The sequence below is a fragment of the Vogesella oryzae genome (genome assembly GCF_902829295.1).
Lineage (GTDB): Bacteria > Pseudomonadota > Gammaproteobacteria > Burkholderiales > Chromobacteriaceae > Vogesella > Vogesella oryzae.
In genome coordinates, this window is sequence record NZ_CADEPL010000021.1 from 1 (window position 1) to 55,797 (window position 55,797).

The following is a 55,797-nucleotide window of genomic DNA, read 5'->3' on the forward strand; positions in this document are numbered from 1 at the left end:
CCTGGTGGACGATGCCATCGTGGTGGTGGAAAACATCCACCGCCACCGCCAGCTGCATCCGCAAGCCAGCCTCTCCGAGCTGATTCCGCGTGCGGTAGACGAAGTGGGCGGCCCCACCATCCTCGCCACGCTGACGGTGATTGCCGCGCTGCTGCCGATGGCCTTCGTCTCCGGCCTGATGGGCCCGTACATGAGCCCGATCCCGATCAATGCCTCGATGGGCATGCTGATCTCGCTGGCGATCGCCTTCATCCTCACGCCGTGGTTGTCGCGGCTGTGGCTGGCCAAGACCCACCAGCATCACGACGGGTTGGCCGCCAAGTTGCAGCCACTGGCCGGCAAGGTGTTCGCGCCGTTCCTGCACCCGCAGACTGGCGGCCGTGCCCGCTCGCTGCTGTGGCTTGGCGTCGCCGGCATGGTGGCGCTGTCGCTGGCACTGCCGGTGGCCAAGCTGGTGGTGCTGAAGATGCTGCCGTTCGACAACAAGTCCGAGCTGCAACTGGTGGTGGACATGCCGGCCGGCAGCCCGCTGGAAGACACCGCCGCGCTGATGAAAGAAATGGGTAGCTGGCTGGGCAAGCAGCCGGAGGTGGTCAACTACCAGGCCTATGCCGGCACCGCCGCGCCGATCAACTTCAATGGTCTGGTGCGCCAGTACTACCTGCGCAGCGGCTATGAAAGCGGCGACATGCTGATCAACCTGCTGGATAAGCACCAGCGCAGCGAATCCAGCCACCGTATCGCCCTGCGCTACCGCCCGGCACTCACCCAAATTGCCCAACGCTACGGCGCGCGCATCAAGCTGGTGGAAGTACCGCCGGGTCCGCCGGTGATGGCGCCGATCGTGGCCGAGGTCTACGGCCCGTCCGCCGCCGGCCGCGCCAGCGTGACGCAGCAACTGGAGGCGCTGTTCAAGCGCAGCAGCCATATCGTGGACGTGGATAGCAGCGTGCAGCCGCAAGGCCCGAAAACCGTGCTGCTGATCGACCGCGAGAAAGCCATGCAGCGCGGCGTGCCGCAGGCCGCCATTGTCGCCACGTTGGCCGCAGGCCTGGGCGGCGACAACGCCACCTGGCTGCACGACAACAGCAAGTACGCGGTGCCGGTGCAGCTGCGCCTGCCGCTGGCGGCGCAGGCCAATACCGATGCGCTGCTGGCACTGCCGGTACGCGCCGGTGACGGCAGCGTGCTGCCGCTGTCCGGGCTGGTCAAAGCGGTGCCGGCGCAGGTGGAACGCCCGCGCATGCGCAAGGACGGCGTAGCGGTGGACTATGTGGTCGGCGACATGGCAGGCGGCGAGGACAGCCCGCTGTACGGCATGTTCGAGATGCGCAGCCAGTTGGCCACTATCCAGACCGCCAACCTGCAGCCGCTGGGCGAGTACTTCATCCACCAGCCGCAGGACACCCAGCGCCAGTACGCCATCAAGTGGGATGGCGAATGGCAGATCACCTATGAAACCTTCCGCGACATGGGTGCCGCCTACGCGGTGGGCCTGGTGCTGATCTACCTGCTGGTGGTGGCGCACTTCGGCTCCTACCTGATGCCGCTGATCATCATGGCGCCGATTCCGCTGACGCTGGTGGGGGTGATGCCCGGCCATGCACTGCTGGGCGCGCCGTTCACCGCCACCAGCATGATCGGCATGATCGCGCTGGCCGGCATCATCGTGCGCAACTCCATCCTGCTGGTGGACTTCATCCGCCTGGAGGTGGCCGGCGGCATGGACTTCGCCACCGCTGTGGTGCGCTCCGCCGCCACCCGCGCACAGCCGATCGCCCTGACCGGCCTGGCGGCGATGATCGGCGCGCTGTTCATCCTCGACGACCCGATCTTCAACGGTCTGGCCATCTCGCTGATCTTCGGCATTTTCGTCTCCACCCTGCTGACGCTGGTGGTGATCCCCTTGCTCTACTACATCGCCTTCCGTGGCCAGGCCGCGGCAGCGACCACTGAAAGGTAACTATCATGACTATCGAACGCGCCATCCGCTTTTTTGCCGGCTTCATGATCCTGCTGTCACTGGCACTGGGCGCCGAAGCCAGCCCGCTGTTCGTCAGCAAATACTGGCTGTGGCTGACCGCCTTCGTCGGCGCCAACCTGTTCCAGTTCTCGCTCACCAACTTCTGCCCGCTGGCCCTGCTGCTGAAAAAGCTGGGCGTACCGGAGCAGGCCAGCTGCGGAGCCCGCAAATGACACGCCTGTTGTTGCCGGCCCTGATCGCGCTGGCACTGATGCCTGCCGCGCAGGCCCTGGATCTGCAGCAAGCCTGGCAGGCCGCACGCGGACACGATCCGCAACTGGCCGCCAGCGAGGCTAACGGCCGCGCCGATGCCACCCTGCCCGCCCAGGGCCGCGCCATGCTGCGGCCCAAGCTCGGGCTGGTGGCCGGCGGAGGCTGGGGCAGCATGGACCAGCTCACCCGCGGCGCCCGCTTCGTCACCCCCGGCATGAGTTCGGATCAGGTGGAATTCGAAAGCAAGGTCAGCGGCGGTACGCGGCAGTGGTGGGGGCTGGAAGCACGCCAGATGCTGTATGACGCCAGCGCCAGTGCCACGGCCGGACAGTTGGCCGCACAGGGTCAGGCCGGTGCGGCCAACCTTGTCGCCGCTCGGCAGCAGGCGATGTTGCAGCTGGCCGCCCGCTATTTCGACGTACTGGCAGCCGATGCCCAGCTGGCCGCACTGGCGCAGCAGCAACGCGCCACCCGCGAGGCACTGGATGCCACCCAGGCACGCTACCAGGCTGGCGATGCACCGATTACCGATCTGGAAGAAGCCCGCGCACGGCTGGCACTGCTGGATGCCGATACCCTGGCATTGCAACAGCAACACCAGCTGGCGGTACAACGCCTGAGCGACCTCACCGGCCTGCCGCCAGCCACCCTGCAAGACCTGCCCGCCGGCGGCACCCTGCCGCTACCGGCACTGGCACCGCTGACCGACTGGCAACAGCAGGCTCGGCAGCGCAACCCGCAGTTACAGGCCAGCCAGGCTGGCCGCGATGCCGCGCGACTGGAGGCCGGCAAGCACAGCGCCGGCGGCAGCCCGAAACTGGAGCTGGTCGCCCGTGCCGGTGACGAGCGCTGGCGCGATAGCGATGCCAGCCAGCGGAGCCGGCAGCAGTTCGTCGGCGTCGAGCTGACCATCCCGCTGTATACCGGCGGCTATCGCGATGCCAAGTACAGCGAGGCGCTGGCGCGGCAAGATGCCGCCGAAGCCGGTGTCAATGCCGCGGCACTGGCGGTAAACGATGCGGTGCATAACGCCTGGCTGGGCGTAAGCCAGGGCCAGAGCAGGTTGGCCGCATTGCAATTGGCCGAACAGGCGGCCCGCCGCCAGCTTGATGCCACCCGGATGGGGCGCGAGGAAGGGGCGCGCACCACGCTGGACCTGCTCAATGCCGAACAGGGTGTCGCCGAGGTAGTGAAGCAGCGTGCGCTGCTGCGCTACCAGACCCTGTACCAGTGGCTGGCGCTGCACGCCGCCGCAGGCACGCTGGACGACAGTGTGATCGCCAACCTCAAACCGCTATTTGCCACCTCCGGAAAGCAACCATGATTGCCTGGCTGAAAAAACTGTTTTCTCCCGCGCCTGCGCCGGCACTGCCGGCCGGCACCCTGCTGATCGACGTACGCGAGCCGCAGGAGTACGCCTCCGGCCATGCCCCCGGTGCCATCAACATCCCGCTGGCGCAGCTGGGCAGCCACATTCAGCGGCTGCAGGCCGGCAAGCCGCCGGCCCTGGTGCTGTACTGCACCAGCGGCATGCGCAGCGCCGCCGCCTGCCGCCAGTTGCAACAGGCTGGTTTCCACCAGGTACACAACGCCCGCACCCGCCAGCAGGCGGCCGTCTGGCTGCAACAGCGCTAGCCACCATTCCCTGCGGTTACCGGCAACCGTTGACCGCAGGCATGAAAAAAGGCACCGTCAGAAGACGGTGCCTTTTTGCAGCATAACGCGTTGGCTTACAGGCCGAACGGGTGACGCAGCACGATGGTTTCTTCGCGGTCCGGACCGGTGGACACGATGTCTACCGGCGCGCCGCACACTTCCTCGATACGCTTCAGGTAGGCCTGGGCGTTGGCCGGCAGGTCTTCCCAGCGCTTGACGCCCACGCTGGACTCGGTCCAGCCCGGCAGGGTTTCGTATACCGGTTCGCACTTGGTCACGGCATCGGAACCGAACGGCAGGATGTCCACCAGCTTGCCATCCAGCATGTAGCCGGTGCACAGCTTGATCTCTTCCAGACCATCCATCACGTCCAGCTTCATCACGCACAGGCCGGAAACGCCGTTGATCTGGATAGAGCGCTTCAGCGCGGCAGCATCAAACCAGCCACAGCGACGCGGACGACCGGTCACGGAACCGAACTCGTTGCCTTTCTTGGCCAGGAAGGCGCCGACTTCGTTGTCCTGCTCGGACGGGAACGGACCGGAACCGACGCGGGTGCAGTAACCCTTCACGATACCCAGCACGTAGTTGAGCATCTGCGGCGGCACACCGGCGCCCGGTGCGGCGGCACCAGCAACACAGTTGGACGAGGTCACGAACGGATAGGTACCGTGGTCGATGTCCAGCAGGGTGCCCTGGGCGCCTTCGAACAGGATCGGAATGCCAGCCTTGTCCATGTCGTACAGGGTGCGGGAAACGTCGGCCACCATCGGCTTGATGCGCTCAGCCAGCTTCATGGTGTCGGCCAGGATGGTGTCGTAGCTTACCGGTTCGGCCTTCAGCAGATTGGTCAGCAGGAAGTTGTAGTAGTCTACGTTTTCCTTCAGTTTGCTGGCGAAGCGTTCCGGGTTGAACAGATCGATCACCTTCAGGGCGCGACGGGCAACCTTGTCTTCGTAGCACGGGCCGATACCGCGGCCGGTGGTACCGATCTTGGCAGCGCCCAGCGCAGCTTCACGCGCCTGGTCCAGCGCCACATGGTACGGCAGGATCAGCGGGCAGCCTTCGGCGATCTTCAGGCGTGCCGAGGCGTTAACGCCGGCAGCTTCCAGCTCGTCCAGTTCTTTCAGCAGCGCTTCCGGCGACAGCACCACGCCGTTACCGATGAAGCAATCCACACCTTCGCGCAGGATGCCGGACGGCACCAGGCGCAGAACGGTTTTCTTGCCGTTGACCCACAGGGTGTGACCAGCATTGTGGCCGCCCTGGAAGCGCACGACGGCGCGCGCGTGGTCGGTAAGCCAGTCAACAATCTTGCCCTTGCCCTCGTCACCCCACTGGGTACCGATCACCACGACATTCTTGGACATTGGAAAAAACCTCTTCTGTTTCAAGTTCAAATTATTTGAAAGGGACCAGCTGCCACTCACCGGCGGCGAACTGCAGTTCGCGGTCACAGTTGAGTGCATCAGCTGATTCGCCCAGGTAATCGATGATCACGCGTTCGCCGGCGGCACGCAGTTCGGCCACCTTGGCCGCTGCTTGCGGCAGCAGGCGCGCGGCCAGCTTGATGCCTTGCGCGCTATCGCGCTGCGGCAGGATGCGCACCAGATCGCGCAGATCCAGACTGAAGCCGGTCGCCGGACGCGCGCGGCCGAAACGGCGGCCAACGTTGTCGTAGCGTCCGCCTCGCGCCAGCGCCTCGGACCAGCCCGGCGCATAAGCGGCAAACATCAGGCCGGTGTGGTAGGCATCACCGCGCAACTCGGCCAGATCGAAACTCACCTGCACGCGCTCGCCTACGGCGGCGGCAATGGCAGACAACTGCATCAGCGCCAGTTCGATTTCCGGCAGCGACGGCAAACGGTTACGCGCCTTTTCCAGCACGCTGGCCGGGCCATACAGCTCCGGCAGCGCCAGGAAGGCGCTGCGATACGGTTCGGCAACGCCAGCCACCAGTTCGGCGGCGGTAGCAATGTCCTTGGCCTGCAGGGCGGCAAACAGCTCCTGCCGCACGTCGGCAGCCAGACCGGCAGCCGCTGCCAGACCGCGGAAGATGCCGATGTGGCCAACGTCGAGTCGTACCTGCTGCACACCGACCTGGGCCAGCGCATCCAGCATCAGGCCGATGATTTCCACGTCGGCCTCGATGCCGGCGTAGCCGTACAACTCGGCGCCTACCTGCAGCGGCTCGCGTGAGCTCATCAGCCCGGACGGACGGGCATGTACCACGCTGCCGGCGTAACACAGGCGGGTAACGCCGGTACGCGAAGACAGCAGGTGGGCATCGATACGTGCGACCTGGGGGGTAATGTCGGCTCTCAGGCCAAGCTGGCGACCGGAGAGATGGTCATCCAGCTTGTAGGTTTTCAGATCCAGCGTGGCATCGTCGTCGGACACCAGCGCGTCAGCAAATTCCACCAGCGGCGGCAGCACGAGTTCGTAGCCGGAAACGCGGAACAGCTCCAGCATCGCTGCCTTGGCAGTTTCCACCTGACGTGCGGTTGCCGGCAGAATGTCGGCGATATGTTCGGGTAACAGCCAGTTGCGCATTTTGCCTTACACACAAGAAAAGGCGGGATTCACAATCCCGCCTTGTTATTCAGCAGCGCGGCCTGCGGCCAACGTGCCTAAATGTCAGCCCAAATTGTATCAGCGTGAACCCGGTTGCGCACGCTTGAAATACTTGAAGAAATCCGAACTGGGGTCGAGCACCATTACATCGCTCTTGTTGTGGAAGGTCTGCTTGTAGGCTTCCATGCTACGCCAGAAAGCATAGAACTCCGGGTTCTTGCCGTAGGCCTGGGCATAAATTGCCGCTGCCTTGGCATCGCCCTCGCCTTTCAGCTGCTGGGCCTGGCGGTAGGCATCGGCCAGAATCACCTCGCGCTGACGGTCGGCATCGGCACGGATACGCTCGGCCTCGGCAGAGCCTTCGCTGCGCAGCTGGTTTGCCACGGTACGGCGCTCGGAATTCATGCGCTCGAATACCGAATCGCTGATTTTCTCCGGAAAGTCCACCCGCTTCAGCCGCACATCCAGAATAGCCACGCCGATCTTCTGCGCCTCGCTATCGGCACGCTTGCGCACGATCTCCATCACCTCATCACGCTTGCCGGAGATGACATCGGCGACGGTTTTCTGGCCGAACTCGGCACGCAGACCGTCGTTGATGGTCTGACGCAGGCGCTGCACCGCCACAGTTTCGTTACCGCCCACGCTCTTGTAGAAGCGCTCGACATCGGTCACGCGCCATTTGACGAAGCTGTCGACCAGCACGTTCTTCTTTTCTCGGGTGTTGAATAGTTCGGGCGCCTCCGGATCGATGGTCTGGATACGACGGTCGAAATAGCGCACGTTCTGCATCAGCGGGATCTTGAAGTGGATACCCGGCGCCTTGATGACATCCACCACCTCGCCAAACTGGAACACCATGGCGAACTGACGCTGGTCAACGGTAAACAGCGAACCGGCAGCAAGCAACAGGCTGGCCGCAATAGCGATTATGACGGGAAACATTCGTTCCATCTGTGTGTCCTCTTAGCGGCCGCGAATGACTTCGCGTTCGGTGTGCGCTCGTGGCGCCAGGGCGGGTTGGCTGTCAGTCTGCGGAATCGCAGGAGCCTTAGGCTCGGCGGCACGCTCCGCGGCAGACTGCTGCATCAGTTTGTCCAGCGGCAGATACAACAGATTGTTGCCGGACTTCTGATCCACATACACCTTGCTGCTGTTGGACAGCACCTGCTGCATCATGTCGAGGTACAGACGGTCGCGCATGACTTTGGGCGCCTTGGTGTATTCGGCCAACACGCTCTGGAAGCGTGCAGCATCACCTTCGGCAGTAGAAACGACTTTCTGTTTGTAACCTTGCGCCTCTTCCAGTAACCGCGATGCCAGACCCTGCGCCTTGGGCACCACGTCATTGGCGTAGGCCTGGCCTTCATTGCGCAGCTTTTCCTTGTCCTGACCGGCTTTCACGGCATCGTCAAAGGCAGCAATCACCTCTTCCGGCGGCTGCACATCGTTGATGTTGACCTTGGCCACGCGTACCCCGAGACGGTAGCGATCGAGGATGCCCTGCATGATGCTCTGCGTTTCCGCCGCTACCTGGCCGCGCCCCTCGTTGAGCACGAAGTCCACCTTGCTGCGGCCAACCACTTCACGAATCGCGGTTTCCGCCGCCTGCTTCACTACGTCCTGCGCATCGTCTTCCAGCGCCAGGTTATTGAACAGGAAGTCGCGTGCATCTTTCACGTCGTACTGTACCGATAGCTGAACATCGATGATGTTCTGGTCCTCGGTCAGCATCAACGACTCTTCCTTCACCCGGTTCTTGGCATTGCTGCGATAGCCGATTTCCACGCTGCGCAGCTGGGTAAGGTTGACGATTTCGACCTGCTCGAACGGATATGGCGCATGCCACTGCAAGCCGGATTCGCTGCTGCGGTTATAACTCCCCAGCCGCAGTACAACCCCCTCTTCACGGGCGTCCACTACATAAAAACCGCTGGCAAGCCATAAGCCGCCCAGCACCAGCAGCAAACCGGCGGCACCGAAACGCATGCCACCGCTCATGCGCGGGCCGCCATTGCCAGTATTAGGGGCTTGTGGCTGGCGAGGCTTGCCCCCCAGCAGACGGGACAGCTTTTCATTCAGCTGGCGGAATACTTCATCCAGATCCGGCGGCCCGTCATCGGGGCCACGATTGTTACCATTCTGTGCCATAGGAGTCTTCTTGTTGAGTATGCGTTGCTGTCGTTCCAGACACGCGTTCGGCAATCGCCTCCCGCAGGAGTTCCAAGCCGGCACCGGTCAGCGCCGACACCCGCACGCCGACGACAATACCGTGCTCATCACGAATGATTTCCGGCGGCAGCTCGCGCAAATCGGTCTTGTTCCATACCAGCAGCTGCGGCACCTCGGCGGCATCGATCTCCTGCAGCACCTTGTTGACCTCTTCTACCTGACGGTCACGCATATCGCTGGCCGAATCGACAACATGCAACAGCAAGTCGGCGGAGATGGTTTCTTCCAGCGTGGCGCGAAAGGCCGCCACCAGCGAGTGCGGCAGATCGCGGATAAAGCCGACGGTATCCGACAGCACAATCGACACATCCTGATTGATATACAAGCGGCGGCTGGTGGTATCCAGCGTGGCGAACAGCTGGTTGGCCGCATAAATATTGGCCTTGGTCAGCGCATTGAACAGCGTGGATTTGCCGGCGTTGGTATAGCCAACGATGGACACCGAGGCAACGCCGGAGCGTGCCCGTCCCCGCCGCTGGGTTTTGCGCTGCTTCTGCACGGTAGCCAGGCGCTCTTTCAACGCCTTGACGCGAATACCCAGCAAGCGACGGTCGGTTTCCAGCTGCGTCTCGCCCGGACCGCGCAAGCCGATACCGCCCTTTTGCCGCTCCAGGTGGGTCCAGCCGCGTACCAGACGGGTAGCCATGTGTGACAACTGCGCCAGTTCCACCTGCAGCTTGCCTTCATGACTACGCGCGCGCTGGGCAAAAATATCCAGAATCAGGCTGACACGATCCACCACGCGGCATTGCATCTCGCGCTCCAGGTTGCGCTCCTGGATCGGCTTGAGGTCATGGTTGAAAATCACCACATTGGCACCGGTAGCCCGCACCATGGCCGCGATTTCCTCGACCTTGCCCTTGCCGGCAAACAGTGCCGCATCCGGCCGTTGCCGCTTGCCGCGCACAATACCGCAGACGCCAACACCGGCGCCCTTTACCAGCTCAACACATTCGGAGACGCCTTCTTCGTAGTCGGCCTCACCAAAATCCAGACATACCAGAACTGCCTGGTCACCCAGGTCGGGACGGTCAAACACTAGGGGAAACTTTCAAGAAATGGGGGCTGGCCGATCGTTTGATCGGCCAGCCCCCGAGATGAAGCAAAAGTTAGGCGTCCTGTGCTTCCGGCTTGGCAGCGTGGTGCTCGTGCGGGATGCTTACCGGACGGGCCGGTACCACAGTGGAGATGGCATGCTTGTATACCATCTGGGTCACGGTGTTTTTCAGCAGAACGACATACTGGTCAAAGGACTCGATCTGACCCTGCAGCTTGATACCGTTTACCAGGTAGATGGATACCGGTACGTGTTCCTTGCGCAGAATGTTCAGAAACGGGTCTTGTAACATTTGCCCTTTGGCGCTCATTTTTTGTTCTCCAATTTCAAAGAGTTTCTGTAATTCGGTTCAAGCGGGCTGGTGCTAGCAGTCTTTGTAGCATAAAAAATTCCAGCCGACTATTTGAGGCCCTTATGGCGCATCAAACCTGGTTTGCCGCCTGTGGCTTCGACCTCAAACGGGTTGTCACTTGATTTGTACTGTACCCGCAGCGGCGTGCCTTGCAAATGAAAAGCCTTGCGGAACATACCTTCCAGATAACGGGTGTAGCTTTCCGGAACCCGATCCAGCGCGTTACCGTGAATCACGATAATCGGCGGGTTCATGCCGCCCTGGTGCGCATAGCGCAACTTCGGACGCACGGTACCGGCACGCGGCGGCTGCTGGCGCTCGGTGGCTACCTGCAGGATACGGGTCAGTTTCGGCGTCGGCAGCTTGCTCATCGCCGCCTTGTAGGCATCGTCGATGGACTTGAACAGATCGCCTACCCCGCGGCCTTCCAGCGCCGAGATGTAATGGAACTTGGCAAAATCCAGAAAGCCCAGCTTGCGCAGGATATCCCGCTTGATGGTGTCTTTCTGCTGAAGTTCCAGGTCTTCCCATTTATTTACCGCTACCACCAGCGCGCGACCGGCTTCCAGCGCGAAGCCGGCGATGGTGGCATCCTGCTCGGAAATATCCAGCTGCGCATCCAGCACCAGCACCGCCACGTTGGCATCCTCGATCGCCTTCATGGTCTTGATCACCGAGAATTTCTCGATGGCTTCGTTGACCTTGCCGCGGCGACGGACGCCAGCGGTATCGATAATGGTGTATTTGCGGCTTTCGCGCTCGAAATCAATATAGATACTGTCGCGCGTGGTCCCTGCCTGGTCGAAAGCAATGACGCGCTCCTCGCCCAGAATGGCATTCACCAGCGTCGATTTGCCTACGTTGGGGCGCCCGATGATGGCAAATTTGGGGTGATGGGTCTTGTCCTCTTCCTCGGCATCCGGGAAGTGCTCCAGCACCATTTCCACCAGTTCACGTACGCCATCGCCGTGCGAAGCCGAGATGGTATACGGGTCGCCCAGTGCCAGCTCGTGGAACTCGGCGGCCGCCATCGCGTGATTGACGCCTTCGGCTTTGTTCACGGCCAGAAACACCGGCTGCTTGGACTGGCGCAAACGGTTGGCAATGATCTTGTCCTGCGGCGTCAGACCGGTGCGGCCATCCACCAGAAACACGATGGCATCGGCCTCGTCCACGGCTTGCAGCGTCTGCCGCGCCATTTCGAACAGAATACCTTCGTCCACCACCGGCTCGAAACCGCCGGTATCGACCACCAGGTACGGTTTGCTACCGACACGGCCATGGCCATAGTGACGGTCGCGGGTAAGACCCGGCTGATCCGCAACCAGCGCATCGCGCGAGCGGGTCAGCCGGTTAAACAGCGTTGATTTGCCCACATTGGGGCGGCCCACCAGGGCAATAGTTGGTTTCATCTTTTACAGCTTAGAGGGTCAGAGCAGCCAGCGTACCGTTTTTGCCGTACACATAGGCGGAGTCGCCCAGTACCAGCGGGCGGCTCATAGTGCCGCGAACGTCGAGCCTGCTGCGGCCAACCGTGTGTCCATCAAGAGGCGAAAGCAGGTGTGCATAGCCTTCGCCATCGAGCACCAGCAACTGGTTACCCAGCTTTACCGGTGCGGTGACATTGCGATAGCGGAAACTATCCTGTTTCCACAAATTGCGACCGGACTCAATGTCGAATGCCCAGATCGCGCCATCTTCTGCCGTCACATAGACGGCACTGGTATCCAGCGACAGGCCACGGCTGCTACCGACATCCCGCGCCCAAGACAGCTGGCCGCCGCGCGCCTCGAAGCAGGCGGTGCGTCCCTGAAACGCTACCGCGCATACCCGGCTGCCATCAAATACCGGCTGGCTGACCACATCGGTCACGCGTTCCAGCTCGCTGGCGCCACGTGGCGAAGCCACCGTGGCTTGCCACAGCTGACGCCCCTGCTCTACCGCGTACACCGCGATCTTGCCGCCGGTCTCGCCAGTCAGCAGCACATCATCGCCTTCGGTCTTGATCTGCGGTGTAGTCGCCCGCACCGTCAAGGCCGGCAACGGTTGCCATTGCGTCCACAGCTGCCGGCCGCTGGCGCGGTCGAATGCTGTAATACGGCCATCGCCGGTACGTACAACCAGCAACTTGCTGGCCAACTGTGGCGGCTCGGCCAGTACGCTGGTCAGCGTCTGGCGCCAGATAACCTTGCCACTCTTGCTTTCTACTGCCAGCAGTTCGCCAGCATTGGTTCCGGCAAACACCATGCCGTCAGCGGCCGCCACACCTGCACTCAACTCCTGCTTGAGATCCAGGGTTTGCATGGTGCGCCCGCTCAGCGCTTCCAGTGCCTTGACCTGTCCATCCTCACCAGCCACCCAGAGTGTGCCGGCATCGTAAAACGGCGGGAACAGGCCATTCTTGGCCTCCGGTACCGATACCTCCCACTTCACATGCAGGGTTTGTTCCGGCTTGAAGTCGGCCAGCGGGGTTGGCTGATAGGCGTCATCACCGACAAACCAGGAGGCGCAACCCGAAAGCAGTGGCAGGGCAATGGCAGTAGCAAGCAAGTAACGTTTCATGTCAGTTCCCTACGGAGTCCAGCTTGGTCTGGATAAAGTCGCGTGCCGGCGCATCCGGAGCCGCCTTGGCCAATGCCGCCTTGTAGCTTTCGCGCGCACCACTGATATCACCACGTGCCACCAGTACGTCGCCCTTCAGGTCAAGAAACGGGCTGTCAAACGTAGCCGGGTGGGGCTGGGACAGTTCGCTCAATGCGGCATCGTACTGTTTTTCATCCAGCAGTACGGTGGCAAGGCGCAGGTGCGCTACTGCCGTTACCACTTCGTCCCCCTGCTGGGCAATCACCCACTTCAGCTGCGCACGGGCAAAGCCCAGATCATTGCGATCGAAAGCCAGTTTGGCGGCCAGCAAAGCCGCATTGGATGACAATGCTGACGAAGGATAGTCACGCTGCAGCAGAGCAACCGCTGACTTTACTTGCTCCAGCTTGCCAGTCTGCAGCTGGGTTTCCAGCTGGCTATAGATCACGGCAGCCGCTTCGGCCTGGGTGCGCTGGTAATACTGCCAGCCCTTGAAGCCGAGAAAGCCCACCGAAACCGCCAGCACCGCACCGCCGATCAGTTTTCCCCACTGCGACCAGAACGCCTTCAGCGTGTCGATCTGTTCCTGTTCCTGCAAGTCGTAGGCCATGGCCTCCCCTTTATTCAGCCTTGAAGCGGCTAACCGTGGCTACCACGTTGGCCGCAGCAACGGTTTCCTGTGCCTGCTCGGCACGTAGCGGCTTCACCACTACCTGTCCGGCGGACACTTCGTTTTCACCGATGATCAGCGCCACTGCGGCACCGCTACCATCGGCCTTCTTCATTTGCGATTTGAAGCTGGCATCACCCATGTGCTGCACCACGCTCATACCGGCCTGGCGCAGCTGTTGTGCCAGCTGCATGGCGTAGGCAGCCGCGCCTTCACCCTGGTTGACGATGAAGGCATCCACGGTACGACGCTGCGGCAGCAGGCCCTTCTCGGCCAGCAGCAACAGAACCCGCTCCATGCCCATACCGAAACCGATACCCGGTGCCGGCTTGCCACCCAGCTGCTCGATCAGACCGTCATAACGGCCGCCGGCACAAACAGTCCCTTGCGACCCCAGCTCGGTGGTGACCCACTCGAATACCGACTGGTTGTAGTAGTCGAGGCCGCGCACCAGACGCGGATTTTCCACGTACTCGATACCCAGAGCTGCAATCAGCGACTTCCAGCCCTCGTAGTGGCGACGCGACTCTTCACCCAGATAGTCGATAAGACGCGGCGCGCCATTGGCCATTTCCTGCAGCGCCGGATTCTTGGTATCCAGCACGCGCAGCGGATTGCTGTACAGGCGGCGTTTGCCGTCTTCATCCAGGATGTCGAGATGACCTTCCAGGTACTTGATCAGCGCCTCGCGGTGGGCGGCACGCTCATCCTTGTTACCCAGGGTATTGATTTCCAGACGCACGCTGCCGGCCAGCCCCAGACGGCGCCACAACTCGGCGGTCATGGCGACGATTTCAGCATCGATATCCGGACCATTCATGCCCAAAGCTTCCACCCCGATCTGGTGGAACTGGCGGTAACGGCCTTTCTGCGGCCGCTCGTGACGGAACATCGGGCCCATGTACCACAGCTTCTGCGTGGTGTTGTACAGCAGGTTGTGCTCCACCACCGCGCGCAGGGTACCGGCGGTCCCTTCCGGGCGCAGCGTCAGCGGTTCGTTATTGAGGCCATCGGTAAAGGAATACATTTCCTTTTCCACAATATCGGTCACCTCGCCGATCGAGCGCACGAACAGCGGCGTACTTTCCACGATGGGGGTGCGAATGTTCTGGTAGCCATAATCGTGCAGCCAGCCGCGCAGCACGGTTTCAAAATATTCCCACTGGTGCGACTCGGCGGGCAGCACATCATTCATGCCGCGAATCGCTTGTATTTTTTGTGCCATTACTCGTTCCGGAAACAGTCAGATTCTTTACAGGTTGGCCGCATCACAGCGACTTGATCGGGATGGTGCGGCTCACTGGCTCGCGGCGCTTGGCACCGCCCTCGCCGTAGCGGGTCAACACGTAGTTGTCGACGATGGCCTTGAACTCGGCCGCAATATTGTCACCCTTGAGCGTGACATCCTTGTGCCCATCCACGTATACCGGCGCCACCGGCACTTCCCCGGTCCCCGGCAGGCTGATGCCGATATCGGCCAGCTTTGACTCGCCCGGGCCGTTGACCACACAGCCCATTACCGCCACCTTCATATCCTCCACCCCCGGATACTGCAGGCGCCACACCGGCATCTGCTCGCGCAGATAGGTCTGGATACTGTCTGCCAGCTCCTGGAAGAAGGTGCTGGTAGTACGGCCGCAGCCCGGACAGGCGGTGACCAGCGGCGTAAAGGAGCGCAGGCCCATGGTCTGCAGCAGCTCCTGTGCCACCACCACTTCCTTGGTGCGCGCCTCGCCCGGTTGCGGTGTCAGCGAGATGCGAATGGTGTCGCCAATGCCTTCTTGCAGCAAGACCGCCAAAGCAGCGCTGGAAGCCACAATGCCCTTGCTGCCCATGCCGGCTTCGGTCAGGCCCAGATGCAACGGGAACTGGCAACGGCTACCCAGATCGCGATACACGGTGATCAGGTCCTGCACATTGCTGACCTTGCACGACAGCAGGATATGATCGGCAGGCAAGCCCAGTTCCATCGCCTTGTCGGCAGACTCCAGCGCCGACACGATCAGCGCCTCGCGCATCACCACTTCCAGCGGTTTGGGGTTGGCCGCATGACTGTTGGCGTCCAGCATGCGCGCCAGCAATGCCTGATCCAGGCTGCCCCAGTTAACCCCGATACGTACCGGTTTGTCGTATTCGATCGCGGCGCGGATCATGTAGGCGAATTTTTCGTCGCCCTTGGCGCCCTTGCCGACATTACCCGGATTGATACGGTACTTTCCCAGCGCACGGGCGCAGTCCGGAAACTCTTTCAGCAGCCGCTCGCCGTTAAAATGGAAGTCGCCCACCAATGGCACATCGCAGCCCATATCGTCGAGGCGCAGACGAATTTCCGCTACTTTTGCCGCCGCCTCCGGGCTATTGACAGTAATGCGCACCACTTCCGAACCAGCCTGCGCCAGTTCGTATACCTGCTGCGCGGTCGCACTGGCATCGGCAGTATCGGTATTGGTCATCGACTGCACCATCACCGGGTGCTGCGAGCCGACCATCACGTTGCCAATGGCAACCTGATGCGTCTGGCGGCGTTTGCTTGTCACGTCCATCACGATATTCAATTGAGTTCGAATTTGGCGGTAGTACCGCGAATTTTGCTCTTCAGGTCGACAGCAGCGCCGTCATAGGCGAGATCGACCTGGGCTGCATTGCCGATAGTGAGCTTGAATGGCGGTACACCCGTTGCCTGCTTGTCACTGCCGGCCGGCAGCAGTCCGAAAATGACTTTTTTCCCGTGCGCATCGCTGACTTCCACCCAGGACTCCTGGCGGGTAGTCAGACGTACGCTCTTTTCACCGGCAGCGGCAACCGGTGCCGAAGCGGTCGGGGCCGGGTTGGCCGCAACAACCGGCGCGGCAACGGCTGGCGCACTGGCGACAACCGGCGCTACCGCTTGCATCGCACTCGCCTCTGCCTTCTGCTCGGCCGCGGGCAGGCTCGACTCGACTACCGGCACACTCGCGCCTTGCACCTCCAGCTGCAACGCTTGCGGCTCGCTGCTGGAAGTCGTCTGTTTAGCGAACTGCAACCAGCCGATGACACCACCAGCGGCCAGCAACGGCAATAGCCAGAGCCAGTTCTTGCCACTGCGGGCCGGGCGTTGTTCTGCCACCGCGGCCACAACCGGCGCCGGCTCCACCTTCACTGGCGGGAACTGTGCATCCAGCAGCGCCATCAGGCCATCACTATCCAGTTCCAGAAAACGGGCGTAGTTACGCACAAAACCACGGACGAAAGTCACGCCGGGCAAGCGGTCGAACTGACCTGCTTCGATAGCTTCCAGCTGGCGCGGGGACAATTTGAGACGATCAACCACATCCAGAAGGCTAAGGCCTTGGGCTTCGCGTGCAGTACGCAGTTGCTGGCCGATCTGTTGGGCGGGGGACAAAGTCGAATCCTGAGGCTGCATGCTGAAATCAGTTTCCACTTAAGAGCTGTTGGGTTTCGGAACTATCCGGAAAACGTTTCTTGAGCTGCGCGGCAAAGCGCTCGCGCGCATCATCATCGTGCTTGAGCTTGGCCATGCGCACCCCCAGCCACAGTTCGGCTGAATTGGCGCGCTGCTCGTCGATACCCAGGCGCTGATAGTAAAAATCCGCCAGCTGGACGTTATTACCATCAATCGCCATCCGCGCCAGTTCACGCAAGGCCGCAGGGTCATTCGGCACCCGGCGCAGGGTCGCCAGCAGCAGCTGGTTGGCCTCGTCAGGGCGCTTCATGCGTTCAAGGCACAAGGCCTTGTTCACCATGGCGCTTTGCGGGGTGGCGAAGAAAGGGTCAGCCAACGCACGATCAAAACGCTGCAATGCTTCGTCAAAGCGGCCACGTCCACACAGGAAGTTGCCGTAGTTGTTATTGACTTCCGGGTTGCCCGCATCGATACGCAGTGCTTGCTGGAAAGCCGTTTCTGCCTCCTTGTCCACCCCTAGCCGCATCAGGATCAGCGCCTTGGCAAGGTAACCGGACTGAAAACCGGGGTCGGTGGAGATAGCCAACTCGGCGTTTTCCATGGCAACACGCATATTGCCGAACTTCATGTACTCGATGGCAAGCAAGGCACGCGTCTGTGCCAGTTCCCGCGTGGAGGAAGAGGCAGCAATGGCCGGCGTTGCGGCCAACAGGCCCGCCAGCAACAAAGCAGTGACGCGTGTATTGATCATCAGGATCTTTCCTCGCTGATGCGTATCCACTTCTCCTGGCGCTTGGTCTTGTCTTGCACCTGGCCGGCCAGTTGGCCGCAGGCAGCATCGATGTCGTCGCCGCGCGTCTTGCGCACCGTCACCACAAAGCCGGCCTCCTGCAGGATTTCACGGAAGGCACGAATGGCATTGTTGCTGGAACGCTCGTAACCGGAGTTAGGGAACGGGTTGAACGGAATCAGATTGAACTTGCACGGTACGTCACGTACCAGCGCAATAAGTTCACGCGCATGTTCCGGTCTGTCGTTGACCCCGTCAAGCATCACGTATTCAAAGGTAATGAAATCGCGCGGCGCTTTCACCAGATAGCGCTGGCAGGCCGCCATCAGCTCTTTCAGCGGGTATTTCTTGTTCAGCGGCACGATTTCATCACGGATGCGGTCATTGGACGCATGCAGGCTGACCGCCAGCGCCACCGGACAGGCTTCTTTCAGCCGATCCATCTGCGGCACCATGCCGGAGGTGGACACCGTCACGCGACGGCGACTCAGGCCGTAGCCGTGGTCATCCAGCATGATCTGCAGTGCCGACACCACGTTATCGAAGTTGGCCAGCGGCTCGCCCATACCCATCATCACCACGTTGGAGATGACGCGCTCGTTGCGCGGGGTAACGCCCATCGCCTTGTTGGCCCACCACAACTGGCCAATGATCTCGGCTGTAGTCAGGTTGCGGTTGAAGCCCTGACGGCCGGTGGAGCAGAAGGTGCACTCCAGCGCACAGCCGACTTGAGATGATATGCACAAGGTGCCGCGGTCATCCTCCGGGATGAACACGGTCTCGACACCGTTGCCGGTGCCGACGTCGAGCAGCCACTTGCGGGTACCATCTTCCGACTCCTGCGACACCATCAGCTCCGGCACACCGACAATGGCCGTCTCGTGCAGCTTGGCACGCAGCCCCTTGGCGATATCGGTCATGGCATCAAAATCGGCTTCGCCCATCTGGTGCATCCAGCGCATGATCTGCTTGGCACGGAACGCCTTTTCGCCCATGGCGGCAAAGTGTTCGGTGAGCTGGGGAAGGTTGAAGTCGAGCAGGTTGGTCTTCATGGCAATACTCTGAATAAAGGCGGCCGCCAATGGCGGCCGCCGGATACAACTTAGCGTGCAGCGATTTCGGTAGCAGCGAAGAAATAGGCTACTTCGATAGCAGCGTTTTCCAGGCTGTCGGAACCGTGTACGGCGTTGGCATCGATGGAATCGGCGAAATCGGCGCGAATGGTGCCGGCTTCTGCTTTCTTCGGATCGGTAGCGCCCATCAGTTCGCGGTTCTTCAGAACGGCGTTCTCACCTTCCAGCGCCTGGATCATTACCGGGCCGGAGATCATGAAGGACACCAGGTCATTGAAGAACGGACGTTCTTTGTGTACGGCGTAGAAGCCTTCGGCTTCGGCGCGGGACAGTTGCTTCAGTTTGGCAGCAACAATCTTCAGGCCGGCGGATTCAAAACGGTCGTAGATCTTGCCAATAACGTTCTTGGCGACTGCGTCCGGCTTGATGATGGAAAGAGTACGTTCGATTGCCATATAAATCTCCCTGTTTACAAGCGAAATGGTTACACTTGACAGGCTCACAAGCGAGCCTGCGGGTTACCCAATTTTGAGGAACCCGTTATTTTACCAGCGTTCACCAGCCTTTGCTGCACTGAATTCAAGACGCGATGAAGCCCACGCCCAACGACCCCCGGCAGCACTCTGACCTTCCTTCTACCGGCCTGACTCCGGAAATGCGCAAGCGCCTTGCGATCGCCGGTGGGCTGGTTGCCGTGGCATTGGCAGCCATTCCGGTACTGGAGTCTTTCAATAGTGGCGACAAGAAGCCCCCCGCCAGCAGCAGCACACCGGTAAGCTCCGGCCGTATCGTCAACAAGAACGACACATCGGCCCCGGCACTGGTCATCGCTCAGCTACCGGAAAGCAGCGCCCCGCAGGCCGCCAGCACGCCGGCCATCGCCGCGCCACAGGCCGCAGACAGCATCACGCCACCGGATGGCAACAGCCCGGCAGCCCCGCAACCGGGCAGCCCTCAGAGCGTCACCCCGGCACCCAAACACAGCACGCCGCTCGCTGCCGCCATCGCTCAGGCCAAGCCTGCGGCCATCCCGCAGACACCGCCGTACAAACCGCTACCGCAGCCGGCTGACACCGCCAGCAAAACTGCGGCGGTTGCCACCCAGTTGCCGACTACCGCGCCTCCCGCCAGATCGGAAAGCGTCGCAACCGTGCCAGGCAAGGCAGTACCGTTACCGCCCCCAGCCCGCTTGCCGGCCCTGACGCCCCATACCCAGACATCACTGGGGTACCAGCTGCAACTTGGCCTGTTTGCTAGCCCCAGCAACGCCGAAAAACTGGTATCCGACCTGAAAAAGCATGGGCTGACCGCACGCACCGAGACCCGCGTCCAGCTGGGCCCGTTCCGCACCCGCGCCGAAGCGGAGGAAGCCATGCAGCGCCTGCGCGAATTGGGCTACCAGCCGCTGCTGGTGCCGCTGGCCGCGCAATAAGCGCCACCCAACGACAAGGCCGCAGCACGCTGCGGCCTTGTCGTTGATTAAAACCGGCGCTCAGGTTTCGATCACGCCTTCGCCGATCTTGAAGTTATCCACCAGGTGCGGCAGTTGCAGATAGCTCTGCGACTGCATCTCGGTAAGACGGCTGGCAGTACGGAAGAACTCGCTAGCCTGCACGCCATCGGTATACACCTCTTCCGCCGGCACCGCGCTGGATGCCACCAGCTTGACGCGGTGGTCGTAGAACACATCCACCAGCCAGGTCAGCCGGCGCGCAATCGCCGAGTCCCGCGCCGCCAGCTTCGGAATATCCGATACAAACACGGTGTGGTATTCGCTGGCGATTTCCAGATAGTCGGTCTGCGAGCGCGGACCATCGCAGATGGCGCGAAAATCGAACCAGACCACGCCCGGCGCATGACGCTTGAGCGGAATCTCGCGCCCCAGCACTTCCAGCACATGCGGCAACTCCGGGGCGGCACCTGCCAGACGGTCGAACATCGCCTCCAGTCGCGCTGAGGCATCGTCGCCCGCCGGCACCAGGAACAGCGGCTCGCGGATCAGCTCGCGCAGGCGGTAATCGTTGCCACCATCGACATTGATCACATCCAGGTTGGCTTTTAGCAAGGCAATGGTCGGCAGGAAGTTGCTGCGCATCAGACCGTTCGGATACAAATCGTCCGGCGGATAGTTGGAAGTCATCACGCAGATGACGCCGTGCTCGAACAGCGCCGTAAACAGCCGCCCCAGCATCATCGCGTCGGCGATGTCACTGACGTGAAACTCGTCAAAACACAGCAGCCGCACATCGTGGGCGATGCGTTCGGCCACTTTTTGCAACGGATCCGCCTCGTTGGACAGCGTGCGTAGCTGTTTGTGGATTTCCGCCATGAAGTGGTGGAAATGCACCCGCCGCTTGCGGCGGTAACCGACACAGCTATAGAAGGCATCCATCAGGAAGCTCTTGCCGCGCCCTACCCCGCCCCAGAAATACAGGCCGCGCGGCACTGGCGGCTTGCGCAGGCTGCGCCCCAGGAAGCGGTTACGCTTGTCCTTGAACTCGTGCAGCGCCTGCCACAATTCGTCCAGCCGCTCGATGGCGGCGGCCTGCGCGGCATCGTGAATGAAGCCCGGCTGCTGGCTGGCAGCCTGGTACCAGGAACGCGGACTGAGCGAGCCGTCGGAGGGCGGCGAAAATACGTGTTGGGCCATGATATGAGCACATCAGGGTTGGCCGCAGCCTGCGGCCAACGTTGAATCAGGAAAACAGACCGGTAGACAGGTAACGGTCGCCGCGGTCGCAGACAATGGAAACGATCACCGCGTTCTGCAGCTGCTGGTTCAGGCGCAAGGCGACGGCCAGCGCACCGCCGGACGACGGCCCGGCGAGGATGCCTTCCTCGCGCGCCAGACGGCGGGCGGTTTCCTCGGCGGTATGCTGGTCTACCAGTTCCAGCTGATCGATGCGCGAGAAATCGCAAATTTTGGGCAGGTATTCGTCTTCCCACTTGCGGATCCCCGGAATCTGGCTGCCGGGCTGCGGCTGCACGCCGATGACCTGGATCGCCGGATTCTGCTGCTTGAGATAGGCGCTGGTACCCATGATGGTGCCGGTGGTACCCATGCTGGAGACAAAATGCGTCACCGTGCCGGCGGTATCGCGCCAGATTTCAGGGCCGGTGCCCTCGCTGTGCGCCAGCGGATTATCCGGATTGCCGAACTGGTCGAGGATGCGGCCAACCCCGGCCGCCTCCAGCCGCCGCGCCTCGTCGATGGCACCCGGCATGGACTGTTCTTTCGGCGTCAGGATCACCTCGGCGCCATAGGCACGCATGGTATCCACCCGCTCCTGGCTGGAGTTCTCCGGCATCACCAGGATCATCTTGTAACCCATCATGGTGGCCGCCATCGCCAGCGCGATGCCGGTATTGCCACTGGTCGGCTCGATCAGCGTGTCACCGGGCTTGATGCTGCCGCGCGCCTCGGCATGACGGATCATCGATAACGCCGGGCGGTCCTTCACCGAGCCGGCCGGGTTGTTGCCTTCCAGCTTTACCAGCACCACGTTGCTGCTGTTGCCGGGCAGGCGCTTCAAACGTACCAGCGGGGTATTGCCGACAAAATCTTCCAGATATTTGAATTCGGGCAGGGTCATCACGCTCTCCTTGATGCGGCGCATTATACCGGCTTGCGTCCGGCCGTTCCGCACTGCGGCCAACCCTTGCGGCAACAACAAATGCTTTTACAAACAAAATCAGTTACTTGCAGCAGAAAGTCGCTTTGGAATTTTGCAGCACTTGAATATAACCGGATGATCACACCAGGTTACAGCACCGGCCACGGCAGCGCTGCCGGCGGGTTGGCCGCCAGATAGTCGGCCAGCTGCGGTTGCGGCCAACCTTCGCCATGTTGGGGCGGGCTGCTGAACCCGAACGTCTCGCCATCCAGCGCAAAACTCAGCGCATAGGCATGCAGATAGGTGCGGTCGGCGGCACTGCCGCCATACAGTGCATCGCCAAGAATGGGGGCGCCCAGCGACTTCATCGCCACCCGCAGCTGGTGGGTTTTGCCCGTGCGCGGGCGCAGCACGAACAGCCGCCGGCCCGGCGCCAGCGAGTGACTGAAGAACTGCGTCACCGCCGGGTTCTGCTGCGTCTGGCACAGCTTCCACGCGCCGCCACGCCCCTTCTCCATATCGCCCTTGATCAGCCCCTGCTTGCGACTGGGTTTGGCATCGGACAGCGCCAGGTAATACTTCTGCACCTCGCGCCCGGCAAAGGCGGCCCCCAGCGCCGCCGCCACCGGCTGGCTGCGCGCCAGCACGATCAGGCCGGAGGTAACCTTGTCCAGCCGGTGCACCGGCCACAATGCCTCGTCCTGCAGGCCGGCGCGCACGATTTCCAGCAAGCCCGGCTCGTCGCCCTCGCGGTGGAAGCCGACACCCGGCGCCTTGGCAATCACGTAAAAACGCGGGTCGGTGGCAATCAGCTGGAACATGCTGCGGGTCCGTGGGCGGGAAAAGGCGGCATTGTCGCGGCAGGCAGCGGCGGCGGCAAGCCGGCCGCTGCCACGCACCACCTTAGCCGCCGGTGGACTCTTCCATCTTGCGGGCCGCTTCCAGCCGCATCTGCTTGCGGATTTCGGCCTCGCGGAAGCGCTTCTTGTGGGTATCGGTATCCAGGCTCAGCGGTGGCACCGGCATAGCCTGGCCGTTGTCGTAAGCCACCATGGTGAAGTAGCAGCTGTTGGTGTGGCGCACACTGCGCTGCTGGATGTTTTCCGCCACAACCTTAATGCCGACTTCCATCGAGGTGCGGCCAACGTGGTTGACGCTGGCGTAGAAGGTCACCATCTCGCCGACGTGGATCGGCTGCTTGAACAGCACCTGGTCCACCGACAGCGTGACCACGTAGCAGCCGGCATAGCGGCTGGCACAGGCGTAGGCCACCTGATCCAGCAACTTCAGCAGCACGCCGCCGTGTACGTTGCCGGAAAAGTTGGCCATGTCCGGCGTCATCAATACCGACATGCTCAACTCGCGCTGATTCATGCTCTGTTCACTCATGTTGCTTCCCTGCCTTTTCGTTGCTGGCGCCTGCCCGGCCGCGCTGGCGGCACAAGCGACAACCTTGTTGGTCTGACCCTGCTTTCGATGACGGTCGCGTACAATGGCGCATCCCCGCTACTATCCACCACGGCCATGAACTCTTCATTAACGCGACTGTTCCAGTACGCCCGCCACTACCGGCGGGATGCGTATCTTGCCAGCCTGTTCTCCGCCTGCAACAAGTTTTTCGACATCCTGCCGGAGGTGCTGATCGGTGTGGCGGTGGATGTGGTAGTCAGCAAGCAGGATTCATTCCTGGCCCGCCTCGGCATCACCGACACCTTCCACCAGCTGCTGTGGCTGGGGCTGCTCACCGTGCTGATCTGGGGCGGAGAGTCGCTGTTCGAATACCTGTACCAGCTGCGCTGGCGCAACCTGGCGCAGAACCTGCAGCACGATTTGCGGCTGGACGCCTACCGCCACGTGCAGAAGCTGCCGCTGGCCTATTTCGAGAACAAGAGCACCGGCAACCTGCTGTCCATCCTCAACGACGACATCAACCAGATGGAGCGCTTTCTCAACGGCGGCGCCAACAGCATCATCCAGGTGTTGTGCTCCAGCGTGCTGGTCAGCGCGGTGTTCTTCTACCTAGCGCCTACCCTCGCCGCCATCGCACTGTTTCCGGTGCCGCTGATCCTGTTCGGCACCTTCTGGTTCCAGCGCCGCATCGCGCCGCGCTATGCCGCGGTGCGCGAGGCCGCCGGGGTGGTCAACGGTCGGCTGAACAACAATCTGCTCGGCATCGCCACCATCAAGGCGTTTACCGCCGAGGAGTTCGAGGCAGGCCATATCCGCGAGGCCAGCGAGCGCTACCGTGCGGCCAACGCCAACGCCATCCGCCTGTCGTCCGCCATCATTCCGGTGATCCGCATGGCGATCCTGGGCGGCTTCGTGGTCACGCTGATCTACGGCGGCTACCTGGCGCTGTCCGGCGCCATCGGCGTCGGCAGCTACTCGGTACTGGTGTACCTGACGCAGCGCCTGCTGTGGCCGCTGACCGGCCTGGCCGACATTGCCGACCTGTACCAGCGCTCGATGACCGCCATCGACCGCGTACTGGGCGTGTTGGCCGCACCACTGATCATCGACTACCACGGCCAGCCGCTGCCGGCGACGCAAGTATCCGGCAGTCTGGCTTTCAATCGGCTGACATTCGGCTACGGCGCGCAGCCGGTGTTGCAGGATGTCACGCTGCAGGTGCCCGCCGGCCACACCGTGGCCTTTGTCGGCGCCACCGGCTCCGGCAAGAGCACGCTGATCAAGCTGCTGCTGCGGTTTTACGAGTCGCCGCACGGCAGCATCACCCTCGATGGCCACGACATCCGCCAGCTGGCCCTGGCCGACCTGCGCCGCGCCATCGGCTACGTCAGCCAGGATGTGTTCCTGACCGACGGCACGGTGGCGGCCAACATCGCCTACGGCATGCCACAGGCCAGCCGCGATGACATCATCGCCGCCGCGCGCGCCGCCGAGGCCGACGAGTTCATCGCCCGCCTGCCGCAAGGCTACGACACCCCGGTGGGCGAGCGCGGCCAGAAGCTGTCCGGCGGCCAGCGCCAGCGGCTGGCGCTGGCGCGCGCCATCCTGAAAGATCCGAAAATTCTGGTGCTGGACGAAGCCACCAGCGCGGTGGACAACGAGACCGAAGCCGCCATCCAGCGCTCGCTGGAGGTGGTGTCGCAGGGCCGCACTACGCTGGTGATCGCCCACCGCCTGTCCACCGTGCGCCATGCCGACTGCATCCACGTGCTGGAACAGGGACGTATCGTCGAGACCGGCACCCACGAGCAGCTGCTGGCACGCAACGGCAGCTACGCCGCGCTGTGGCGGCTACAGACCGGCGAGCGCAGCCACTAGCAACATGCGGCCAACGTTGGCCGCAACGACAAGGGCGTGCCTGCGGCACGCCCTTGCTTCTTGCCATACCGTCCGGCTATAACGGAATCAGCCCGCATAAGTGGCTGATTCAGCATGAATATTTCCGGCATCTCTTCCTATGGCATGTACAACACTGCTTTGCGCAGCAGTGACGGGGATTTGTCGACTATTGCGGACAGCTCGCCCGGCTATAGCAGCGGAGTCAGCCAGAACGGTCAGCTCAGCGACGCCGACAAGGCCCTGGTACGGCAACTGCAGCAGCGCGACCGCACCGTACGCACCCACGAACAGGCGCACCTGGCCGCCGCCAGCGGCATCAGCATCAGCGGCCCCAGCTACCACTACCAGACCGGCCCGGACGGCCAGCGCTATGCCATCGGCGGCAGTGTCGATATCGACGCATCACCGGGACGTACTCCACAGGAAACTGCCGACAAGGCCCGCATCATCCAGCGTGCCGCGCTGGCGCCGGCCCAGCCCTCCGGCCCCGACATGGCCATCGCCGCCCGCGCCCGCCAGATGGAGCTGCAGGCGCTGGCGGAACAGGCCCAGCAACAGCAGCAGCAAGGCAAGGTCGGCCAGGCCTACCAGCCCGCCTCCGCCAATCCGGCCCGCAATGCGCTGGGCAACGGCATCGACATTCACGCCTAAAGCCAGCGTCGCACCCGCTGGCAATAATCCCGGTATTCGTCACCGAAACGCGCGGCCAACGCCCGCTCTTCCGGCCGGATCTGGAAACGGCCGATCCACAGCACGAACAGCAGCGGGCCGGCCAGCGCCGCCAGCTGCCCCAGCCATAGCGCCCACGCCAGCAGCAGACACAGCATGCCTAGATACATCGGGTTGCGGCTGAGGCGATAGAAACCGCTCACCACCAGCGCGCTGCTGTTCTGTGGCCGCAGCGGGTTGATGGTGGTGCGCTGACGGAAAAACGCCAGCACCGCGCTGCCATCCAGCAGCAGGCCGCACACCGCCAGCGGCCAGCATAGCCAGCCCGCTACCGGCAACGTTGCCACGGGCAGTTGCTGCGCCAGCCAGTACATCAGGCCGGCACACAGCAGACCCAGCAGCGGCGGTGGCAGCTTGCACTCAAGTAGTTTCATGTCCGGTTTTCCGCTCTGCCCGCGCCAGGCGCAGGCCGTTGAAAATCACCAGCAGGCTGGCGCCGACATCGGCAAATACCGCCATCCACAGGCTGGCCATGCCGGCCAGCGCCAGTACGAAAAATACCAGCTTGATCGCAAGTGCCAGCACGATATTGGCATGCAGTACCGCCATGCTGCGCCGCGCATGGGCGAACAGTTGTGGCAGCTTGTCGAGTCTGTCTTCCATCAGCGCCACCTGTGCCGTTTCCAGTGCCACATCGCTGCCTGCGGCGCCCATGGCGATGCCCAGATCGGCCTGCGCCAGCGCCGGCGCATCGTTGACGCCATCGCCCACCATCGCTACCGCACCATATGCCGCCAGCTCGCGGATGCTGGCCAGCTTGTCCTCCGGCAGCAAGGCACCGGCAGCATCGGCAATACCGGCGGCAGCGGCGATGCGCGCCACTTCCGCAGCATGATCGCCGGACAGCACTCTCAGCCGCATGCCCTGGCGCTGCAGCGCCGCCACCGCCGACACCGCCTCCGGCCGCAGGCTGTCCGCCACCGTCAGCTGCGCCAGCAGCTGGCCGTCGCGGCACAGCAGCATGCCGCCGCGTCTGGCGTGCTGGCTGGCGGCAAACGATGCCTCCGTCACCCCCAGCCGTGCCGCCAGCCGGGCATTGCCGAGGCCGTAACGGACGCCGTCGATGCGCGCCAGCACGCCCTCGCCGGCCAATTCCTGCACCCCCGCCACCGCCAGCAGCACCAGACCCTGCTGCTGCGCCGCCTGCAGCACGGCGTGTGCCAGCGGGTGGGTGGAGTGCGCCTCCAGGCTGGCCGCCAGCTGCAGCGCATCGCGCTGATCGAGGCCAGCGAGCAAGGGCTGTACGCTATCGAGTTGCGGTTGGCCGCGGGTCAGCGTGCCGGTCTTGTCCAGCGCCACCACCCGCACGCGGGCCGCGGTTTCCAGCGCCGCGCCGCCCTTGATCAGCATGCCCTGCCGCGCGGCTGCGGACAGCGCCGACACCAGCGTCACCGGAGTGGCGATTACCAGCGCGCACGGGCAGGCAATCACCAGCAGCACCAGCGCCTGATACAGTGCCTGCTGCCACGGCAGCCAGCCGGCCAGTGGCGTGACGATGACAAACAGCAGCGCCAGACCGACCACCGCCGGAGTGTAAACCGCGGCAAAGCGATCGATGAAACGCTGGGTGGCCGCCTTGCCGGCCTGCGCGTCGCGCACCCGCGCGATGATGCGTGCCAGCAGGCTGCCGTCGGCTGCGGCCGTTACCTGCAGCGTGATGAGACCGGCGCCGTTGATGGTGCCGGCAAACACCTGCTCGCCCGGCCCCTTGGCCAGCGGCAGGCTCTCGCCATTGATGGCCGCCTCGTCGAAATCGCTGTGACCGCTGACGATGCGGCCATCCAGCGGCACGCGCTCGCCCGGCCGTACCCGCACCATGCGGCCAACCGCAACGTTGGCCGCAGGCTGCTGCTGCCATTCGGCACCGTGCTGCACCCAGGCCAGCTCCGGCTTCAGCGCCATCAGCGCGCGCACCGCCGCACCGGCACGCGCCAGCGACATCGCCTCCAGCCGCTCCGACAGCGCAAACAGGAACAGCACCATCGCCGCTTCCGGCCACTGCCCCAGCAGCATGGCGCCGGCCACCGCCAGGCTCATCAGGAAGTAGATATTCAGGCTGCGGCTCTTCAGTGCATACCACCCCTTGCGGGCGGTCGTGCCGCCGCCCAGCAGCATCGATGCCGCCGCCGTCGCCACCACCGGCCAGCCGGTTTCGGCCTGACCGGCAAACGCCAGCGCCTCGGCCGCAATCGCCAGCCCGCCGGACGCCAGCAACGGCCAGCGCGCCGGCTGTGGTGGTGCGGCGAGGTTGGCCGCATCCTGCTGCAGCTCGGCCTGCAGGCCGGTAGCGGCGATCGCCTGCTGCAGCGCCGGCAGGCTGGCGCCCTGCTGATGCACGATTAGCGTGCGCTCGATGTAGTTGAAGTCCAGCCGCAACACGCCGGCCATGCCGGCCAGCGCCTTCTCCACCATGCGTCCCTCGGTGGGACAATCCATCGCCGCGATCGACAGCCGCCACGCCTGGCTGCCCGGCGGCGGCAAGTCGGCGGCCAACTGCGCGCTAATGGCGCAGGCTGCACCGGCGCAAGCCGAGCCTGCGTCGTGGTCGTGGTCGTGGTCGTGGTCGTGGTCGTGGTCGTGGCGGGCAGTGTGCGCCGCCTCCGGCATCCGGCAAGACCCGTCGTCTGGCTGGCAGCAATGGCTCATCTTGGTCTCCGCTTGAAGTTTGTGTCATTGCAAACCCTGTAGTTACTATAGGGTCAAGACTTATCTCGGGAGCAACTGCATGCAGATCGGAGAACTGGCTAGGCGCGGCGGCTGCGATGCCGAAACCATCCGCTACTACGAACGCGAGGGCCTGTTGCCGGCACCGGCCCGTACCGCCAGCGGTTATCGCCGCTACGAACAGCCACACCTGGAGCAGCTGGCCTTTATCCGCCATTGCCGCTCGCTGGACATGTCGCTGGCCGACATCCGCCGGCTGGTGGACTATCACCAGCATCCGTCAGCGGCGCCGTGCGATGACATCAATGCGCTGCTGGATGCGCAGATCAGCCGCATCCACCAGCAGATCGCCAGCCTGCAACGGCTGGAGCAGCAGCTGCAAACCCTGCGCGCCCGCTGCGATGCACCGCACACCGTCGCCGACTGCGGCATTCTCAAATCGCTGGAAGGCGCCGCCAGTGGCGAAGGCTGCGTCTGCCATGCCGATGGCCCGGCGTAGGGCAACAGGGGCTGGCCGCCCTGCGCAACAGGCAGTATAGTTCCCGGTTCGCTGGCGAAAATAACTCATAAGTCATTAATAAATATAAATATTTACAAACAAGCCAGATACAAACCGGAAACATTCAACCCTGGAAAGCTCTGACTGATGAAACTGCCTACGCCCAAGATCTGCTCCGCCCTCGTCATTGCCAGCTGCCTGCTGGCCACCCCGGCCGCCGAGGCTATCTCGTTGTATTCCCTGTCCGAAAGCGTCAGCGCCACCGTCGGCAGCATCTCCGATTCCGTGCGTGGTTCGTCCAAAGCGCTGAACATTGCCGAAGGCGATTACAAGGTAGTGGACGTGGCCAAGGCCGACGACAAGCCGGGCCAGCCCCGCCTGACACTGCAGGCGCTGAACGACCCGCAGCAGCCGCAGTTTTACCTGTTCCTGCCGCAAGCCGATGCGCGCCAGGCGGCGGTAAGCCAGGGCAATACCGTCACCGCCAGCAAGCGGCCGTACGGTCTGGCCTTTGCCAAAGCCGACACGACCACGCCGTTTGTGCTGGTGCTGGATCAGGCGTGGCTGAAAGAGCTGCAGCCGAACATCGTTTCCTGATCTGCCTTTGCTATCTGCCCGGCCAGGCAAGGCGGCATGCCGCCACTGCCGCGGCCGGGCTATTGCCATTTGATGATTGCTTGCTCCATGCCGCCACTGACCCGGCCCTGCGCCGCCCGCCTCGGCCAGCTGCTGAGTGCCATTTTGCTTGCCGGCTGCCTGCTGTTGGCCGCCTTGCCGGCCCGCGCCAACTCGCTGATGTTTTGCGACCGCCCGCCGGCACAATCTGCGGCACAGAAAAACCGCCTGCTGCTCTTCAGCGAGGCGGTAAAGCAAGTGCTGCAACGATCCGGCAGCCAGGCCGCCATCGTTGCCCGCGCCGGGCTGGATCTGGGGCGCTTCGGCATTCGCTACAGCCATGCCGGCATCAGCCTGCAGCAAAGCCCGAATACCCCGTGGTCGGTGCGCCAGCTGTACTACGCTTGCGATGACAGCCAGCCGCATATCTACGACCAGGGATTATCCGGCTTCCTGCTCGACAGCCACCAGCAGGACAGCGCCTATGTCTCCATCGTGCTGCTGCCGCAACCTGCCGAGCAGCAGCTGCTCGCCGCGGCCCTGAATCGCGAACAGGTGCTGGCGATGCTGGGCGCCGACTACAGCGCCAATGCCTATGCGTTTTCCAGCCAGTACCAGAACTGCAACCAGTGGCTGATGGAGTTGCTGGCCAGCGCCTGGGGCAATTTGCCGGCCGGGGTGCCGGCCCGTGAGGCAGCACAGCACTGGCTGCAGCAACAGCAATACCAGCCCAGTACCGTCGACGTGAAATACGGCTTCATGGTGTGGGCGGCGTATTTCGTGCCGCTGCTGCACAATGGCGACCACCCGGCGGCCAACCTTGTCGCCCGCCACTACCAGGTGAGCATGCCGGCGGCCATCGACCAGTTCGTGCAGACGCAGTGGCCGGCCAGCCGCCGCATCGAGCTGTGCGTGCGGGGCGAACAGCTGGTGGTGCATCAGGGCTGGGACAATATTGCCGATGGCTGCCAGCCGGGGGCGCAGGATCTGGTACGCCCGCTGGAGCAGGCCGCGGCCAGCGCCGCGCCGCTATCCTGAGCGCCAACCGCGCATAAAAAAAGGCAGCCCGCAGGCTGCCTTTTTGCCGTCTGCGGCCAACCTTGGCCGCCAGCGTTTACTTGCGTTCCACCTGCGATACGTCACGCACCGCGCCGGTATCGGCACTGGTGGTCATCGCGGCATAGGCGCGCAGTGCGGCGCTGACCGTACGCTCGCGGTCGACCGGCTTCCACGCGTCACGACCGCGCGCCTCCATCCTGGTACGGCGATGTGCCAGTTCCTCGTCGGACACCGCCAGGTGGATGGTGCGGTTGGGGATATCGATCTCCAGGGTATCGCCTTCTTCTGCCAGACCGATGGTGCCGCCTTCGGCGGCTTCCGGCGACACGTGGCCGATGGACAGACCGGAAGTACCGCCGGAGAAGCGGCCGTCAGTCAGCAGTGCGCAGGCCTTGCCCAGCCCCTTGGACTTCAGGTAGCTGGTCGGGTACAGCATTTCCTGCATGCCCGGACCGCCTTTCGGGCCTTCGTAGCGGATCAGCACCACGTCGCCGGCCACGATCTGGTCGGCAAGAATCGCCGCCACCGAGGCGTCCTGGCTTTCGAAAATGCGCACGCGGCCGGTGAACTTGAGGATGGAATCATCCACACCGGCGGTCTTCACGATGCAGCCGCGCTCGGCGATGTTGCCGTACAGCACCGCCAGACCGCCGTCCTGCGAGTAGGCATGGGCCTTGTCGCGGATGCAGCCTTCGGCACGGTCGTTATCCACCGTCGGATAGCGCATGCTCTGGCTGAAGGCGATGGTGGTCGGCACCCCGCCCGGCGCGGCGCGATAGAAGCGCTGAGCCTCGCTGTCTTCACCGTGGCGCATGATATCCCACGCTTCCAGACCGGCGCCCAGCGTCGGGCTATGCACGGTCGGCACGTCGCGATGGATCAGGCCGGCACGGTCCAGCTCGGCCAGAATCGCCACCACGCCACCGGCGCGATGCACGTCTTCCATGTGGTACTTCTGCGTCGCCGGCGCCACTTTGGACAGGCACGGTACGGCGCGCGAAATGCGGTCGATGTCGGCCATCTTGAAGTCGACGCCGGCCTCGTTGGCCGCGGCCAGCAGGTGCAGCACGGTATTGGTGGAGCCGCCCATGGCCACGTCCAGGCTCATGGCGTTCTCGAACGCCTGCTTGGTGGCGATGCTGCGCGGCAGGATGGAGTAGTCCTCCTGCTCGTAATGGCGCTTGGCCAGTTCCACGATCAGGCGGCCGGCCTTGAGGAACAGTTCCTTGCGGTCGGCGTGGGTGGCCACCAGCGAGCCGTTACCCGGCAGCGACAGGCCCAGCGCTTCGGTGAGGCAGTTCATCGAGTTGGCGGTAAACATGCCGGAGCAGGAGCCACAGGTCGGGCAGGCAGAGCGTTCCACCTTGTCCACTTCCTCATCGGACACCGCGCTGTTGGCCGCTTCCACCATGGCATCGACCAGGTCTAGCTTGCGGATGTCGTTGCCCCACTGCACCTTGCCGGCCTCCATCGGGCCGCCGGAGACGAACACCACCGGGATATTCAGGCGCATGGCGGCCATCAGCATGCCGGGGGTGATCTTGTCGCAGTTGGAGATGCACACCAGTGCGTCGGCACAGTGGGCATTGACCATGTATTCCACGCTGTCGGCGATCAGGTCGCGCGATGGCAGCGAATACAGCATGCCGCCGTGGCCCATGGCGATGCCGTCGTCCACAGCGATGGTGTTGAATTCCTTGGCCACGCCACCGGCTTTTTCGATCTCGCGTGCCACCAGCTGGCCCATATTGTGCAGATGCACGTGGCCCGGCACGAACTGGGTGAAGCTGTTGGCGATGGCGATGATAGGCTTCTGGAAATCCTCGTCCTTCATGCCGGTGGCGCGCCACAGCGCGCGGGCGCCGGCCATGTTGCGGCCGGCAGTCGAGGTCTTGGAACGGTACTGGGGCATGGTGAATCCTTGAATGTCTCTGAATCTTTATCCCGCAGCCGGCATCGCTGGCTGCAGCTTGCATGTAGGGTGCGCGCATCCGTCAGCCGGCTTCTGTGAGCCGGTCGCAGGAACTTCCGGGTAATGGAAGTTTCTGTATTGCTGCGTGGGCTGGTCCGGGTATCGACACCACGCTGCCGGACGCTTTTTCGTATAATCCGCGTCTATCGTCCTCTTTTACCGCAAACGCACATAACTGACAAATGCTGATCCATCCCCAGTTCGACCCTGTCGCCATCCATCTCGGCCCGCTGGCCGTGCACTGGTACGGCCTGATGTATCTTCTCGGCTTCGTGCTGTTCCTCGTGCTGGGCAATTACCGCATCCGCCAGCAGCCGGACGGTATCTGGAGCAGCAAGGATCTGGACGACTTTCTGACCTGGGCGGTCATCGGCGTGGTGGCAGGCGGTCGCCTTGGCGAAGTGCTGTTCTACCAGCCCGGCTACTACCTGTCGCATCCGGCCGAAATCCTGATGGTGTGGAAAGGCGGCATGAGCTTCCACGGCGGTTTCATCGGTGTGCTGGTGGCCATGGCGCTGTTCGCGCGCAAGAAAGGCGTCAGCTTCTGGCAGATCAGCGATTTTGTCGCCCCGCTGGTGCCGACAGGGTTGGCCGCAGGCCGGCTCGGCAACTTCATCAACGGCGAGTTGTGGGGCCGCCCGGCACCGGCCGATCTGCCGTGGGCGATGGTGTTCCCGCAGGTAGACCTGCTGCCGCGCCATCCGTCGCAGATTTACCAGGCGCTGCTGGAAGGGCTGACTCTGTTCCTCATCCTGTGGTTGTTTTCCGCCAAGCGCCGTCCGGTCGGCCAGATATCGGCGCTGTTCCTCGCCGGCTACGGTTTCTTCCGCTTCGTGGCCGAGTACTTCCGCACCCCGGACGCCGGCATCTTCGGCCAGTCAGACGTGATCAGCATGGGCCAGTGGCTGAGCCTGCCGATGATCATCGCCGGCGCGGCGCTGTTCGTGTGGTTCGGCCAGCGCGCGCAGCGCGGCGCCGCCTAGCCATGAGCCCGCGCCTTGGCATCCTGCTTGCCTGCCTGTGGCTGGCCGGCTGCGCCCACTACCAGTGGCGCCACGCCGACGGCACCCGCAGCTTCGATAGCGACAGCTACCAGTGCAAGCAGGAGGCGGCCAAGGCGTTTCCGCCCGACATCCGCCAGCGCACGCTGCCGCCGCGCTACATCGGCCCGCGCTGGCATTGTCCGCCGGGCGCCACCACCCGCAGCGCCTGCTGGCTGGACAGCGGCCTGTGGGACTGGCCGCAAACCGAGTCCTACGACATCAACGAAGCGGCGCGCGACGATCTGTACCGCAGCTGTCTCAAGGCCCGCGGCTGGGCCTATATCCGCACGGAATAAAATGCGCCTGTCACACGCAGGTGGCTGAAAACACGGCGCTTTTACGCTAGAATGCGCGCCGGCGGCTTTTTGTCCGCCACCCCGATCATCAATGCAGTCGCACGGCTGCATTTTTGTTTGGTGCCTTGCGGCCAACGTTGGCCGCGGTGCACCGCAGACCGCGCGCGGCCTATTGTCCGCCTAGCCAGAAAGTCCGAACCCATGAAAGCCAAGATCGCTCTGGCCAGCCTGCTGCTGGCCGTTTCCGCCGTTGCCGGTGCCGCCGAAGCCGTACTGAAAGTGTCCGCCATTCCGGATGAGGCGCCCACCGAACTGCAACGCAAGTTCGCCCCGCTGGGCAGCTACCTGGAAAAAGAACTGGGCATGAAAGTACAGTTCGTGCCGGTAACCGACTACGCCGGCGTGGTCACTGCGCTCAACGCCGACCAGATCGACATGGCCTGGCTCGGCGGCTTTACCTTCGTGCAGGCCAGCCAGCGCGGCAAGGTGGTACCGCTGGTGCAGCGCGCCGAAGATGCCAAGTTCACCGCCAAGTACATCGGCAGCGTGGAAGCCGGCATCAAGACCCTGCAGGACCTGAAAGGCAAGCGCTTTGCCTTCGGCTCCGCCTCCTCCACCTCCGGCCACCTGATGCCGCGCTACTTCCTGCAAAAGCAGGGCATGCAGCCGGAAACCTTCTTCAAGAGCGTAGGCTATTCCGGCGCGCATGACGCCACCGTGGCCTGGGTTGCCTCCGGCAAGGTGGAAGGCGGCGCGCTGAACGCCTCGGTCTGGGACAAGCTGGTGGAAGCCGGCAAGGTCGACCCGGCCAAGGTACGTCTGCTGGGCACCTCGCCGACCTTCTACGACTACAACTGGACCGTGCGCGGCAGCCTGGACAAGAAGCTGCAGCAGCGTATCCAGGCCGCGTTCCTGAAACTGGATGCGGCCAACCCGGAACAGAAAGCCATTCTGGATCTGCAGCGCGCCAGCAAGTTCATCCCCACCAAGGCGGAAAACTACGAAGGCATCGAAGCTGCCGCCAAGGCTGCCGGCCTGCTGCAATGAGCCTGGCGCTGAGCGAAGCGACACTGTCGCTGCGCGGCCAGCGCATCCTCGACGGCATCACCCTGCGCCTGGCGCAGGGTGAGCAGGCGGCGCTGATCGGCCCGTCCGGCGCCGGCAAGTCCAGCCTGCTGCTGCTGGTCGCCACCCAGTACCGCGCTGCCAGCGGCAGCGTGCAACTGCTGGGCGCCGAGCCGTGGCAACTGGACAGCGCCGCGCTGCGCCGCCTGCGCAGCCGCATCGGCAGCGTGTACCAGCATGCACCGCTGCCGGCACTGCAAAGGGTGGTCACCGCCGTCGGCGCCGGCCGGCTGGGACAGCTGTCGACCTTGGCCGCACTGCGCCGCCTGCTGTGGCCGCAGGATGTGGCCGGCATCCGTGCCGCACTGGAACAGGTGCAACTGGGCGACAAGCTGTGGCAACGCTGCGACCGCCTGTCCGGCGGCCAGCGCCAGCGTGTCGGCATCGCCCGCGCGCTGTACCAGCAGCCCGACCTGCTGCTGGCCGACGAGCCGGTCTCGGCGCTGGACCCGCGGCTGGCCGATGACACCATCGCGCTGCTGTGCCGCCAGGCGGCCACCCGCAACAGCACTCTGCTGGTCAGCCTGCATTCGGTGGAGCTGGCGCTGGCGCACTTCCCGCGCCTGATCGGCCTGCGCGACGGACAGGTAATGTTCGACCTGCCGCGCAGCGAAGTCACCCCGGCGCTGCTGGCAGCGCTGTACGCCGGCGACACCCCCCCCGAGCCGGACGACACTCCGGCGGCCAAGTTGCCCCGCGTGGCGCCATGCTGACCGCCAAGACTCTCTCTGCCCGCGACCCGGCGTTGGCCGCACGGCTGGGCTGGATCATCGCCACGCCGCTGTTGCTGCTGGCGGCCATGTACTACACCGGCTTCGACCCGCGCCTGCTGCTGGACGCCGACACGCTGGCAACGCTGGCGCACTTTGCCGGCGAGTTCTTCCCGCCCAGCCATGACCCGGTCTTCCTGGCCAGCCTGTGGCACGAAACCCTTACCACGCTGGCCGTTGCCAGCAGCGGCACCCTGCTGGCGATGCTGGTCGGCCTGCCGGCGGCACTGCTGACCAGCCGCGCGCTGGACCGCGACGTGCTCACTGGCGAAGCGCCGTCACGCCTGTGGCACTGGCTGCAAAACAGCCTGCGCGCGCTGATGGTGATCCTGCGCGGCGTTCCCGACCTGGTGTGGGCGCTGTTGCTGGTGCGCGCTGCCGGTCTTGGCAGCCTGCCGGCGGTACTGGCGCTGGGGCTGGCCTACGGCGGCATGCTGGGCAAGGTGTATGCCGAGATTCTGGAAGCGCAGCCGCGTGCGCCGGCCGCGGCACTGGCCGGCAGCGGCGCCAGCCGGCTGGCGATCTTCGGCTATGCCTTGCTGCCGCAGGCGGCGCACGAGCTGATCAGCTACAGCGTGTACCGCTGGGAATGCGCGATCCGCGCCTCGGCGGTCATGGGCTTTGTCGGCGCCGGCGGTCTGGGCCTGCTGATGGACACCTCCATCCGCATGCTCAATGGCGGTGAAGTCGGCGCCCTGCTGCTGGTATTCATGGCGCTGGTGGCGCTGACCGAGCTGATCAGCCGGCTGGCACGTCATGCGGTGGAAAGCCGCCGCGGCGGTCTGGTGCTGGCCGCTGCCTGCATCCTGCTGCAGTTGGCCGCCTTCGGCTGGCTGGGGCCGCAGTGGCAGGACAGCCCGTTTGATGTCGGCGGCCTGCTGCGCTTTGCCGGCGAACTGTTGCACCCCAACCTGGCACCGGCCTTCCTGCTGAAAGTCGGCGGCGGCATGCTGGAAACGCTGGCGCAATCGGCACTGGGCACCGCCTTTGCCTTTCTTGGCGGTGCACTGCTGGCGTTGCCGGCCAGTCAGCGCGGCCCGCGCTGGCTGCGCTATCCGGTACAGCTGCTGCTGAACATCCTGCGCGGTACGCCGGACCTGCTGTGGGGCGCCATCGCCGTGCTGGCACTGAGCCTTGGCCCAGCCGCCGGCGTGCTGGCACTGGCGCTGCACACCAGCGGCGTGCTCGGCCGGCTGTTTGCCCACACGCTGGAAAACCTGCCGCCGGAGCCGGAAGCCGCGCTGCGCGTCAGCGGCGCCTCGCCGGTGGCAAGGCTGGCCTACGGCCTGCTGCCGCAGGCCTTGCCGCAGTGGATCGCCTACACGCTGTACCGCTGGGAAAACAATATCCGCATCGCCGCCATCCTCGGCCTGGTCGGCGCCGGCGGCCTCGGCCAACAGCTGTATCTGGCGCTGTCGCTGTTCCAGCTCGGCAATGCCGCCACGCTGATTGCCGCCATGCTGCTGCTGTCCTGGGGCGTGGAAGGCATCAGCCGCTGGCTGCGGCAACGGCTGGAATAAAACATGCGGCCAACCTTTGCAGGTTGGCCGCAGTTTTTCTGCAACCGCTTTAGCTACCGCGCAACTGCTGCTGGTAGCGTGCCGGTGTCACCCCGTAGCGGCGGACGAAGGCGCGGGTAAGGTGCGACTGGTCGCTCAGGCCGGTGCTGGCCGCCACCAGCGCCGGACGCATGCCGGCGGCCAGCAGCCGCTTGGCCTCCAGCAAACGCAGCGCCATCAGCATCTGCTGCGGGGTAACGTGGTACTGCGCGCGGAAACTGCGCAAGAAGTGATAGGGGCTGAGATCCGCCACCGCGGCCAACTGCTCCAGCGTCAGCCGCTCGCCCAGATTGGCGCGCAGATAGTCCAGTACCGGCGCGAAGCGCAGCGCCCCTTGCGTGCGCGCGGGGCGCGGTCCCCGCGCCAGCGGCCGGAACTCGGCCAGCAAGGCATACAGCAGACTGTCGAACGCCAGCGGCTCGTCCGCCTGCCACAACGCCGCCTGCAGCTGGCCGACCCGCAGCGCCGCCGCCGGATCGTGGCGCCCCGCCTGCTCGAAACTCCAGCCATCCTCGCCGCTGACCCGCGCCACCACGGCCGGATCGATATAGATCATGCGGTAGCGCCAGCCATGTTCGGTGGCAGCCTGCCCGGTGTGCAGCTCGTCCGGATTCATCATCACCACCGAGCCGGAGGCGGCCAGGTGCTCGCTGCCGCTGTAACGGAAGCGCTCCACCCCGCTCTCGATCACTCCCAGACCGAAGGCTTCATGGGTATGCGGCTCGAAAGCATGGCGCACGATGTGTGCCCGATACAGCTCCACCCCGGCCAGCGGCTGGCAGAATTCGGCGCGGTCGGTAACGTGCTCGAACGCCTGCGGCACGCCGGTCAGCTGCAGCGGCGGGTCAGATGGCAAGGTGGCGGACGGGCGGGACATGGCAGCTACGAATGGCGCGGGACAAACGGAATTGTGGCAGAAATCCGCTACTGCGGCAGCGCCGGCAGCAGCGCCGCGGAACTGTGTGATACCGATCAAGGTCTGTCGCTGATATACCCTGCTATGGTATCGCCAGCTGTTCCGATTTTTTTCTTCAGGAGTACACCATGACACGCCTGCCCCGCCTGCTGTTCACCCTGGCCGTGCTTAGTCCGCAAGTGTTTGCCGCCGCCATGCCGGTAACGCTGTACAAGAGCCCGAGCTGCGGCTGCTGCGAAGCCTATGTCAGCTACCTTGGCAGCAACGGTTTCAAGGTGGATGCGATCAATCGCAACGATATGGACAAGGTGAAGACGCAGTACAAGGTCGGCGCGCTGCAAAGCTGCCATACCGCGCTGGTGGGCGGCTACGTGGTGGAAGGCCATGTGCCGGTGGCCGCCATCCGCAAACTGCTGCGCGACAAGCCGGACATCGTCGGCATTACCGCGCCCGGCATGCCGGCCAACTCGCCCGGCATGGGGGTGATGAAGCCGGGCACGCTGACCATCTACGCGCTGACGCGGCAGCAAAGCGCCAAGCCGGTGCTGTTCTCGGTGGAGTAAAGCGGGGTTGGCCGCACGCCTGGCTGCGGCCGGGCGTGCGGCCATAAAAAAGGCCTGCCACAACGTGGCAGGCTCAAGGGAGCAGACCTACTCAGGCAAAACTCAGTCTTCCAGCAGACCGTCCAGGTTGTGCTTCTTCAACAGCGCGCTGTATTCGCCGCTGCTCTTCACCTGATCGATGGCCTTGTTGAAACGTTCTTTCAGTGCGCTATCCGATTTGCGCAGCGCCACGGCAACACCCTCGCCCAGCATCTTGTCCTTGCGGCCATCGAATACCGGACCGGTAAAGGCAAATGCCTTGCCGTTGGCGGTATCAAGGAAGCCCTTCTGCAGCTGTACGGTGTTGCCGAAAGTGAAGTCGGCACGGCCGGCGGTCAGCTCCAGCATCGGGTCCTGCGCGTTGACGTAGCGCTTGATGGTGGCGGCCTTGAAGTTCTGGCTCACGTAGCTGTCCTGCGGGGTGCCGGTCTGCACCGCGATCACCTTGTCTTTCAGGTCAGCGGAGAGCTGCACACCCTTGCGGCCAACAAAGCGGTTCTGCATCAGGTAGTACACCTTGCTGAAATCCACCACCTGGCGGCGCTTGTCGGTGATGTTCATCGACGACATGATCGCGTCGTATTTCTTCGCCTGCAGACCCGGAATCAGGCCATCCCACGGCTGGTTGATCACTTCGCACGGGGTCGCCATCGCCTTGCACACGGCATAGGCAAAATCCACCTCGAAACCGGCGACCTTGCCGGCGGCATCGACATACTCGAACGGCGGGTAGGTAGCGTCGGTGGCGATCAGCAGCTTGTCGGCAGCCTGGACGAACAGCGGGGACAGCAGCAGTGCAGCGAATGCGATCTTGCGTTTCATGTGATTCTCCTTTGAAGACATATTTGTTATCAGCTGTTGATGCGACGGTGTTGCAGCGCCGGCAGGCGCGTGCGCCAGGTCTGTTGCCTGTCTAGATCCAGTGCGGCCAGCGCCATGCCCTCGCCCTCGTCGTGGCAGGCCAGCACCTGCCCCCACGGGTCGACGATCATGCTGTGGCCGAATGTCCGTTTGCCGCCCGGGTGCACGCCGCCCTGACCGGGGGCGATGACGAAGGCGAGGTTTTCCACCGCGCGGGCACGCAACAGCAGCTCCCAGTGCGCGAGGCCGGTGGTATGGGTAAACGCGGCCGGCGCGGTGATGATCGCCGGCGCCGGGCCGTGGCGGTACAGCTCGGGGAAGCGCAGGTCGTAGCACACCGACAGCCGCAGGCTGCCCCACGGCGTGTCGGCGCTGCTGACTTCGCTGCCCGGCTGCATGGTATCGGCCTCGGCGTAGCGTTCCTTGCCATCGTCGAAACCGAACAGATGCATCTTGTCGTAGCGCGCCGCGCACTGCCCCTGCGGGCTGAACAGCAGGCTGCTGTTATAGAAGCGCTGCGGCTGGCTGCCACGCAGCGGCAAGGTACCGGCCAGCAACCAGATGCCGTGGCGTGCGGCCAACGTTGCCATGCGTTGCTGCAGCGGTCCGGCGCCGAACGGTTCGGTAATCGCCAGCCGCGCCTGCTCGTCGGCCGGCATCAGGTAAAAGTATTCCGGCAATGCCACCAGCTCGGCGCCGCGCGCGGCGGCTTCGGCCACCAGCGCCTCGGCACGGGCGAGGTTGGCCGCCAGGTCGTCGCCGGACACCATCTGCACGGCGGCGGCGGTAAAAGTCTGGCTCATCTACGGTTCCTCAGATACGGCACAGGCGCTCGGCGCCGGCCAGCAAGGTGGCGTCGTCCTTGGCGAACGACAGGCGGATCACCCGCTGGTCGGTGCCGTCGCGGTAGAACGCCGACACCGGAATGGTGGCCACGCCGTGTTCCACGATCAGCCGCTGCACGAAGTCGCTATCGCTCTCGTCCGACAGGAGGGCAAAGCTGGCCAGCATGAAGAAGCTGCCCTGGCTCGGAATCAGTTTGAGCGGCGAAGCCGCCAGCGCCTGGCTCAGCAAGTCGCGCTTCTGCTGGTAGAAGGCGGACAGGCCAAGGTAGTGACCCGGCTCCGCCATCAGCTTGGCCAGCGCGTATTGCATCGGGGTATCGGCGGCAAACATCGCAAACTGGTGCACCTTGCGGATTTCGTCCATCAGCGCCTGCGGCGCCAGGCAGTAACCGACGCGCCAGCCGGTGACGTGGAAGGTCTTGCCGAACGAGGTCACCACTACCGAGCGTGCAGCCAGCTTCGGGTGGCGGCTCATGCTGTGATGCTGCTCGCCGTCGAATACCACGTGCTCGTACACCTCGTCGGACAGCACCACGATGTCGGTGCCGTCGGTGATGGCTTCCAGTCGCGCCACATCGGCGGCGGACAGCACGGTGCCGGTAGGGTTGTGCGGGGTGTTGAGCAGGATCATGCGCGTGCGCGGCGTGATGCGCGCGGCCACCTCGTCCCACGGAATGGCGAACTCGGGCGCCGCCAGCTTGATCACCACCGGGGTAGCGCCCTGCAGCTCGATCATCGGAATGTAGCTGTCGAAGGCCGGCTCGAACACGATCACTTCGTCGCCGTCATGCACCAGCGCGGTCACCGCCGAGAACAGCGCCTCGCTGGCACTGGCCATCACCGTCACTTCGCTGTCCACGTCGTAACGTTGGCCGTACAGCGCCTCCACCTTGTCGACGATGGCCTGGCGCAATGCCGGCAGGCCGCTCATCGGTGCGTACTGGTTATGGCCTTCCAGCATGGCTTCGTGGGCAAAGCGGATCAGCTCGGCACTGCACGGAAAATTGGGAGCCCCTTGCGACAGGTTGATGGCCTGATGCTTGGCGGCCAGCTGGCCAATGACCGTAAAAATGGTGGTGCCGACATTGGGCAGCTTGGAACGTTGGGCAATGGGGGTGTGCATGATGTCTCGCCGCGTTGTGGTGTTATGGCGCTATTCAACGCGATGGGCACTTGTGCGACAAACGATTTATCGGCATGTTAGGGCCGAAAAAACCTCAGTCATGGAGCGCCGCATGCCGCGCAATACCCCGCCGCTGTACGCGCTGTCGGTTTTCGAAGCCGCCGCCCGCCACCAGAGCTTTACCCGCGCCGCCAACGAGCTGTGCCTGACCCAGGGCGCGGTCAGCAAACAGGTGGCGCAGCTGGAGGCGCATCTGGGCTACCCGCTGTTCCACCGCTATGCACGCAGCCTGCGACTGTCGGCGCAGGGCGAACTGCTGCTGGGCTATGTGCAACGCGGTTTCAAGGTACTGGAACAAGGTATGGATGCGGCGGCAGCGCTGACGTCGCCACTGCGCATCAAGGCGCCCAGCTGTGTGGTGCGCTGGCTGTTGCCGGCGCTGCACGAGTTCACCACCGCGCATCCCGACATCCCGGTGCAGTTGTCCGGCGTGCACGAGCACGTAGTGAACTTTGCGCGCGAGGATGTGGACCTCGCCATCGTCTACAAACCGCACGGCTCGCTGGCCGATAACGAGCAATTGCTGTTTGCGGAAGTGCTGACACCGGTGATCGCACCGCGCTTGCTGCGCCAGGTTGGCCGCACGCTGACGCAGGAAGGCGACCTGGCGCACTACCCGTTGCTGCACCCGTCGCCGGACAAGCGGGACTGGCGGCAGTGGCTGGCGTTCCGTGGCGCCACGACCGTGGATTACCGCGGCGGCACCGTGTTCGACACCCTGGATCAGGCGATGAATGCCGCACTGCAGGGTTACGGCATCACCCTGGGCGAGATCACCCTGCTGGCCAAGGAACTGGCCGCCGGTGAGCTGGTAACGCCGTTCTCGCCATCGTGGCACAGCGGCTATGCGTACGCGCTGGCCTGCAAACCGGATGAAGTACGCCCCGCAGTTAACGCGGTCCGCAACTGGCTACTGGCACTGTGCGGGGCAGCGGCCAGTATGGCTGGCGTGTAACAACGCCAGCGGCACGCGGCGGCCAACGTTGGCCGCAGAAACGACAACACCGGCCAGCGGCCGGTGTTGTATCAAGGCAAGCAGTGCTTATTCTGCGCTGGCTTCGCCGGCGACATCAGCCACCGGGGCTTCCACCACCGGAGCTGTTGCCGGAGCAGCCTCTACCTTGGGAGCAGACTTGTCGGCGCGCGCCTGGCACATACGCTCGGCAGCGGCTTTCTCTTCCGCAGTCACTTCACCCACGGCCTTGAGCGCCAGATCAAAACGCTTGCCACCGCGTGCCAGTGCCTTCAGGTAGCGCTGACGACGGCAGTGATTGGCCAGCATGCGCGACACCAGTTGCGCATCGAACTGCGGCAAGGCGGCGATCAGCGTCTCGTGGATGCCCAGTGCCAGCGGACGGAATTGCTTGAACACGTCGTATTTGGCGTACACGTGCGCGGCAATCATCTCGGTCTGGCTCTTCTTGCTCAGACTCTGTACCGCATTCTTCAGCGCTGCACCCAGCGCGGTTTCGTTAGCCACTTTAGCTTTGTCTTTCATGGAATTCTTCACAGGGTTATGCAAACCTGACCCTGAGACGAAGCACAGGTTCTGTTAGCCGACAACAATCGCGCGGGATTGTATACCAGTTGTGGCGTCTGCCACCAGCATTTAGCTGCCAACAAATGCCAATAACATGGCGAACTGCCACCGCGCCGGAAAAACGAAACCGGCGCCATACAGTGGTATGGCGCCGGCAAACAGTCACTCAATCGGTAATTTCGTACCAGTACACCTTGCTGCGGGCCTTATGCCCCAGTGCGCCGGTCAACCCGCCCGGATCGGCAATCAGGCCAAACAGCGGGGTATCGACAATATTGCCATCACTGTCAGTCTGCGAGGCAACGGTCGGGTCGCCCAGGAAGCCAGTACCAACCGTGACGTAGCGATCGGTAAGTGCCCAGCCTGTCTGGGCATCGGTGGCATCACTGTATGCGGAACCATCAGCAAAATTGAGCAGATATACCCGCGCCACCCCCAGTGTCGGCGTACACGTGGTTTCGCTGTAGGCGGCGGTAGCGGTACATCCGGTTGAACCACTGTAGGTGTATACGTAATCCGGCATGAAAGTCGCAAAATACAGAATGCCGTTCAGGGTAATTGCCTTGCCGGTTACCCGCTCGCCACTGCGCAGGTCGCAGGACAGATCGCGGCTGGTCAGATTGCCGTTGAGGCGGATATACCAGCCATCGGTCGAAGCGAGCGAGGTTCTGGCCGCACTTTGTTCAGCGGCAGTCCCCAGCTGGACCAGATCCGCAGTCGCATCGTACAAATCGGATACGGTATATGGCGTGGTGATGACATTGCTCACCAGCCCCGGATCCTTGATGGAGAAGAACATATCCTGAACCGCAATATTGAACGGTTTCTCGCGGTCGCCAGAACCCACCTGCACACGGTCAACCTCTGCCCCAAGCACCACGTCTGGTTCGTACAGGAACTTGCGCTGATCTACCCCGCTACCACCCAGAGCGGCAATTTTGTTGACGCTGAAAGTAGGCAAGCCAGTCGATGGATTGAGTCCTAGATCCACGCGCCAGACATTGCCGCCAGTATCATTGGCATACAGCCTATCCACCACGCCATTCAAGTCGCGATCCACCGTTGCTACCCCGGCTGGGATGCTGAAATCGAGCCCGCTCACCTTGCTGCAGGTCGCTGCGTCGCAATCGCTACTGGTACTGTCAGGCACCGCTTTCCATACCAAGGCACCGGTAAAAGCATCGACGACAAATATTGCCCGCCCCATTGTTGCCGTCGTACGCGGATAGTCGTCGTTGGCCGCAGCATCGTAGCCACCGCCAAAAATCAGTACCGGGTTGCTGTGACCCGCAATCTTGACCGCTTTTGGCCGCGACCAGGTTTGGCCCAATTCGTAAAACCCGGTATCGGCATTCGTGTGCTTCCACAGGAATTTAGGCTGCGACGGGTTGGTGACATCCAGCGCATAAATTAGCCGGCCACCGCGGCGGGCGGTCGGATAAATGTAGACCTTATCCATCTTGGTGGCATCGGTCTTGCCGGTATTGTCATAGCGTCGGTCGTTATCGGCATCCAGCAGGTAGCTGCCGATCGGGCCATCGAAGAAATACGGCTTGGTATTGCTGGATGACAGCAATACGGTGTTGTCGTACAAGCGCTTAAGCCCGGGGAAAAACTCTTCCGCCACAAAAGACCACTGCTCGCCGCCATCGGCATCATTGGCCCCGCCTTTCACGGCATGCAGGAAACCGTCGTTGCTGCCGTAGTACACCACGATGTCACGGTTGGCCGGCTGTGAACTGCGGTTGTAGTTGATCGCCAGCGGGCTGGAATGCACGACATCGCCATGCACATAACCACGGACACCGGAGGTAGCGCCGGTGCTGGGGTCATCGCTCTTGGTATTGCGGCCACGGGTCCAGTTGATCAGCGCCGTCCGGTCTGCATCGGTACTGACCCCCAGCTTGGTGGTGGTAATCGAAGCATTATTGGTATTGAACAGCGTGGGGTCGGTGGTGGTGGTGGTATCGTCCAGCAAGGCAACCGTCGAGCTGCTGCATGAGATGCAGGTATAGACGGTGCGGTTATCGGCGGTGAGATTACCCGCCCGCAGGTGTTCTGCTGCCCCACCCTTGATGGTTAGCGAGCCATCCGGCGCATCCGACTGGCCTCCAGGTGTCTGTTCGTTGGTATAGAGCGCAGTGGTCCAGAATGAGGAAGCCGTCGTCCAGTAACTGGTTACCGTGTCGGTTACCTGCCCCAGAGAGTTCACCACCACCTGGCCATTTTTATCCAGATAGGTGTACTGGTTACCGGACAAACCCAGCCGGTAGTGCTTGAGGTTGCCATTCCAGCGCGGCTTGGCATTGGCGTCGGCACGGAACATCCCCACATACACCTGATCCAGCGTGGTGCCATAGTTGTTAACGCTGTTGGTTACCGCGGCAGAGGTAAACACACTGTTGACAGCCAGAATCTCGTCAAACACCCCTTTCAATGCATTCTTGAGTTCGTCCGAACTGAGCGGGTTCGTGATGCTGATGTAGCGCCCACCAGAAATCTGCGCCATGCTTTTCAGCAGCGCCGTCATGCCAGGCCCTTGACCTGTGGTGCTAGGTTGAACCTCGATAGTGTAGGTAATGACGTTCTGTTGGCCGGCAATACTATTGCTAAGGTCGGTAGCAGACATGAAACGCGACCACTCGTCACCGATATTGTCCTGGCTGCCACTTGGCGATAACGGAATGGTCGTCGTATTACCGCCGACCGCGGTCAAGGCATCGGTTGCACTCTTGGTATCTGCGGTGTTGTCTTGTACCGGACCATTATTGATAAAGATAATGAAATTTTTCTGGCAAACACCAGTTACCGGACTGCGATAAGTAGTACTGCTACTGGTACTCGGGGTAAAGGCATTGTAATCACGCTTTGCTTTAATTCCTGAATATGCCGTAGCACCTTTGAAATACAGATAGGCCTCACGCATGGTTTGGCCCAATTTACCACCGTTACTTTTATCGTAACCGACATCAAGACATTGAACAGTTTCCTTCAAATCTGCATCCGTCTTGGTCGCACAATTAAGGTCACTGGTTAATTGCAACGGCCGTACAGCATAACGCATATAACCGCCATCAATAGTGCCATTCTGTTCTCCGGTAACCGAATCCTTGCCGGTTTCGGAAAACATCATCAGTCCGATATTGAAGGTAGCCGAAGTCAAGGTTGAAAACAGACTGGTCAAGGCCGTTTTTTCAGCCGAAAACGGCGTATTCCAGTTGGCGGTATTGTCCAGCACGATCAAAACATTGGGCGCGTCGCTAGAAGTAACTACCGTGGGATTGCTCAGAAAAATATCGATGTCCTGCTTTTGCAGGTCAACCGCCTGGCCAGCAATTGCATACAAACCAAGCCACACCGCCATCAGCAATTTCTTCATGCTCACTCCTTTAACCCCGCTGCAATACTAGCTGCAAGGGTCAGAATCTTTGGTCAGCACCCGGATGCCCTGGTGCGTGATAACCTGGGTTCCTGTACGGGTATCGGTCACCGTAGCCTGGAAGTCCCATTGCACTGCATAGGTCTGGTACCCCACCGAGGAGCTATCCAGCTCGCGGAACCCCTCGCACACCGGACGGGCGACCAGCACACTGTAATCATTGACACCATCTTTATCGGCATCGACGGTAAACGTTTGCGGATAGGCGCCGGGATTGGCGATGGGATCAAGCGTGGCAGAGGTGGGTTGGTTGATTATCTGGTCAATCACCTGCTGCGCCGCATTAACGGCCTCATCATGCGCCTGGCTATTGGCAACAATGCGCAGATGCGACATGCCCAGCTTGATTCCCAGGGACACCAGAATGGTGGAGACCAACAGGAACATCAGGGTCATGAACAAGATATTGCCCTTAACTCGGCCGCCCACTACTCTCTCCTCGCGCCAATATTGCTGAGATAAACTGTTTTCCGGAACAGTTTGCGCTTGTAGTTGGCCGCACTACCGGTCGGCGTGTAAACGACACCCGAAGCCAGGGTGTAACTTCGCCCATCCGTATAACCTGCCGTAATCTTATTGGCCCGGGCGACAATGGTTATGCGCAGGGAGACAACACGCGCCCACTCATCGGTGCTGGTCAGCACCCGGCGATAGACGTCCGGCATGCCATCGTGGACAACCACCCGAACCGTACCGGAGGCATCGGTATAACTGTGGTTACTGCCGGCCATATCCAGGCCATACTCCACCACCATCCGTTCGATTCCCTCTACCAGCGGCATGTCGGTAAAGTCGGTGGCCGAGCCGGTATCCCCAAGCTCCAGGGCATGCAAGGTTGGCGCATCCGATCCGGTTGTACACACCCCGCCCGACGCATCTACACAGCGTGCGATATAGAAGATCCGCACCGGATAGCGCCGGATTTCACCTGCAGTCCCACTCAGATTGGTTAGCGTGAATGATGCAGCATTACTGCCTGTAGCAATAATCGGGTAGTTCTGGCGCGCAACCGACTGTAGATAAATATTACGGGCGACGAGTGACGAAGAAGCAATCACGGTGGGGTCAACCGAGCGCACGGCAAAAGCATCGTTATCGCTATAGATGTTGGCACTGGCAATACAGGGAAAAGTCGCCAGCATGGTGCCGGAAGTTGCACCTTGAACGGCAAAAGCCAGTGCATTAGTACCAGATGCCGTTTTATACAGAAATTGCGGATCCTTTTCACAGGCATCCGGCATTGGATCGGTGCTCTCCGGAAACTCATCCATATAGATGTAACTTCCGTAATACCCCGCATTCTGTAAATATTTGGTCAAGACATCCAGCGCATAGCGGCCATTCTCGATCTGGGCAAACTGGCTACTTAATTCACGCTGATTGCGGCTTTGGGCAACATAAAATGCCCCCACGGCAGTGAGCAACAACAAGCCCAGCGTCATGGCAACCATGATTTCTATGATACTGAGCCCCAACTGACGTGATTTCATCATTAGTATGTCGGAGTTAGGTCTACTATTTTTACCCATCGCGCCAGCACCCTGCGATATTGATCATCGACGCCCGTGATTTTTCCGCAACTCAGCGCGGCAGGAGGGCTTGATGAGCGGGTTTTAGAGTGCCAGGAAAGCTGAATCAGCACCCCCCTCGTCCCATCCTGCGTGATGCACCCACGGGCATCGAGCATGGCGCCGACGGAGTTGCCGGCATCCTGCACAGCCAGACCATCCAGTTGCGAATCCCAATCCCGCAGATCTTCTTCTGCCATGGTGGTGGCATCCACACTTACTCCTCCTGACGCCACGCAGGTATTTGCAGAAACATCAGCCCCAGCACCAAGATAAAGACTGCCACTGGTACCGGTAACCGAGTACGAGTAATAGCAATAGGCCGCTTTCTCGTTAGCACGCAAACGCTGAGCCATATCATCCACCAGCACCAAGGCCTGCGCCCGCTGGTAAGACTCGAACTCCACCTGATTGGCACGCATGCTCAGCGCCGCAATCCCCATAAAGCCGATTAGCAGAATCAGCAGGGACACCAGCACTTCTATCAGTGAAAAACCGGATTGGCTGTCGCGGGCATTATTCATGCTAGCACCCTGCATCGCTTACTTCGGACAGGCCGGATAAATAGAGACGAACACAGCGCTGATAGCCTTTATCTGTCCGGATCACATTAAAAGCAGCCGTGGTGGTGGCACGGCCATTCCGGCTGACAGAAGCGCTGGTCGAACCGGTTATTTGAAGGTTCACATCGCCAAACGAGTTCTGGGCAGCAAGCTGTGTTCCCGACACATCGACGGTGACAGTCCAGCCGTTCTGGCAACCACCGGTTTTACAAGAAAGGCTGACGGTCTGATTCCGTTTCACCGCCTCGGAACGGGTGAAAAACAGGGCGGCCTGCAATTGCTCCGATGCCGACTTGACCCGGTTATTGGCGATAATTCCCTGGAAGCTAGGCAATGCCATTGCAATAAATATCGCCAGCAGGACAGTTGCTATCAAGAACTCCATCAGCGTAAACCCACGCTCTGCAACTCGGCGCGCCATGATTAATTCCATTTATCCGCGGGCGACTTTTCGCCACTGGATAACAAGGTCAAAGTGCCATCATCCTTCTGCATAGCTGTCGAAATTGGTGCTGCCACCACAGAATATGCAATAGGTGTTGATGCATTAAAGGCTGATACCGATATCGTATAAAACTTGGAAACATCCGTAGGAACAGTAAGGCCAAGTACCGAAGTACTACTGGCATACTGCCTAGCATCCAGCACGTATTCTTCCTGCTTTGCCGCTACCTCGGTCATAAAAGACATCGCAGCAGACCGATTGCTTTTAATGACATATGCCGTATATGAAGGATAGGCAAAGGCGGCGATTACCCCGACGATGACCACCACGATCATGAGTTCAATCAAGGTTACGCCACGCTGATTATGACGATTAGTTTTTATGGCAAACATTATCCCGGCACCTTCACTGTGGTTTTTCAGTATAACCCCTTTGGAAGCGCCGACAGGGCAAATGGGTAGCTTTCGGCACAGTCTGCCGCTTGCTGATTACATTCTTAAGCCTCACCGATAGACAAAGAGCGCAACCCGCAACTGGTGTAACTGGTGGCAAACACCAGCAGCCCACGTCACCCGCTAACGAGGCGGTAAAACCGGCCGCTGGCTGATGGGAGTCGACAGGATGATGCTGGTCCGCGTCTCCCCCAGATCATTCAAGTGCGACACCAGCAGCTCCAGATGCTGCACATCTCGTGCCAACAGACGGAACACATAGGAGTCATTACCCGTGACGTGATGACATTCCTGCACTTCTGGCATGGCGGCCAACCTGTCGAGCAGTGTTTTCTTGGCCGGTTGCGGCACGGTAATGCCGACCAGTGCAGATAGCGCATAACCCGCTTTTAATGGCGCGACCAGTGCATGGTAACCACGAATCACGCCAGCTTCCTCAAGCCGCTTTACCCGCTCCGACACCGCCGGCACCGACATACCCACCACTTGCGCCAGCTCGGTCAGCGACTGACGGGCATTACCCTGCAATGCGGACAGGATTGCCCACGATTTGGTATCTATTTCCATTTGTAAGGTCCGGATAGCAGTTTCCCTGAAATAAACAGGCAAACATGGATAGCAGCATTCAGCTTGGCATGGTTATCTGCTCCTGTCACCGGCACACTAGACGAGGTGAAATCAGAAGGAAGAAGTGGGCAATGACCATATTTATTGAAGCCGTTGCCATCGGGCTGGCCATTGCCGCGCCGGTAGGGCCGATTGGGCTGCTCTGCATTGAACGCACCCTGCACCACGGCTCGGCACGCGGACTGGCGACCGGACTGGGCGCGGCCACCGCCGATGCTTTCTATGCTACGGTCGGTGCAACCGGCATGGGCGTGCTGATTGGCTGGCTCACCGCTCTGGCCACGCCGCTGGCTCTGCTTGGCAGTGCCCTGCTGTTGTACATGGGTATCACCACATTGCGGCGGCCACTGGCTGAACGAGCCGCCCAGGCAAAAGATGAGGGCAGTCTGCTGGGAGCGTATAGCAGCGCCCTGGCACTCACCCTGACCAACCCGATGACCATACTGTCGTTCATTGCCGTGTTCGCCGGCCTCGCCGGTGGTCATGCGCCAAACCGGGGCGAGGCAATACTGATGGTACTGGGCGTGTTTTGCGGCTCGGCACTATGGTGGCTGCTGCTGGCGTATGGCGGCGGCCGCCTGTTAGCGCGACTTGGCAGCCGCGGCCGCCACTGGGTAGATAGACTGTGTGGATTGTTGCTGATCGGCTTTGCCGTGCTGATTGCCTGGCGACTCCTGATGCAACCGTAGCGGCTTGATAGCTACTACAGCTAATATGACGGCTATTATTAAAGATATCGGAATACCGGCCGATAAACAGACTACCGGATATCATTCTTTACGCGAGGCCGTCATGGAAATCCGCAGCAGTACCAGCGCGACACCCTACACCGCAGCAGTCAGTACGCCCCAGCAGCCTGCTGCCGACAACAAGACGGCCACACCCGCGGAAAGCCCCTCCACGATTGTTACCCTGCAACAGCAGCCGGCTACCGTACAGGAGACGGCCGACAACAACGAACCATCTGCAATGAAATCCTTTGCTTATGGCGTACTGGATCTGCCCGAACCGCAGGCCGGTGCCGAAGCGTCGGCCAGCAAGCCGGAAAACGCATACTTTACCGCCGGCAAATGGCTCAGTGCCGCGGCAACAGTCGGCACCATCGTCTCGCTTTTGGTCTGATTTTTAGTGCCGGACGATGCTGCTAGCTATCAAGAAACCAATAAAATTTGACAAATCAAGCATTTAGCGAAATAATTGGCTTTGCCTCTTCTCAGACCCCCTTCTGCCGGTGTCTGCCTTGCCTTAACTGCTGCCATTCCATGTAGCAATTTCCGCTCAGGTTTACGAAGCAATCTGCCATGTCAGAGCAATTACTGCTGCACATGGCTGTCTACCATTTCAGGATTGGAGCTGCCATGTCCAAAGAAGACATGATCGAACTGCAAGGTGTTGTCATCGAGATGCTGCCGGAGTCGCGTTTTCGCGTCCGGCTCGATAACAACGTGGAGATTCTCGCCTATGGCTCGGGCAAGATGAAACTGCACCGCATCCGCGTGCTGGTTGGCGACCGAGTCACGGTGGAAATGTCGCCCTATGATCTCACCAAGGGTCGTATCAACTTCCGCCACCCTACCGCAAAAATAGAACATGCAGCGCCAATGAGGCGCCGCCATTAAACGGCTACCCGCCTGCGGGTTGCCGCAAAGGAAATACCTAATGAAAATCAAAGAACTGAAACAGGGTGACCGCATCACCCAGCAAATCGACAATTCGACTATCGCGTTTGAAGTAATGTCCATCCAGCAAATCGGCCGCCGTTTCATGGTGACCTTCCGCTCGGCTTTCGGCATCGAAAGCGCCAGCTACCAGGGCGAAGCCTGCGTCACCGCAGCTTAAGTCCGGTTGGCAAAAACACAGAACCCGCCTTTCGGCGGGTTTTTGCATTTATTGCCCGGCCAACGTTGGCCGCATCAGCGCCAGCGCCGCAGCAACAACGAGTTACTGACCACCGACACCGAGCTTGCCGCCATTGCCGCGCCGGCAATCACCGGATTGAGCATGCCGATGGCCGCCAGCGGGATGCCCAGCACGTTGTAGACGAAAGCAAAAAACAGGTTCTGCCGGATCTTGCGCATGGTGGCACGCGACAGGCGTACGGCATCGGCCAGATGCAACAGGTCGCCCTTCATCAGCGTCACATCGGCCGCCTCGATGGCAACATCGGCCCCAGCCCCCATGGCAAAGCTGACATCCGCCACCGCCAGCGCCGGCGCATCGTTGATGCCATCGCCCACCATCGCCACGCGCAGCCCTTGCGCCTGCCATTGGCGGATTTGCGCCGCCTTGTCCTGCGGGCTCTGACTGGCGTGCACCTCGCTGATACCGGCTTCGCGCGCGATGGTCGTGGCCGTTTCCGGTTTATCGCCGGTCAGCATGGCGACTTTCACCCCTAATGCGGCCAACTGCTGCACTGCCTGTTGCGAGGTTGGCCGCAGCTGGTCGGCCAGAGCAAACAGCGCCAACGGCACGCCAGCGCGAGCCAGCGCCAGCACCGTTTTGCCTTCGGCATAGAATGGCTGCGCCACCGCAGGAACCGTACCCAGCACCCAGTCCGGGGTGCCCAGCTGCAAGCGGCCAACGCTGGGCAACACTGCACTGACACCCTTGCCGATGGTTGCCTCGAAAGCCTCCACCGCCAGCAGCGGCGCTTGCCGGCTGGTGGCAGCGGCGAGAATCGCCAGTGCCAGCGGATGCTCCGCCCCCTGCTCCAGCGATGCCGCCCATGACAGCCACTGCGCCTCCTCCCCGTCAGCCAGCGGCACAATGTCGGTCAGTTGCGGCTTGCCTACCGTCAGGGTGCCGGTCTTGTCCACTACCAGCAGATCGAGCTCGGCAGCATGCTGCAAGGCAGTTGCATTGCGGAACAGCACGCCGCGGCGGGCACCATTGCCCATGCCGACCATCACTGCGGTTGGCGTGGCCAAGCCCAGCGCACACGGGCAGGCAATCACCAGCACCGCCACCGCATGAATGAACGCCAGCGGCCAGTCGCCCGCCAGCCAGCCGGTCAACAGCAGCGTCAGCAAGGCAATCACCAGCACCGCCGGCACAAACACCGCCGCAATCTTGTCCGCCAGCGCCTGGATCGGCGCCTTGCTGCCCTGCGCCTCGGCCACCGCACGGACGATGGCGGCCAACTGGGTATGGCCCCCCACCCCACGGGCACGCACTTTCAGCATGCCGCCGCTGTTCTGGGTGCCGGCATACACCCGGTCGCCGACGCTACGCTCTACCGGCAGGCTCTCGCCTGTCAGCAGGCTTTCATCCAGCACCGCATTGCCGGCCTCGACCTCGCCATCCACCGCCAGCCGTTCGCCGTGACGCACGATCACCAGATCGTCCGGCTGCAGCTGGCCGATAGGCAGCTCCAGCAACTGGTCATCGCGCTCCACGCGCGCGGTCTTCGGCGACAGTGCCAGCAGGCTTTCGATGGCACCGGCCGTGCGGCGCTTGGCGCGCGCCTCCAGCAGTTTTCCCAGCAATACCAGGGTGATGATTACCGCACTGGCCTCAAAATAGACATACAGATCGTGCCGTCCGGCCACGGTCGCCCATGCCGACCACAGCCAGGCCATGCTGGTCCCCAGCGCCACCAGCACATCCATGTTGGCACTGCCGCCACGCAGCGCCAGCCAGGCACCACGATAGAAACGCCAGCCGACCAGGAACTGCACCGGCGTCGCCAGCAGCAGCTGCCATGAGCGCGGCAGCCAGCCGTGCTGCTGGCCGGCGGCCATCATCCACATCTCGCCGGCAAACGGCAGGGTCAACAGCAGCGACAGCACAAACCACAGCAGCTCGCGGCGGTAGTGCTGCTGCGCGGCCTGCTGGCGGGCGGCACTGTCGTCGCTTTGCACGCTGGCGTCGTAACCGGCGCGGCGCACCGCGGCGATGACATCGTCGAGTTGCAGGCTGCCGGCCGGAAAGCGCACCGTGGCGGTTTCGGTAGCAAAATTGACGTTGGCCGTAGCACCCGGCAGGCGGTTCAGCACTTTCTCGATGCGTTGCGCACAGGCGACGCAAGTCATGCCGCTGATGGCGACCTGCACGCTGGCGTCCGGCACCCGATAACCGGCCTTGCTGATGGCACCACGCAAGGCGGCGACGTCCTGCAGCGCGGGATCGAACTCGATACGGGCAGTCTCGCTGGCAAAGCTGACACTGGCGCTGACCCCGGGCAGACGGCCCAGCACTTTTTCGATGCGCTGCGCGCAGGCGGCGCAACTCATGCCCTCGACAGGCAGGTTGACGATTTGCTGGCTCATGACAATTTCCGGCGTGGTGATAGTGTCATCATATACCCCATAAGGGTATATAGCAAAGCGACGACGGTCTGCCTTAACTCCAGCGCACGCGCCCCTTGCCACCACGCTTGGCGCTATACATGGCCTTGTCGGCCAGGGCCACCAGCTGGTCAGCCGTCATCTGCTGCCCTACTTGCTGTATCGCCACCCCGATGCTGGCTCCAACCGCCGCCGTGGTAGCTGGCCCCAGCTGCACAGGCTGGCTGATCAGCTGCCGGAGGTGCTCGGCCAGCTGTTGCACCCGGGACTCGTCCAGTTGTGGCTGCTGCAGCAGGACTACCATTTCGTCACCACCCAGGCGGGCTATCAGCATGCCGTCCCCCGCCTGCTGCTGCAGGCGGCCTGCCACCTCGCGCAACAGCACATCGCCGGCATCATGGCCGTGCTGATCATTGACCTCCTTGAAGCCATCCAGGTCCACAAACAGCAAGGCCAGCGGCAATGCCTGCTCCGCAACACGGGCCTGCGCCATGTGCAATTGCTCGAAGAAGGCACGGCGGTTGGGCAAACCTGTCAGCAGATCGTGGCGGGCCTCATATTCTCGTTGCTGCTCGGCCCGCTTACGCTCG

General features: G+C 62.4%; 57 protein-coding genes (1 of these 57 only partly in view). 21 read left to right on the forward strand and 36 right to left on the reverse strand.

All coding sequences use genetic code 11. The features are described 5' to 3' along the window. The 4 genes from HU218_RS09220 to HU218_RS09235 all read left to right on the forward strand — a co-directional run. On the forward strand, positions 1 to 1,963 hold a 1,963-nt coding region (locus HU218_RS09220; protein WP_174874652.1), incomplete at its 5' end, for an efflux RND transporter permease subunit. 5 nt (positions 1,964 to 1,968) lie between these two features. Continuing rightward, on the forward strand, positions 1,969 to 2,196 hold the full coding sequence (locus tag HU218_RS09225) for a YgaP family membrane protein (protein ID WP_174874653.1): 228 nt from the start codon (positions 1,969 to 1,971) through the stop codon (positions 2,194 to 2,196). After that, the gene (locus HU218_RS09230) at positions 2,193 to 3,560 is read left to right on the forward strand and encodes a TolC family protein (protein WP_174874654.1); all 1,368 of its coding nucleotides are present in this window, start codon (positions 2,193 to 2,195) and stop codon (positions 3,558 to 3,560) included. Before HU218_RS09225 ends, HU218_RS09230 begins: the two co-directional genes overlap by 4 nt. Beyond that, the gene (locus HU218_RS09235) at positions 3,557 to 3,871 is read left to right on the forward strand and encodes a rhodanese-like domain-containing protein (protein WP_174874655.1); all 315 of its coding nucleotides are present in this window, start codon (positions 3,557 to 3,559) and stop codon (positions 3,869 to 3,871) included. The genes HU218_RS09230 and HU218_RS09235 overlap by 4 nt, the downstream gene beginning before the upstream one ends. Before the next feature lie 95 nt (positions 3,872 to 3,966). Here HU218_RS09235 and HU218_RS09240 read toward each other — a convergent pair whose 3' ends face one another. The 15 genes from HU218_RS09240 to ndk form a co-directional block, all read right to left on the reverse strand. Then, entirely contained in the window at positions 3,967 to 5,262 is a 1,296-nt protein-coding gene (locus HU218_RS09240; RefSeq protein WP_174874656.1) for an adenylosuccinate synthase, read from the reverse strand. 31 nt (positions 5,263 to 5,293) lie between these two features. Then, positions 5,294 to 6,445 (reverse strand): ATP phosphoribosyltransferase regulatory subunit, encoded by a 1,152-nt coding sequence (locus HU218_RS09245; RefSeq protein WP_174874657.1) that lies wholly within the window; start codon positions 6,443 to 6,445, stop codon positions 5,294 to 5,296. 99 nt (positions 6,446 to 6,544) lie between these two features. Then, positions 6,545 to 7,420, reverse strand: coding sequence for a protease modulator HflC (gene hflC, locus HU218_RS09250; RefSeq protein ID WP_174874658.1), 876 nt, complete (start codon positions 7,418 to 7,420; stop codon positions 6,545 to 6,547). A gap of 12 nt (positions 7,421 to 7,432) precedes the next feature. Beyond that, entirely contained in the window at positions 7,433 to 8,617 is a 1,185-nt protein-coding gene (gene hflK / locus HU218_RS09255; RefSeq protein WP_174874659.1) for an FtsH protease activity modulator HflK, read from the reverse strand. Further along, positions 8,601 to 9,737 carry a ribosome rescue GTPase HflX gene (gene hflX, locus HU218_RS09260; RefSeq protein ID WP_174874660.1) on the reverse strand — a complete coding sequence of 379 codons (1,137 nt, stop codon included), beginning with the start codon at positions 9,735 to 9,737 and terminating at the stop codon, positions 8,601 to 8,603. Before hflX ends, hflK begins: the two co-directional genes overlap by 17 nt. Before the next feature lie 70 nt (positions 9,738 to 9,807). Beyond that, positions 9,808 to 10,065, reverse strand: coding sequence for an RNA chaperone Hfq (gene hfq / locus HU218_RS09265; protein WP_174874661.1), 258 nt, complete (start codon positions 10,063 to 10,065; stop codon positions 9,808 to 9,810). An 89-nt stretch (positions 10,066 to 10,154) separates the two neighbouring features. After that, the gene (gene der, locus HU218_RS09270) at positions 10,155 to 11,519 is read right to left on the reverse strand and encodes a ribosome biogenesis GTPase Der (protein WP_174874662.1); all 1,365 of its coding nucleotides are present in this window, start codon (positions 11,517 to 11,519) and stop codon (positions 10,155 to 10,157) included. A 10-nt stretch (positions 11,520 to 11,529) separates the two neighbouring features. Next, on the reverse strand, positions 11,530 to 12,669 hold the full coding sequence (gene bamB / locus HU218_RS09275) for an outer membrane protein assembly factor BamB (RefSeq protein WP_174874663.1): 1,140 nt from the start codon (positions 12,667 to 12,669) through the stop codon (positions 11,530 to 11,532). Position 12,670: 1 nt separating this feature from the next. Beyond that, on the reverse strand, positions 12,671 to 13,300 hold the full coding sequence (locus tag HU218_RS09280) for a YfgM family protein (RefSeq protein WP_174874664.1): 630 nt from the start codon (positions 13,298 to 13,300) through the stop codon (positions 12,671 to 12,673). A 10-nt stretch (positions 13,301 to 13,310) separates the two neighbouring features. Next, positions 13,311 to 14,585, reverse strand: coding sequence for a histidine--tRNA ligase (gene hisS / locus HU218_RS09285; RefSeq protein ID WP_174874665.1), 1,275 nt, complete (start codon positions 14,583 to 14,585; stop codon positions 13,311 to 13,313). A gap of 43 nt (positions 14,586 to 14,628) precedes the next feature. Beyond that, positions 14,629 to 15,903: a flavodoxin-dependent (E)-4-hydroxy-3-methylbut-2-enyl-diphosphate synthase gene (gene ispG / locus HU218_RS09290; RefSeq protein WP_174874666.1), complete on the reverse strand. Its 1,275-nt coding sequence runs from the start codon at positions 15,901 to 15,903 to the stop codon at positions 14,629 to 14,631. A gap of 8 nt (positions 15,904 to 15,911) precedes the next feature. Continuing rightward, on the reverse strand, positions 15,912 to 16,742 hold the full coding sequence (locus HU218_RS09295) for a RodZ domain-containing protein (protein ID WP_246210911.1): 831 nt from the start codon (positions 16,740 to 16,742) through the stop codon (positions 15,912 to 15,914). A 28-nt stretch (positions 16,743 to 16,770) separates the two neighbouring features. Beyond that, positions 16,771 to 17,514: a type IV pilus biogenesis/stability protein PilW gene (pilW, locus tag HU218_RS09300; RefSeq protein WP_174874668.1), complete on the reverse strand. Its 744-nt coding sequence runs from the start codon at positions 17,512 to 17,514 to the stop codon at positions 16,771 to 16,773. Then, the gene (rlmN, locus tag HU218_RS09305) at positions 17,514 to 18,605 is read right to left on the reverse strand and encodes a dual-specificity RNA methyltransferase RlmN (protein WP_174874669.1); all 1,092 of its coding nucleotides are present in this window, start codon (positions 18,603 to 18,605) and stop codon (positions 17,514 to 17,516) included. Before rlmN ends, pilW begins: the two co-directional genes overlap by 1 nt. 50 nt (positions 18,606 to 18,655) lie before the next feature. Beyond that, complete coding sequence (gene ndk, locus HU218_RS09310) at positions 18,656 to 19,081, reverse strand: nucleoside-diphosphate kinase (RefSeq protein ID WP_174874670.1); 426 nt, start codon at positions 19,079 to 19,081, stop codon at positions 18,656 to 18,658. Between the two features lie 200 nt (positions 19,082 to 19,281). On the opposite strand from ndk, the gene HU218_RS09315 reads away from it, so the two are divergent. After that, positions 19,282 to 20,058 carry an SPOR domain-containing protein gene (locus HU218_RS09315; RefSeq protein WP_246210919.1) on the forward strand — a complete coding sequence of 259 codons (777 nt, stop codon included), beginning with the start codon at positions 19,282 to 19,284 and terminating at the stop codon, positions 20,056 to 20,058. 60 nt (positions 20,059 to 20,118) lie between these two features. Here the strand turns inward: HU218_RS09315 and zapE are convergent, their stop codons facing one another. The 4 genes from zapE to HU218_RS09335 form a co-directional block, all read right to left on the reverse strand. Further along, positions 20,119 to 21,276 carry a cell division protein ZapE gene (gene zapE / locus HU218_RS09320; protein WP_174874672.1) on the reverse strand — a complete coding sequence of 386 codons (1,158 nt, stop codon included), beginning with the start codon at positions 21,274 to 21,276 and terminating at the stop codon, positions 20,119 to 20,121. Positions 21,277 to 21,322: 46 nt separating this feature from the next. Then, complete coding sequence (gene cysM, locus HU218_RS09325) at positions 21,323 to 22,219, reverse strand: cysteine synthase CysM (RefSeq protein WP_174874673.1); 897 nt, start codon at positions 22,217 to 22,219, stop codon at positions 21,323 to 21,325. A 170-nt stretch (positions 22,220 to 22,389) separates the two neighbouring features. Next, a complete protein-coding gene (locus HU218_RS09330) occupies positions 22,390 to 23,061 on the reverse strand; it encodes a TIGR01621 family pseudouridine synthase (protein ID WP_174874674.1) in 672 nt (223 codons plus the stop codon). 82 nt (positions 23,062 to 23,143) lie between these two features. Then, entirely contained in the window at positions 23,144 to 23,629 is a 486-nt protein-coding gene (locus HU218_RS09335) for an acyl-CoA thioesterase (protein ID WP_174874675.1), read from the reverse strand. Positions 23,630 to 23,764: 135 nt separating this feature from the next. Here HU218_RS09335 and HU218_RS09340 point away from each other — a divergent pair, with 135 nt between their 5' ends. Both HU218_RS09340 and HU218_RS09345 read left to right on the forward strand, forming a co-directional pair. Then, the gene (locus HU218_RS09340) at positions 23,765 to 25,528 is read left to right on the forward strand and encodes an ABC transporter ATP-binding protein (protein ID WP_174874676.1); all 1,764 of its coding nucleotides are present in this window, start codon (positions 23,765 to 23,767) and stop codon (positions 25,526 to 25,528) included. A gap of 114 nt (positions 25,529 to 25,642) precedes the next feature. After that, positions 25,643 to 26,200, forward strand: a complete 558-nt coding sequence (locus tag HU218_RS09345; RefSeq protein ID WP_174874677.1) for a putative metalloprotease CJM1_0395 family protein — start codon at positions 25,643 to 25,645, stop codon at positions 26,198 to 26,200. Here the strand turns inward: HU218_RS09345 and HU218_RS09350 are convergent. Both HU218_RS09350 and HU218_RS09355 read right to left on the reverse strand, forming a co-directional pair. Next, positions 26,197 to 26,652: a methyltransferase family protein gene (locus HU218_RS09350; protein ID WP_174874678.1), complete on the reverse strand. Its 456-nt coding sequence runs from the start codon at positions 26,650 to 26,652 to the stop codon at positions 26,197 to 26,199. The two genes, HU218_RS09345 and HU218_RS09350, sit on opposite strands and share 4 nt — an antisense overlap. Then, complete coding sequence (locus HU218_RS09355; RefSeq protein WP_217450774.1) at positions 26,639 to 28,924, reverse strand: heavy metal translocating P-type ATPase; 2,286 nt, start codon at positions 28,922 to 28,924, stop codon at positions 26,639 to 26,641. Before HU218_RS09355 ends, HU218_RS09350 begins: the two co-directional genes overlap by 14 nt. 79 nt (positions 28,925 to 29,003) lie before the next feature. Here HU218_RS09355 and cadR point away from each other — a divergent pair, with 79 nt between their 5' ends. The 3 genes from cadR to HU218_RS09370 all read left to right on the forward strand — a co-directional run bounded on the left by cadR (position 29,004) and on the right by HU218_RS09370 (position 31,094). After that, positions 29,004 to 29,441, forward strand: coding sequence for a Cd(II)/Pb(II)-responsive transcriptional regulator (gene cadR / locus HU218_RS09360; protein WP_174874679.1), 438 nt, complete (start codon positions 29,004 to 29,006; stop codon positions 29,439 to 29,441). A gap of 147 nt (positions 29,442 to 29,588) precedes the next feature. After that, entirely contained in the window at positions 29,589 to 30,038 is a 450-nt protein-coding gene (locus HU218_RS09365; protein WP_174874680.1) for a hypothetical protein, read from the forward strand. 87 nt (positions 30,039 to 30,125) lie between these two features. Beyond that, positions 30,126 to 31,094 (forward strand): DUF2145 domain-containing protein, encoded by a 969-nt coding sequence (locus HU218_RS09370; RefSeq protein WP_174874681.1) that lies wholly within the window; start codon positions 30,126 to 30,128, stop codon positions 31,092 to 31,094. Positions 31,095 to 31,170: 76 nt separating this feature from the next. Here the strand turns inward: HU218_RS09370 and ilvD are convergent, their stop codons facing one another. Continuing rightward, the gene (ilvD, locus tag HU218_RS09375) at positions 31,171 to 33,027 is read right to left on the reverse strand and encodes a dihydroxy-acid dehydratase (RefSeq protein WP_174874682.1); all 1,857 of its coding nucleotides are present in this window, start codon (positions 33,025 to 33,027) and stop codon (positions 31,171 to 31,173) included. 242 nt (positions 33,028 to 33,269) lie between these two features. Between ilvD and lgt the strand changes: the two genes are divergently transcribed. From lgt to HU218_RS09400, 5 genes are all read left to right on the forward strand, one after another. Continuing rightward, positions 33,270 to 34,070 carry a prolipoprotein diacylglyceryl transferase gene (lgt, locus tag HU218_RS09380; RefSeq protein ID WP_174874683.1) on the forward strand — a complete coding sequence of 267 codons (801 nt, stop codon included), beginning with the start codon at positions 33,270 to 33,272 and terminating at the stop codon, positions 34,068 to 34,070. 2 nt (positions 34,071 to 34,072) lie between these two features. Continuing rightward, a complete protein-coding gene (locus tag HU218_RS09385) occupies positions 34,073 to 34,426 on the forward strand; it encodes a hypothetical protein (RefSeq protein WP_174874684.1) in 354 nt (117 codons plus the stop codon). A gap of 201 nt (positions 34,427 to 34,627) precedes the next feature. Continuing rightward, on the forward strand, positions 34,628 to 35,473 hold the full coding sequence (locus HU218_RS09390) for a putative selenate ABC transporter substrate-binding protein (protein ID WP_174874685.1): 846 nt from the start codon (positions 34,628 to 34,630) through the stop codon (positions 35,471 to 35,473). Continuing rightward, entirely contained in the window at positions 35,470 to 36,264 is a 795-nt protein-coding gene (locus HU218_RS09395) for a phosphonate ABC transporter ATP-binding protein (RefSeq protein WP_174874686.1), read from the forward strand. Before HU218_RS09390 ends, HU218_RS09395 begins: the two co-directional genes overlap by 4 nt. Further along, the gene (locus tag HU218_RS09400; protein ID WP_174874687.1) at positions 36,258 to 37,841 is read left to right on the forward strand and encodes a PhnE/PtxC family ABC transporter permease; all 1,584 of its coding nucleotides are present in this window, start codon (positions 36,258 to 36,260) and stop codon (positions 37,839 to 37,841) included. The genes HU218_RS09395 and HU218_RS09400 overlap by 7 nt, the downstream gene beginning before the upstream one ends. Before the next feature lie 49 nt (positions 37,842 to 37,890). On the opposite strand, the gene HU218_RS09405 is transcribed toward HU218_RS09400, so the two are convergent. Next, positions 37,891 to 38,757, reverse strand: a complete 867-nt coding sequence (locus HU218_RS09405) for an AraC family transcriptional regulator (RefSeq protein ID WP_174874688.1) — start codon at positions 38,755 to 38,757, stop codon at positions 37,891 to 37,893. 167 nt (positions 38,758 to 38,924) lie between these two features. Between HU218_RS09405 and HU218_RS09410 the strand changes: the two genes are divergently transcribed. Then, the gene (locus HU218_RS09410; RefSeq protein ID WP_174874689.1) at positions 38,925 to 39,359 is read left to right on the forward strand and encodes a DUF411 domain-containing protein; all 435 of its coding nucleotides are present in this window, start codon (positions 38,925 to 38,927) and stop codon (positions 39,357 to 39,359) included. Positions 39,360 to 39,461: 102 nt separating this feature from the next. On the opposite strand, the gene HU218_RS09415 is transcribed toward HU218_RS09410, so the two are convergent. From HU218_RS09415 to HU218_RS09425, 3 genes are read right to left on the reverse strand one after another with little or no spacing between them, the layout of a single operon-like run. Further along, complete coding sequence (locus HU218_RS09415) at positions 39,462 to 40,220, reverse strand: transporter substrate-binding domain-containing protein (protein WP_174874690.1); 759 nt, start codon at positions 40,218 to 40,220, stop codon at positions 39,462 to 39,464. A gap of 29 nt (positions 40,221 to 40,249) precedes the next feature. Further along, positions 40,250 to 41,062 carry a carbon-nitrogen hydrolase family protein gene (locus HU218_RS09420; protein WP_174874691.1) on the reverse strand — a complete coding sequence of 271 codons (813 nt, stop codon included), beginning with the start codon at positions 41,060 to 41,062 and terminating at the stop codon, positions 40,250 to 40,252. A gap of 10 nt (positions 41,063 to 41,072) precedes the next feature. Beyond that, positions 41,073 to 42,227, reverse strand: a complete 1,155-nt coding sequence (locus tag HU218_RS09425; protein ID WP_246210928.1) for a methionine aminotransferase — start codon at positions 42,225 to 42,227, stop codon at positions 41,073 to 41,075. Between the two features lie 112 nt (positions 42,228 to 42,339). Here HU218_RS09425 and HU218_RS09430 point away from each other — a divergent pair, with 112 nt between their 5' ends. Further along, positions 42,340 to 43,242, forward strand: a complete 903-nt coding sequence (locus HU218_RS09430; protein ID WP_174874692.1) for a LysR substrate-binding domain-containing protein — start codon at positions 42,340 to 42,342, stop codon at positions 43,240 to 43,242. A gap of 87 nt (positions 43,243 to 43,329) precedes the next feature. Here HU218_RS09430 and HU218_RS09435 read toward each other — a convergent pair whose 3' ends face one another. The 8 genes from HU218_RS09435 to HU218_RS09470 all read right to left on the reverse strand — a co-directional run bounded on the left by HU218_RS09435 (position 43,330) and on the right by HU218_RS09470 (position 50,903). Further along, positions 43,330 to 43,767 (reverse strand): ProQ/FINO family protein, encoded by a 438-nt coding sequence (locus tag HU218_RS09435; RefSeq protein WP_174874755.1) that lies wholly within the window; start codon positions 43,765 to 43,767, stop codon positions 43,330 to 43,332. 226 nt (positions 43,768 to 43,993) lie between these two features. Further along, a complete protein-coding gene (locus HU218_RS09440) occupies positions 43,994 to 47,206 on the reverse strand; it encodes a pilus assembly protein (protein ID WP_174874693.1) in 3,213 nt (1,070 codons plus the stop codon). Positions 47,207 to 47,233: 27 nt separating this feature from the next. After that, positions 47,234 to 47,662: a hypothetical protein gene (locus HU218_RS09445; protein WP_174874694.1), complete on the reverse strand. Its 429-nt coding sequence runs from the start codon at positions 47,660 to 47,662 to the stop codon at positions 47,234 to 47,236. A gap of 32 nt (positions 47,663 to 47,694) precedes the next feature. Further along, complete coding sequence (locus HU218_RS09450; RefSeq protein WP_174874695.1) at positions 47,695 to 48,759, reverse strand: PilW family protein; 1,065 nt, start codon at positions 48,757 to 48,759, stop codon at positions 47,695 to 47,697. Next, the gene (gene pilV, locus HU218_RS09455; protein WP_174874696.1) at positions 48,759 to 49,358 is read right to left on the reverse strand and encodes a type IV pilus modification protein PilV; all 600 of its coding nucleotides are present in this window, start codon (positions 49,356 to 49,358) and stop codon (positions 48,759 to 48,761) included. The genes HU218_RS09450 and pilV overlap by 1 nt, the downstream gene beginning before the upstream one ends. A 1-nt stretch (position 49,359) precedes the next feature. After that, a complete protein-coding gene (locus HU218_RS09460) occupies positions 49,360 to 49,818 on the reverse strand; it encodes a GspH/FimT family pseudopilin (RefSeq protein WP_174874697.1) in 459 nt (152 codons plus the stop codon). Positions 49,819 to 49,820: 2 nt separating this feature from the next. Further along, complete coding sequence (locus HU218_RS17040) at positions 49,821 to 50,234, reverse strand: type IV pilin protein (protein WP_174874698.1); 414 nt, start codon at positions 50,232 to 50,234, stop codon at positions 49,821 to 49,823. A 183-nt stretch (positions 50,235 to 50,417) separates the two neighbouring features. Then, positions 50,418 to 50,903 carry an Lrp/AsnC family transcriptional regulator gene (locus HU218_RS09470; protein ID WP_484606981.1) on the reverse strand — a complete coding sequence of 162 codons (486 nt, stop codon included), beginning with the start codon at positions 50,901 to 50,903 and terminating at the stop codon, positions 50,418 to 50,420. 89 nt (positions 50,904 to 50,992) lie between these two features. Here HU218_RS09470 and HU218_RS09475 point away from each other — a divergent pair, with 89 nt between their 5' ends. The 4 genes from HU218_RS09475 (at position 50,993) to HU218_RS09490 (ending at position 52,760) form a co-directional block, all read left to right on the forward strand. After that, entirely contained in the window at positions 50,993 to 51,610 is a 618-nt protein-coding gene (locus HU218_RS09475) for a LysE/ArgO family amino acid transporter (RefSeq protein WP_174874700.1), read from the forward strand. Positions 51,611 to 51,635: 25 nt separating this feature from the next. Then, positions 51,636 to 52,043 carry a hypothetical protein gene (locus HU218_RS09480; protein ID WP_174874701.1) on the forward strand — a complete coding sequence of 136 codons (408 nt, stop codon included), beginning with the start codon at positions 51,636 to 51,638 and terminating at the stop codon, positions 52,041 to 52,043. A gap of 236 nt (positions 52,044 to 52,279) precedes the next feature. Beyond that, entirely contained in the window at positions 52,280 to 52,540 is a 261-nt protein-coding gene (gene infA, locus HU218_RS09485) for a translation initiation factor IF-1 (RefSeq protein WP_174874702.1), read from the forward strand. Between the two features lie 40 nt (positions 52,541 to 52,580). Then, the gene (locus tag HU218_RS09490) at positions 52,581 to 52,760 is read left to right on the forward strand and encodes a hypothetical protein (RefSeq protein ID WP_174874703.1); all 180 of its coding nucleotides are present in this window, start codon (positions 52,581 to 52,583) and stop codon (positions 52,758 to 52,760) included. A 74-nt stretch (positions 52,761 to 52,834) separates the two neighbouring features. On the opposite strand, the gene HU218_RS09495 is transcribed toward HU218_RS09490, so the two are convergent. Further along, complete coding sequence (locus tag HU218_RS09495) at positions 52,835 to 55,189, reverse strand: heavy metal translocating P-type ATPase (protein ID WP_174874704.1); 2,355 nt, start codon at positions 55,187 to 55,189, stop codon at positions 52,835 to 52,837. A gap of 73 nt (positions 55,190 to 55,262) precedes the next feature. Next, positions 55,263 to 55,797: the 3' portion of a sensor domain-containing diguanylate cyclase gene (locus HU218_RS09500; protein ID WP_174874705.1), read on the reverse strand. The gene runs 1,391 nt beyond the window's last position; only the last 535 of its 1,926 coding nucleotides appear in the window; its start codon lies off the right edge, out of view — the gene reads right to left on this strand; its stop codon occupies positions 55,263 to 55,265.

Bases quoted from the DNA above. Each gene is read 5' to 3' on its own strand.
- HU218_RS09400 (WP_174874687.1), top strand. From the start codon at position 36,258: ATGCTGACCGCCAAGACTCTCTCTGCCCGCGACCCGGCGTTGGCCGCA.
- HU218_RS09430 (WP_174874692.1), top strand. From the start codon at position 42,340: ATGCCGCGCAATACCCCGCCGCTGTACGCGCTGTCGGTTTTCGAAGCC.
- HU218_RS09350 (WP_174874678.1), bottom strand. From the start codon at position 26,652: ATGAAACTACTTGAGTGCAAGCTGCCACCGCCGCTGCTGGGTCTGCTG.
- HU218_RS09490 (WP_174874703.1), top strand. From the start codon at position 52,581: ATGAAAATCAAAGAACTGAAACAGGGTGACCGCATCACCCAGCAAATC.
- cysM (WP_174874673.1), bottom strand. From the start codon at position 22,219: ATGACCCTGCCCGAATTCAAATATCTGGAAGATTTTGTCGGCAATACC.
- HU218_RS09480 (WP_174874701.1), top strand. From the start codon at position 51,636: ATGACGGCTATTATTAAAGATATCGGAATACCGGCCGATAAACAGACT.
- HU218_RS09440 (WP_174874693.1), bottom strand. From the start codon at position 47,206: ATGAAGAAATTGCTGATGGCGGTGTGGCTTGGTTTGTATGCAATTGCT.
- hflC (WP_174874658.1), bottom strand. From the start codon at position 7,420: ATGGAACGAATGTTTCCCGTCATAATCGCTATTGCGGCCAGCCTGTTG.
- HU218_RS09235 (WP_174874655.1), top strand. From the start codon at position 3,557: ATGATTGCCTGGCTGAAAAAACTGTTTTCTCCCGCGCCTGCGCCGGCA.
- HU218_RS09410 (WP_174874689.1), top strand. From the start codon at position 38,925: ATGACACGCCTGCCCCGCCTGCTGTTCACCCTGGCCGTGCTTAGTCCG.
- HU218_RS09330 (WP_174874674.1), bottom strand. From the start codon at position 23,061: ATGTTCCAGCTGATTGCCACCGACCCGCGTTTTTACGTGATTGCCAAG.
- HU218_RS09475 (WP_174874700.1), top strand. From the start codon at position 50,993: ATGACCATATTTATTGAAGCCGTTGCCATCGGGCTGGCCATTGCCGCG.
- HU218_RS09370 (WP_174874681.1), top strand. From the start codon at position 30,126: ATGCCGCCACTGACCCGGCCCTGCGCCGCCCGCCTCGGCCAGCTGCTG.
- hfq (WP_174874661.1), bottom strand. From the start codon at position 10,065: ATGAGCGCCAAAGGGCAAATGTTACAAGACCCGTTTCTGAACATTCTG.
- HU218_RS09395 (WP_174874686.1), top strand. From the start codon at position 35,470: ATGAGCCTGGCGCTGAGCGAAGCGACACTGTCGCTGCGCGGCCAGCGC.
- HU218_RS09315 (WP_246210919.1), top strand. From the start codon at position 19,282: ATGCGCAAGCGCCTTGCGATCGCCGGTGGGCTGGTTGCCGTGGCATTG.
- hisS (WP_174874665.1), bottom strand. From the start codon at position 14,585: ATGGCACAAAAAATACAAGCGATTCGCGGCATGAATGATGTGCTGCCC.
- pilV (WP_174874696.1), bottom strand. From the start codon at position 49,358: ATGAATAATGCCCGCGACAGCCAATCCGGTTTTTCACTGATAGAAGTG.
- HU218_RS09365 (WP_174874680.1), top strand. From the start codon at position 29,589: ATGAAACTGCCTACGCCCAAGATCTGCTCCGCCCTCGTCATTGCCAGC.
- HU218_RS09450 (WP_174874695.1), bottom strand. From the start codon at position 48,759: ATGATGAAATCACGTCAGTTGGGGCTCAGTATCATAGAAATCATGGTT.
- HU218_RS09425 (WP_246210928.1), bottom strand. From the start codon at position 42,227: ATGCACACCCCCATTGCCCAACGTTCCAAGCTGCCCAATGTCGGCACC.
- HU218_RS09405 (WP_174874688.1), bottom strand. From the start codon at position 38,757: ATGTCCCGCCCGTCCGCCACCTTGCCATCTGACCCGCCGCTGCAGCTG.
- HU218_RS17040 (WP_174874698.1), bottom strand. From the start codon at position 50,234: ATGTTTGCCATAAAAACTAATCGTCATAATCAGCGTGGCGTAACCTTG.
- HU218_RS09230 (WP_174874654.1), top strand. From the start codon at position 2,193: ATGACACGCCTGTTGTTGCCGGCCCTGATCGCGCTGGCACTGATGCCT.
- HU218_RS09345 (WP_174874677.1), top strand. From the start codon at position 25,643: ATGAATATTTCCGGCATCTCTTCCTATGGCATGTACAACACTGCTTTG.
- infA (WP_174874702.1), top strand. From the start codon at position 52,280: ATGTCCAAAGAAGACATGATCGAACTGCAAGGTGTTGTCATCGAGATG.
- HU218_RS09460 (WP_174874697.1), bottom strand. From the start codon at position 49,818: ATGGCGCGCCGAGTTGCAGAGCGTGGGTTTACGCTGATGGAGTTCTTG.
- HU218_RS09245 (WP_174874657.1), bottom strand. From the start codon at position 6,445: ATGCGCAACTGGCTGTTACCCGAACATATCGCCGACATTCTGCCGGCA.
- cadR (WP_174874679.1), top strand. From the start codon at position 29,004: ATGCAGATCGGAGAACTGGCTAGGCGCGGCGGCTGCGATGCCGAAACC.
- rlmN (WP_174874669.1), bottom strand. From the start codon at position 18,605: ATGAAGACCAACCTGCTCGACTTCAACCTTCCCCAGCTCACCGAACAC.
- pilW (WP_174874668.1), bottom strand. From the start codon at position 17,514: ATGATCAATACACGCGTCACTGCTTTGTTGCTGGCGGGCCTGTTGGCC.
- HU218_RS09445 (WP_174874694.1), bottom strand. From the start codon at position 47,662: ATGACCCTGATGTTCCTGTTGGTCTCCACCATTCTGGTGTCCCTGGGA.
- HU218_RS09385 (WP_174874684.1), top strand. From the start codon at position 34,073: ATGAGCCCGCGCCTTGGCATCCTGCTTGCCTGCCTGTGGCTGGCCGGC.
- HU218_RS09390 (WP_174874685.1), top strand. From the start codon at position 34,628: ATGAAAGCCAAGATCGCTCTGGCCAGCCTGCTGCTGGCCGTTTCCGCC.
- hflK (WP_174874659.1), bottom strand. From the start codon at position 8,617: ATGGCACAGAATGGTAACAATCGTGGCCCCGATGACGGGCCGCCGGAT.
- lgt (WP_174874683.1), top strand. From the start codon at position 33,270: ATGCTGATCCATCCCCAGTTCGACCCTGTCGCCATCCATCTCGGCCCG.
- HU218_RS09340 (WP_174874676.1), top strand. From the start codon at position 23,765: ATGAACTCTTCATTAACGCGACTGTTCCAGTACGCCCGCCACTACCGG.
- der (WP_174874662.1), bottom strand. From the start codon at position 11,519: ATGAAACCAACTATTGCCCTGGTGGGCCGCCCCAATGTGGGCAAATCA.
- zapE (WP_174874672.1), bottom strand. From the start codon at position 21,276: ATGGCCCAACACGTATTTTCGCCGCCCTCCGACGGCTCGCTCAGTCCG.
- ilvD (WP_174874682.1), bottom strand. From the start codon at position 33,027: ATGCCCCAGTACCGTTCCAAGACCTCGACTGCCGGCCGCAACATGGCC.
- HU218_RS09415 (WP_174874690.1), bottom strand. From the start codon at position 40,220: ATGAAACGCAAGATCGCATTCGCTGCACTGCTGCTGTCCCCGCTGTTC.
- HU218_RS09335 (WP_174874675.1), bottom strand. From the start codon at position 23,629: ATGAGTGAACAGAGCATGAATCAGCGCGAGTTGAGCATGTCGGTATTG.
- HU218_RS09355 (WP_217450774.1), bottom strand. From the start codon at position 28,924: ATGAGCCATTGCTGCCAGCCAGACGACGGGTCTTGCCGGATGCCGGAG.
- ndk (WP_174874670.1), bottom strand. From the start codon at position 19,081: ATGGCAATCGAACGTACTCTTTCCATCATCAAGCCGGACGCAGTCGCC.
- ispG (WP_174874666.1), bottom strand. From the start codon at position 15,903: ATGGACGTGACAAGCAAACGCCGCCAGACGCATCAGGTTGCCATTGGC.
- HU218_RS09240 (WP_174874656.1), bottom strand. From the start codon at position 5,262: ATGTCCAAGAATGTCGTGGTGATCGGTACCCAGTGGGGTGACGAGGGC.
- HU218_RS09225 (WP_174874653.1), top strand. From the start codon at position 1,969: ATGACTATCGAACGCGCCATCCGCTTTTTTGCCGGCTTCATGATCCTG.
- HU218_RS09280 (WP_174874664.1), bottom strand. From the start codon at position 13,300: ATGGCCTACGACTTGCAGGAACAGGAACAGATCGACACGCTGAAGGCG.
- HU218_RS09495 (WP_174874704.1), bottom strand. From the start codon at position 55,189: ATGAGCCAGCAAATCGTCAACCTGCCTGTCGAGGGCATGAGTTGCGCC.
- HU218_RS09420 (WP_174874691.1), bottom strand. From the start codon at position 41,062: ATGAGCCAGACTTTTACCGCCGCCGCCGTGCAGATGGTGTCCGGCGAC.
- bamB (WP_174874663.1), bottom strand. From the start codon at position 12,669: ATGAAACGTTACTTGCTTGCTACTGCCATTGCCCTGCCACTGCTTTCG.